The following is a 57,671-nucleotide window of genomic DNA, read 5'->3' on the forward strand; positions in this document are numbered from 1 at the left end:
TGTGGAAAGAAAAACCTGTTTTAGATTTTGGGAAAGTAAAAATTCCTTTGACTTCTATTATTGAAGGAATTCTAACGAAACAACAAAAAGAATTTACGAATGTAATAGACACGCAAATTCAACAAAAAATGAATATGCAACCGTATTTGGTAATGGCTTGGAATCAATTTGCTGCACCAATTCAAGTTTCTGAAGAATACAATACTTGGCTGAAAATTACACCACAAACAGTGAAAATGTCTCCGCTTGAAGTGTATGCTGACAAGATAAAATCTACGATTTCTGTGGATTTGTTTTCTGAAACTTTTACAGGAATGCAACCTACGGCTAATCCTTTGGTAAAAAACATTCCGAATTATATTTCCGCACAAAATTTGGGCACTCAATTCGTAATGAAAACCACTGCCAATATTCCTTTTACAGAAGCCAATGCTATTGCAAAAAAACAATTTCAAGGAAAGGAATTTGATGTAGATAAAAGCAAAATAAAAGTGGAAAACATTAAAATTTATCCTGAAAACGAATTAGTTGTCATGGAAATTTTGACTTCAGGAAAAGTAAACGGAACTTCTTTTATCAAAGGAAATCTAATTTATGACGCCACAAAACATAAAATTGGTTTCACAAAAACTGATTTTAGATTGAAAACAAAGAACATTTTCCAAAAGTTAGCGACTTCACTTTTTGAAGGTAAAATCGTGAAAATGATAGAACAAGACTATGGAATACCGCTTCTTGACATCGAAAATTCTTCTAAAAAAAGCATCGAAGAAAGTTTCAACAAAGAATATCACGCTGGATTAAAATTACAAGGAAAAGTTTTGGATTTAAAACCTACTCAATTTTTAGTAAATCCAGAATATATCACTACTGTTATTGACATTAATGCCAATTTAAATTTAAAAATTGAAGGGTTGAGTTTTTAAATTTAAGTGTTCAAATCCTGCGCAATGAGCCAGGCTTCGCTCCAACACGCTTGAAAATTAAAACCGCCAGTTACCGCATCAATATTGAGAACTTCACCAGCAATGTAGAAATTTTCTAGAATTTTAGAACGCATTGTTTTAAAGTCAATTTCTTTTAAATCTACACCTCCCGCTGTTACAAATTCGTCTTTGAAGGTAGATTTTCCTTTTACTTGCATTATATTTTCGCAGAGATTTTCTAGAATTTTTTGGAGTTCTTGTTTGTTAATATGTGAAATATTTTTCTCTAAATCTACTTTAGACAACCACAAAATTCGGTGCCAAAAACGTGAAGTGATGTCGAAAATTTTAGAATTTCCTATCGTTTTTTTAGGATTTTCTTCTCGGTAATTTTTGAAAATTTCTTCGGCTTGTTCTTTATCAACGCCAATAAAATTGACTTTCACTTCAAAATGATATTTCAAATCTGCCAATTCTCTGGCTTTCCACGCAGAAAGTTTTAGAATGGCAGGTCCAGAAAGTCCCCAATGGGTAATGAGAAGCGGCCCAGATTCTTCCATTTTTAATTTTGGAATGGAAACTTCTGCATAAGGAAAACTCGTTCCCATTAAATCATTCAGCACATCATTTTTAATGTTAAAAGTAAACAATGACGGAACTGGCGAAACGATTTTATGCCCCAAATTCTCTATCATTTTCAGGGATTTTGGTGAGCTTCCTGTGGTATAAATCACGTAATCAGAGAAGATTTCTTCTTCTTTGGTGATGATTTTATATCCTTTTTCTAGTTTTTGAATTTCTAAAACCACAGATTGTGTTTTGATTTCAAAATTTTTATTCTGAACTTCTTTTAAAAAACAGTCAATAATAGTTTGTGAAGAATTACTTTCTGGGAAGATTCTGTTGTCACCTTCTATCTTCAACGAAATGTTTCGTTGAGCAAACCAATCCATTGTATCACCTGGTTGAAATTTACTAAAAACGCTTAACAGTTCTTTATTTCCTCTTGGATAGAATTTCACCAATTCTCTGGGATCAAAACAAGCGTGAGAAACATTACATCTTCCGCCGCCAGAAATTTTTACTTTTTGTAGCGTTTCGTTGTTTTGTTCTAAAATCGTGACGTTAAATTTTTCTGCATCTAAGTTTGCAGCACAGAAAAATCCAGCTGCTCCTCCTCCAATAATGGTGATTTTCTTTTTTTTATTCATCTTTAGGTTTTGATTAAAGCCAAATGAAATTCTTAATTTGATAAGCGGAATAAAGTGCGCTTCTATTGATGCAAAAATACGATTTTTCTAAACCACGATTATTACGTAATTTTGAATCTTGAAAATTAAGTGATTTTATAACGGAATTGCGCCCCGAGTTGAGTGGAGCTCTCCCGAGAAAATATTTTTTAAAGAATGTAAAAAATATTTTTTTTGGGAAGCGGGAACGGAACGAGGAAATTGGCGCCCAAAATTTAGAAATTTTATGATTTATTACCATAAACACGAGGTTCGCTGGAGCGATATTGATGCGAACAGACATTTGGCAAATTCTTCTTACGTGCAATACTGCGCACAAACAAGAATGGCTTTTATGACGAAGCATAAAATGGGAGTGGCGCAACTCAACAGATGGGGAATTGGCCCCGTAATTTTGCATGAAAGATATTCTTTTTTTAAGGAAATTTATGCCGATCAAGAAGTGATTGTTTCGCTAGAAATTTCTGGAAGTTCTGAAGATGCAAGTATTTATAAGTTTACCCACAAATTTTATTTACCAGACGGTACACATTGCGCAACGGCTGAAGCAACGGGAGTTTGGATTGATATGATGCTGCGAAAAACCACTACTCCACCAGATGATATTTTGGTAGTGATGAATCAGTTTAAGACTGAAAATACGAAATTATTATCAAGAGAAGACATTAAAGCATTGCCTTTCCGTCCGGAAAACTTAGATGCAAATTTGTTTGACTTAAATCGTTAAAATTTTTAAATAATTGATGAATGATAATTGATTAATTAAGAAGTAAATTTTCTAAATCCTTTTATCAATTATCAATCATCTAATATCAATCATAAATTATGCTCGAAGATAAAAAACCTCAATTAACGCCCATTTCAGAATTAGGAGAATTTGGTTTGATAAAACATCTTACCGAAAATTTTCCAATAAAAAATTCTTCCACAGAACGTTCTATTGGTGATGACGCTGCCATCATTAATCCTGAAGATAAAAAAGTAGTGATTACTACCGATGTTTTGGCAGAAGGTGTTCATTTTAATTTGGGATATGTTCCATTGAAACATTTAGGTTATAAAGCTGTGGTCGTGAATTTGAGTGATATTGCGGCAATGAACGCTGTTCCTACACAAATTTTGGTTTCTATGGCGGTTTCTAACAGATTTCCTGTGGAAGCTTTAGATGAAATTTATGACGGAATTTACAGAGCTTGTGAAAAGTATAATGTAGATTTAGTTGGCGGAGATACTACCAGTTCTACTTCTGGTTTGGTGATTACCATTACTGCAATTGGTTTAGAAACTTCTGAAAATTTGGTGAAAAGAGACGGAGCAAAACCAAATGATTTACTGGTAGTTACAGGAGATTTAGGCGGAGCTTATCTCGGTTTGCAAATTTTAGAAAGAGAGCATTCTGTGTATCTTGCCAATCCTAATATGCAGCCAGAAATGGAAGGTTATGATTATATTTTGGAGCGACAATTAAAACCTGAAGCAAGAACGGATATTAAAAAAATTCTTGAAAATTTAGAGATAAAACCAACTTCTATGATTGATGTTTCTGATGGTTTAGCTTCAGAAATTCTACATCTTTCTGATCAAAGTAAAGTGGGTTTCAGATTGTACGAAGAAAAAATTCCGTTAGACACGCTTACGATTACTACGGCAGATGAATTTAACCTCAACCCTGCAATGTGTGCTTTGAGTGGTGGCGAAGATTATGAATTGCTTTTCACCATTTCGCCAAATGATTTTGAAAAATTAAGAAATCACCCAGATTTTACGGTGATTGGTCACGCTGTAGATTTGGAACAGGGAAATTTTATGGTTTTACGAGGAAGCAATGAATTGGCACAAATTACAGCTCAAGGTTGGGATGCTTTTTTGAAGAAATAAAAATTTTGCCACAAATTCACGAATATTTATTTACAATTTTAAATTAGTTGCAATAAATTATTAAAAATGGCACATTTTACACTTCTCCCAACTTTAATTATCATCACTTTTATAGGAGTAGTTTTGTACAAACATTACATAAAAAAAGAAAAGCAAGATTTGAAATCTTCTTTTCTTTTTGTTTTATTTTTCGTGGCTATTTGGGGATTGTTGTATTATTTTGTGTTTAGTTGAATTTATCTGCGACAAAACTTGCAAAAACTTTTGGATGAATCAGTTCTTCCATATTGACTGAAATATCGTTTTCTTCAATCACAGGCTTTTCAAAGTCTTTTTCGTTAAAGAATTTTAAACTCCAAGTTCCTTTGTCAAATTCAAGCCAAGAAAGATTCTCAATCCAATCACCAGAATTTAAGTAATGAACGCTGCCTTTTTCGGTAGTCCAAATTTTATCTGCAGGTTGATGAATATGCCCACAAATTACATAATCATAATGATTGTTGATGGCAATTTCAGTGGCTTTTTTCTCAAAATCACCGATGAATTTCACCGCTTTTTTTACAGAATTTTTCACTTTTTTGGAAAGAGAAACTTTTCCTTTCCCGAATTTTTCTAAAACCCAATTGATGGCTCTATTCACTAAAATCAACCAATCATAACCAATTCCACCCAATTTGGCGATGAATTTTGCAGAACCTGAAGTAGTATGGTCAAAAACATCTCCGTGAAAAATCCAATGTTTTTTTCCTTCAATTTCTAATAAATATTTATCAGTGAGAAAAAGATTTCCCATTGATAAATCTGTGTATTTCCTTAAAAATTCGTCGTGATTTCCTGTAATGTAAATTACCTGAGTTCCTTTTTTCATCATTTTGAAAAATTCACTCAAAACCGACATATGAGAATTTGGAAAATACCTTTTAGAAAAAGCCCAACCATCAATTACATCACCATTGAGAATCAACAGTTTTGGAGAAACGCTTTTCAAGAATGCCACCAATTCTTTGGCGTGACAACCGTACGTTCCCAAATGAATGTCCGATAAAATCACTACTTCTACTTCGCGTTTTTGTTTTGCCATAAAAGTTTTTGTAAAAATAGTTCTGGTTTGTTAATTGGTGGTTAACAGAGTTTTAAATTTATTCAAAATTCATAGTTATTGGAAAACGAAAAGCTGACTTTACTGGTTTTCCATCAATTTCCGCAGGTGTCCATTTTCCCTTATCTTTTATTCTGAACATTGTCAAGACAGCAATTTGATTAAAGAATTTATCACTCCCATTTGCTGAAATATTTAATACATTACCTTTCTCATCAACAATGAATTTTACTTCAGATTTTACAGTTCCTGAATTACCAGATAATATTGAAATATCAAAATTTTCAGCAAAAAGTTTTCTAAATGCCCCTATTCCACCTTCAAAATTTATTGGCTTGCTCCAATTATCAGTAGAAAGTGTTTTAACGTCTATCTTTTCTTCATTCTTTTGGAATTCTGCAATTGCATTCTCGTATTCAATTGCCTGCTCTTCATAAAGCTTTGCTTCTTCTTTTTCTCTTTCGGCATTGTGAACTTTTTTATATTTTTTTCTAATCTCTGAATATTTCTGCTCAAATTTTTTATCAATTTTTTTAATTTCCGCAAATTGCGAAAACACAAAAACAGAAATTAATGTAATAAAAAAAGAAAATAGTTTTTTCATGATTTTTTGTTTTATTTCTTCGCTTTCGCAATATTCACAATTACTTTCACTGCTTTTTCCATAGATTCTAGTGCTACAAATTCATACGGTCCGTGGAAATTTTCTCCACCTGCAAAAATATTAGGACAAGGCAATCCCATATAAGACAATTGTGCACCATCAGTTCCACCGCGTATTGCTTTAATTTTTGGTTCTATGTTGGCGTCTTTCATCGCTTGTTCTGCAATTTCTACAATGTGCATTTTGCCTTCAAATTGCTGTTTCATATTTCTGTACTGCTCTTTAATTTCTATTTCGGCAGTATTTTCACCATGTTTTGCATTAAATTCTGCTACTTTTTCGTTGATGAATTTTTTACGATTTTCAAATTTATCAGCATCGTGGTCACGGATAATGTATTGCAATTTAGCTTCAGAAACATCACCTTTAATTTCCATTAAATGATAAAAACCTTCAAAACCTTTGGTGGTAGCTGGTGTTTCATTAGCTGGTAACATCTGTGCAAATTCCACTGCGAGAAGTCCTGCATTTTTCATTTGACCAAAAGCATAACCTGGATGTACAGAAAGTCCATTGATTTTCACCACTGCTCCTGCTGCATTGAAGTTTTCGTATTCTAATTCGCCCACTTCACTTCCGTCCATCGTATAAGCATATTCTGCGCCGAATTTTTTTACATCAAATTTATGTGCACCTCTTCCAATTTCTTCGTCTGGTGTAAAACCGATGGCAATTCTTCCGTGTTTTATTTCTGGATGAGCTAGAAGATATTCTGCGGCGGTTACAATTTCTGCAACTCCTGCTTTATCATCAGCTCCGAGAAGAGTAGTTCCGTCAGTAGTAATCAAAGTTTTTCCTACATATTTTTTCAAACTTGGGAATTTTTCAGACGAAAGCGTGAAACCAGTTGCAGCGTTCAGAACCAAATCTCCACCATTGTAATCGTCCCAAATTTGTGGATTTACGTGTTCTCCTTTAAAATCTGGCGAAGTATCATAATGCGCGATAAAGCCCACTGTTGGCTCGTTTTCAGGAATATTAGAAGGAACATACGCCATAATGTAGCCATTCTCGTCCATAGAAACATCAGCCAATCCTAAATCCTGCAATTCTTGGAAAATGTATTTTGCGATATCCCATTGTCTTTCCGTAGAAGGAGTAGTTTCACTTTCAGGATCGCTGGTAGAATATATTTTAACATAAGCTAGAAAACGGTTCAGAAGTCGCATTTTCCATTCGTGGTTGAATTCTATTGTCTGCATTGAAAAGTATTTTTTACAAATTTAATTTATTTGGTTGGAAGTTGGAAGTTGGGAGTTGGAAGAATTTTTAAGAATTTTCAAAATCCCCAAAAAATCGTATTTTTAGCAAAGAAATAAAATCTAAAAATAGAAATGTTTTTAACCGAATGCCCAAGAGATGCGATGCAAGGTTGGGGAGAATTTATCCCTACTTCACAAAAGATAGATTACATCAATGCTTTGATGGAAGTAGGTTTTGATGTGCTAGATTGCGGAAGTTTTGTGTCTCCAAAAGCCATTCCACAAATGGCGGATACAAAAGAGGTAATTCCCGAAATTCAGAAAAAAAACAACACCAAAATTTCAGTAATTGTAGCCAATCTTTCTGGAGCAGAACGAGCCTTAAAGCATTCTAATATAGATATTTTGGGATTTCCGTTTTCTATTTCGGAGACGTTTCAGTATAGAAATACCAATAAAAATCAGGAAGAAGCTTTCGAGGAAGTGGTGCAGATTTTAGAAATTTCTAAAGTCGAAAATCGGGAGCTGAATCTCTATTTTTCAATGGCTTTCGGAAATCCTTATGGTGAAATTTGGAAATGGGAAGATGTAGATTTTTGGGCGAAAAGATTTTCGGAAATAGGTGTTAAAAACATCTTGCTTTCTGACACTACTGGCGTTGCAGATGTAGAAAAAATATCCCTTTTGTTTGAAAAAATCCCCGCAAAATATCCTGAAATAAATTTCGGAGCGCATTTCCATAATCGATACGAAGATTCTTACATCAAACTTAAAGCGGCTTATGATCAAGGTTGCCGAAGATTTGATTCTGCGATTAAAGGTTTGGGCGGGTGCCCTATGGCAAAAGATGATTTGGTAGGAAATATGCCTACGGAAAAAGTGATAAATTTTTTACAATCCGAAAAGCTGGACCACCAATTAAATCTTCTTAACTTTGAAGCTGCTTGGAATAAAGCGAAAGATATTTTTAAATTTTAAACTCTCGCTGATTATGCTGATTTAGCAGATTTTTTTTAAATCACCACAATTTGCGAAATCTGCGTGAAAAAAATTATAACCCATTTTATGAAACCCATCATCACCTCAACCGAACTTTTAGAAATTTTCAATCAAGAAAATTTAGTGATTCTTGATTCAAGAACAGGAAATAAAGCCAAAGAAAACTATCTTGACAACCACCTTAAAGGCGCTAGATTTATAGATTTAGATAAAGATTTGGCAGAAATCGGCGAAAATGCTGCTTTCGGAGGAAGGCATCCTTTGCCAAAAATTTCAAATTTTGCAGAAACTTTACAAAATTTGGGGATTTCGGAAGATTCTCATATTGTAGTTTATGATTTAGCGAATGGTGGAAACGCCGCTGCAAGATGTTGGTGGATGTTGCGAGCATTTGGTATAGAAAAAGTTCAGGTTCTGAGTGGTGGTTTTCAGGCAGCAGAAAAGGCAGGAATTCCTACCAATTCTCGTGAAGAAATTTTTGAAAAAGCTTCTTTTGTTTTGAGAGAAAATTGGAGTTTGCCAACCTCAACTTTAGAAAATGTAGAAAAAGAAATTGCAAAAAATTCTGCCACAGTAATTGACGTGAGAGATGCTTATAGATACCGTGGTGAAAGTGAACCAATCGATTTGGTTGCTGGTCATATTCCTGGTGCAATCAATATTCCTTTTTCTGAAAATTTAGATGAAAATGGCGAATTTCTTTCGCCTAAAATTTTGAAAGAAAAATATCAGAATTTACTATCAGATGCTTCGACTTCGCTCAGCATGACAAAAAAACTCATTATTCATTGTGGTTCTGGAGTTACAGCTTGTCATACTATTTTGGCTTTGGATTATGCAGGTTTCCCAATTCCGAATTTATACGTAGGTTCTTGGAGTGAATGGAGCAGAAGAGAAGGTAAGGAAATTGCGAGAGAAGTTTAGTTTTTAACGCAATGGCGCAAAGAAAATTTTTAAAGCTTTATGTTTTTAAGGCGCAAAAGAAATCCATAGATTTCAAAATTTTCCAAATTTTATAAATAAAAAACGCTGAAAAATTTCAGCGTTTTCTATATTTTTTCAACGGATTGCTTCGTTGTTTTTATTCCTCATAACAAAGGTTTAGAATAAAATTCCCAATTCAAATTTAGCTTCTTCACTCATCATTTCTTTGTTCCAACTGGGCTCGAAAGTGAGTTCTAAATCTACAGATTTTACGTTTTCTACTCCTGCTACTTTTTCTTTCACTTCTTGTGGTAGAGATTCTGCAACAGGACAGTTTGGGGTGGTCAAAGTCATTACAACTTTTACATCTCCTTCTTCAGAAATTTGAACGTCATAAACCAATCCCAATTCGTAAATATCTACAGGAATTTCTGGGTCAAAAACCGTTTTCAGGGCTTTGATAATGTTTTCTCCTATTGTTGCAATTTGTTCTTCTGTAAATTTCATATTTTCTACAATCTGCCTTCAGCAAACAGCTAACGGCATTATTTTAATCGTTACGTCTTTCTAATAAATCTTCTTGTCTTAACTTTCGAAAAACATTGGCCAAAGTTAGCACATCTTTTTCGCAATATTTTACAATTCTAGGCAAGTCTTTTTCTATATAATAAATAGAAGAAACCATAGAACCATCTATATCATCTTTAGGCGTAGGAACACCGAAAAGATGTGCCATTAATTCTAAAGAAATAAAACTTTTCCAATCGCCAAATTTCCACAATTCCATGGTGTCCAAATGTGGAATTTCCCAAGGTTTTTTTCCAAACATTTGGAAAGGTGCTGGAGGTTGCATCCCATTAATCAGAAATCTTCTCGCAATCCACGGGAAATCAAACTCCTTTCCGTTATGCCCACACAAAATCACGTTTTGCAATTTCGGACGATTGAAAATTTCTCCAAATTCTTTTAATAATTCCTCTTCATTATCTCCAGCAAAACTTCTGATGAGAAGTTTGTCATTTTTATCATAAATCCCAATAGAAATGCAAATAATCTTTCCAAACTCTGCCATTACACCTGCTTTTTCTTGGTAGAAATCTTCAGCAGAAATGTCTTCATTTCGTTGTCTTTGCGTTTTTTTATCCCAAAGTTTTTGTTCTGTTTCAGAGAGTTCTGCGAAATTACTCACCTGCGGAACGGTTTCTATATCCAGAAAAAGAACTTTTTCTATCGGAATGTTTTTAATCATTTGGGTTGGTTTTAGTTTTTTTAAATTTTCAAGATTGAGAAGCAATTAAATCTTCCACTTCTTTTTTCTGTTCAGTGTATTTGGTTTGCAATTCAGAACCTTCGCCCATTCTTTTGTAATATTCTAAAGCTTTAGCACCAAACTGTTTGATATAAAAAGCAGAAAGTACTGGAACTTGAGGGAAAGTTTTATGAAAAAGCATTTCGTAATATGCCTGAAATTCTCTTTCATTTTTGTCTTCTACTAAAGAATTTGGGTCTTTTTGACGAACATGTAGCATTTCGTGAGCTACCATATTCAGCACCAAATCTAGATTAAAATCAAACAAATTTCTAGGAATTTTCACTGTTTGTGGTTCTCCTAATTCTCCTTCTGCAGTTAATAGAAGTCCATTTGTTTCTAATTCTTCTCTGAAATCAAAGCCTGCAAAATTCTCGTGTTCTAGGTCAAAATTTCTGATGAGAAAACGCGCAGCATCTAAAATCTGGTCATTTTCTTTATAAGCGTCTAGATGAAAATTTATTTGCTCTAAATTCATATTAAGACGAAATTATGAAATTTAATCCAAATCATCAAACTCTATATTCACTTCTAATTTTTCTGCCAACAGTTTTGAAACTTTTAACTTTAATGGCTCGATATCAATGTTTTGCATCGCATCATTGGCGAAAGCATACAATAACAAAGCTTGTGCTTCTTTTTTTGATATTCCTCTTGCTCTTAGGTAAAACAATGCATCATCATTCAATTGCCCAACTGTACAACCGTGAGAACATTTTACATCATCTGCAAAAATTTCTAATTGAGGTTTGGTGTCAATGGTTGCGCCTTCATTTAACAAAATATTGTTGTTTTGTTGATACGCATTGGTTTTTTGGGCGATTTTATCTACAAAGACTTTCCCGTTGAAAACTCCATGTGCTTTATCTTTGAAAACCCCTTTGTAATTTTGGTAAGATTCACAATTCGGTTGATTGTGATGAACCGCCGTGTGATGATCTACCAATTGTTCTCCACCAATAATCGTTATTCCGTTCATAAACGAATTGATATTCTCGCCGTTATGAATAAAATCTAAATTATTTCTCACCAATTTTCCACCGAAACTGAAGGTGTTTACCGTTGCTAAAGAATCTCTTTCTTGTTTCGCAAAAGTGTGGTCTACCAAATACGAAGTATCAGAGTCATTTTGTAATTTATGCCAATCTGCTTTTGCATTTTTGCCTACAAAAATTTCGGTTACCGAGTTGGTAAAGACAAAAGTTTCATCAAAATTATGATGAGATTCTATCACTTCTACTTTGGCACTCTCTTCTACAACTAACAAATTTCTGGTGTTGTAAAACGTGTTTTCATCCTGATTTTGAGACAGATAAAAAACATGAATTGGTTTTTCTATCACCACGTTTTTTGGAACGTGAAGAAAAAAACCATTTTCATGAAGCGCTTCATTCAAATTACAAAAAGCTAAATCTTGATTTGAAATGGTATTAAAATGATTTTTAATAATTTCTGAATATGATTCATGAGAAATTGCAAAATTTAATGTTAAAAACTCAACATTTTCTACAGAAATATTAGATAATTCTTTGTGCAACTTTCCATTAACGAAAACAATAAAATCGAAATGTTCTTCGCCAAGGTGAAGCTCATCTAATTGTTTTTTGCTGATAGAATGATGTTCTGAAGGAGAAAAATTATACGTTTTTTCTATAATTTCCTTCAGGTTAGTATATTTATATTCTTCGTCTTTTTTGGTAGGGAAACCTTTGCTTAAGAATTGTTCTAAAGCAATCGATTTTTCACCTGAAAGTGAAGATTTTTTTTCTAAAATTTGTTCAAATAATGACATAAACTTTATGTTTGATTTGGTTTGATTTGGTTTGAAGGGTTTGATTTGGTCTGAACTATTTCAAATTATATCAAATTCTCGAACTATATCAAACTATTTAACAAGCCAATCGTACCCTTTTTCTTCTAATTCTAAAGCTAGAGATTTGTCACCAGTTTTGATGATTTTTCCGTCTGCCAAAACGTGCACAAAATCTGGCTGTATATAATTTAAAAGTCTTTGATAATGCGTAATTAGAAGCACTGCATTTCCTTCATTTTTAAATGCATTTACCCCATCTGCTACTATTCTTAGAGCATCGATGTCTAGACCAGAATCTGTTTCGTCTAGGATGGCCAATTTAGGATTAAGCATCATCATTTGGAAAATTTCATTTCTTTTTTTCTCACCTCCAGAAAAACCTTCGTTCAGAGAACGAGAAAGGAAATCTTTTTTAATCCCCAAAAGTTCAGATTTTTCACGTACTAAAGCCAACATTTCTTTTGCAGGCATATCTTCTAGTCCGTTGGCTTTTCTGGTTTCGTTCAGCGCAGCTTTGATGAAGTTGGTCACTGTAACTCCAGGAATTTCAACAGGATACTGAAAAGAAAGAAAAATACCTTTGTGCGCTCTTTCTTCTGGAGCATCTTCTATGATATCTTCTCCTTCGAAAAGAATTTCGCCATCGGTTACTTCGTAATCTTCTTTCCCTGCAATTACTGAAGAAAGCGTAGATTTACCAGCACCGTTTGGTCCCATAATCGCGTGAACTTCTCCTGGTTTTATTTCTAAATTGATTCCTTTCAGAATTTCTACGCCGTCTTCTATTCTGGCGTGTAAGTTGTTAATTTTAAGCATTTTATCTTAAATATTTATTTCTTTTATTCTTAGATTTTCTTTGTCACAATTATAATGATGATTACCTAAATATTGCATTCCCAAATATTCTGCAGAAAGTCTGAAAGGTAAATAAAAATCATATTCTAACTCATCATCATGAGTATTAGAAACCACAAACATCTTTTTTCCTCTTAGTCTTCTTCCCCAATCTTTTTCAATTCTGATTAAATCTGAAAATCTATCAAAAAAAACTTTCATCACGCCACTCATGGTGTACCAATAAACTGGCGTTGAGAAAATTAAGGTGTCATATTTTTCAATTATATTTTTTACTAAAGGTAAAAAATCATCATCCTTATTTTTACTATCGTAGTCGTAATATGATATTTGATAATCGTTAAGATTTACTATATCAAAATTCATTTTTTCTGAAATCATCTTAGAAATTCTCGCTGTATTTCCTAGATTTCTAGAAGAACCAACTATGATTACGGCATTATTATCCATTATCCTACACTTCCTTCTAACGAAATTTCTAATAACTTTTGCGCTTCAATGGCAAATTCCATTGGTAGTTTATTCAAAACTTCTTTACTGAACCCGTTTACAATGAGAGCAATTGCCTTTTCTGTATCAATTCCTCTTTGGTTGCAATAGAAAATTTGGTCTTCACCAATTTTAGAAGTGGTAGCTTCGTGTTCTAACTGTGCTGTAGGGTCTTTAATTTCGATATAAGGAAAAGTATGCGCTCCACATTCGTTCCCCATTAATAAACTGTCGCATTGTGAGAAGTTTCTAGCTCCTTTGGCTGAAGGCATTACCTTTACCAAACCTCTATATGAATTATTAGATTTTCCTGCAGAAATGCCTTTAGAAATAATGGTAGATTTGGTGTTTTTACCAATGTGAATCATCTTCGTGCCAGTATCTGCATATTGATGATTGTTGGTCACCGCGATAGAATAAAATTCACCAACAGAATTATCTCCTTTCAAAATACAAGAAGGGTATTTCCAAGTAACGGCAGAGCCTGTCTCTACCTGAGTCCAAGAAATTTTAGCATTTTTTTCGCATAAACCTCTTTTTGTTACGAAGTTATAAACCCCACCTTTTCCATTCTCATCTCCTGGAAACCAGTTTTGTACGGTAGAATATTTTATTTCGGCATCATCCATTGCAATCAATTCTACCACTGCGGCGTGCAATTGGTTTTCGTCTCTTGCAGGTGCGGTGCAACCTTCTAGATAACTTACATAACTGCCCTCATCAGCAATCACCAAAGTTCTCTCGAACTGGCCGGTTCCCGCTTGGTTGATACGAAAATATGTAGAAAGTTCCATCGGACATTTCACCCCTTTTGGAATGTAACAAAAACTTCCGTCTGAGAAAACAGCAGAATTGAGTGCTGCATAAAAATTATCACCTCTCGGAACTACTTTTCCGATGTATTTTTGAACTAAATCTGGATGATTTTTAATGGCTTCAGAAATAGAGCAAAAAATGATGCCTTTCTCTTTCAATGTTTCTTGAAATGTGGTTTTCACAGAAACAGAATCCATTACGATATCTACTGCTACTCCAGCCAAACGTTTTTGCTCTTCGATATTGATTCCTAATTTTGCAAAAGTCTTCAATAATTCTGGATCTACTTCATCTAAACTTGCCAATTCTGGTTTTACTTTCGGAGCAGCATAATATTTTATTGCTTGAAAATCAGGTTTTTCGTATTGAATATTTGCCCAATCTGGCTCTTCCATTTTTTGCCAAATTCGGAAAGATTCTAGACGCCAATTGGTCATCCATTCTGGTTCTTCTTTTTTAGCAGAAATCATACGCACAATTTCCTCATTCAGTCCTGTTGGGAAATCTTCGTATTCAATATCAGTATAAAAACCAGCTTCGTATTCTTTGGTTTTGAGGTCTTCCCTCAGGTCATCTTCGGTATATTTCGCCATAATTTATAAACTAAAAGATTCTCCGCAACCGCAAGTTCTTGCAGCATTAGGATTGTTAAAAACGAAACCTTTTCCATTCAAACCACCTGAAAATTCTAGCGTGGTTCCTACAAGGTACAAGAAAGACTTTTTATCTACTACAATCTTTACCCCGTTGTCTTCAAAAACTTGGTCAGCTTCTGTTTTTTCTTTATCAAATTTTAAAACATACTCTAGTCCAGAACAACCGCCACTTTTCACTCCTACTCTGATATAATCAGTTTCAGGATTGAAGCCGTCTTCTTTCATTAATTGAGATGCTTTTTCTCTTGCTAAGTCTGTTACTTTAATCATTATTTTTATTTAGAATGATTTTGAATTGCAAATTTACAAACTTATTGATGTAAAAAAAAATTGAAGCTATCTATTGTTTTCATTTTTGAATAAGAATATCTTAATATATACCATCTATTTATTAAAAACACATAAAAAATAATAAAATTGATGAATTATAAAAAATTCCAATTTAACTTTGTTGCGAATATTAAATCAAAGAAAAAATTTAAAATGAAAAAAAAATTAGCAATCACCTTATTTTTAATTGCAATATCTCAATTTTACTTTGCACAAACCACCCGTTTCATCTATCAAGTAAGCATGAAATCTGACTCTACTGACAAAACCAATGTAACTACAGAAAATGCCAGACTAGACATTTCACCAGAAAAATCATTGTTTTATGGCGAAGGAAGGATAAAAAGAGATTCTATCATCCAAAGAATGCGAGAAACTAGAAATTTTGATAGAAATACTATGCAAAATCTCAGAACAAGCATAGATTATATTGTGGAAAAGGATTTGGTAAAAAACATCACTTATTTTAAAACTAGATTAGGAAGAGACCAATACACCTATGAAGAAGACCGCAAAATGGATTGGAAAATTCTTCCAGAAACGGTGAAAATCGGTGAATATGAAACCCAAAAAGCAGAAACTTTTTTTGCAGGAAGAAAATGGTATGCATGGTTTACTCAAGACATTCCTTTTCAAGATGGACCCTATAAATTCAAAGGTTTGCCTGGTCTTATTATAAAGTTAGAAGACGAAAAAGGTGATTATTCTTTTGATTTACAGCAGTCTAAGAAGATTACAGAATTTCCAAACTTTGATAATAGGTTTGGCAATCCTATCAAAGTAAAAAGAACAGATTTTGAAAAACAAGAAAAAATTTATAGAAAAGATCCCGTAACTTTTGTTACTAATTCTTTTACACAAGGAGGCGGACCAACTCCACCACAAAGTATGGGCGGAGGTAATAGACCTGGTGGCGGTGGTTTTCGTATGGACCCAGATTTTAGAAAACAAATGGAAGACCGTCTAAAAGAAGAAGTTGCTAAAAACAATAACCCGATAGAAATTTTATCTAAATAAATTTTTATAATTTTGCACAATCAATGGCAAAAAAACTCCAAATATTGGTTATGATTTTTTGTTTAGGAATTTTCATTTTTCCTAAACAAAATTTCTTTTCTGCCAATGAAAAATCAGATTGTTGTAAAACTGAAAAAAGCTGTTGTGACAAATCTGAAAAAAAACCTTGCCACAGTAATGAAAATGAAAAAAAATCTTGCGAAGGAAATTGTGCAAGTTGTTATTCTTGTGGTTCTACAGTAGTTTTTAACCTAGAAAACAAAAATATTTCTGAGGACGCAATTCATATAGAATTTTATTCACCTAAAGTAGAAAATCTCTACTTACAACCTCACCTTTCTTCTCTTTTCAATTCTATTTGGCAACCGCCAAAAATAGGTTAATTATTTTTTGATAGCCATAAGTGTGTTCTAAAACCACTTATTTTTTCATGAAATTATAACTTAACTTATTAAAAATGAAATCATTATATAAAACTTTGCTGTTTATAGCAATAGTGTTTTCCTCTATCATTTACGCACAACAAACCCAATTAGAAGCCAAAGTAAACGGTGCCTGTGGAATGTGCAAAGACAGAATTGAAAAAATCTCAAAAAAATATGGTGCTTCTATTGCAGAATGGGACGCAGAAACACTCATTCTAAAACTAGAATTTGACCAAAGTAAAACTTCTTTAGACCAAATTTTGAAAAAAATTGCAGAAGTTGGTCACGACAACGAAAAATATAAGACTACACAAGAAGTTTACGACAAACTTCCTGCTTGTTGCCATTATGACAGAACCGTAACTTTCGATAAAAAAGAAGAAAAAAGAACTTCTGAAGAAATGAAAATGGATACGAATTCTACAAAAAAAGAAGAACATAACCATTCTGAAGTTATAGACAAAGCGATACAAGAAGTAAAATTAACCAAAGTACAAGACGCAACCGCAATTAACGGAAAATCAGCAGATTTAACGTATAACATTGGCAAGAAAGAACTTTTAAAAGCTGCTTGCTGTAATTTATCTGAAAGTTTTGAAACCAATGCAACGGTTGATGTAAGTTTTTCTAACGCAGTTACAGGCACTAAACAATTAAAAATGTTGGGTTTAGACCAAAAGTACACTGCTTTAACAAAAGAACTTTTGCCAGAAATTAGAGGTTTAGCTTCTGCTTACGGACTCAATTTTATTCCCGGACGTTGGATTTCTGGAATTCAATTGACCAAAGGTGGTAGCACTGTGGTGAATGGTTATGAAAGCATCACTGGACAAATCAATACAGAATTTGTAAAATTCAATAAAAATCCTGAAAACACAATCAATCTTTTTGCAGATTTCAATGGAAGATATGAGACAAATTTCACCTCTACTTCGAAACTATCTGAGCATTGGAGCAATAGCATTTTGCTTCACGGAAATGTAACGGCTGGTGAAATGGATAGCAATAATGATGGTTTTCTAGACAGGCCAAAAGGCAACCAAATCAATGCGGCTTATTTATTGGATTTCAATGATTTAGAAAACTCAGGCTTCGGCTCGCATTTCGGGATTCAATATTTGCTGGACAAAAGAATTGCTGGGCAAATTGGCTTTGATGACAAACTTCCACAATCTTCACAAAACAAATATGGCGTAAATATAGACATTAATCGTTTTCAAGTTTGGAATAAGACCGGTTACATTTTCAAAGGAAAACCTTATCAAAGCATTGGCTTGATGAATCAATTGACCTATCACAAACAAAACAGTTTTTTTGGTTACAGAAATTATTTTGGAGAACAGAAAACCTTCTATTCTAATTTAATTTTCGAAAGCATTATAGGAAATACCAATAATAAATATAAAATTGGAGGAAGTTTATTGTACGATGATTACAACGAAGATTATTTAACTCTAAACTACAAAAGAACAGAAAAAGTTCCTGGTGTTTTTGCAGAATATACTTTAACAGGAACAAAATTTACTTTGGTAGCTGGCTCAAGGCTCGATTTTCATAATTTGGCAGGAACTCAATTTTTACCTAGAATTAATTTCAAATACGATTTTTCTCCGAAAACCATCGTAAGAATTTCTGCTGGTAAAGGCTTCAGAACCGCCAATATTTTTGCCGAAAGTCAACAGTTTTTTGCTTCGAACAGAACTTTAGAAGTTACTGATAATCAAGGGAAAATCTACGGATTAAAACCAGAAATCGCTTGGAATTACGGCATAAGTCTTCAACAAGAATTTAAACTTTTCGGGAAAAAAGCCAGTTGGGTTACAGATTTTTTCAGAACAGATTTCCAAAACCAAGTTTTGGCAGATTTAGAAAATCCTCAGAAAATCGTTTTTTATAACTTCAACGGAAAATCTTATGCCAATTCACTACAAACGCAATTAGATTTCAGCCCTGCTAAAAATCTGGATTTGAGATTGGCTTATAAATATTATGATGTGAAAGCTGATTTTCAAGGTGGAAGAAAACAAGTTCCTTTTATGGCAAAAAACAGAGCATTTTTTAATGCAGCTTATTCTACAAAAAAAGAAGGAAAGGACAATTTTTGGAGCTTTGATACCACTTTGCAATTTGTAGGAAAACAGAGAATTCCTGACACAAAATCTAATCCACAGAATTTACAATTACCAGAATTTTCTGAATCTTATCTGACTCTAAATGCACAAGTTGCATATCAATTCAATAAACATATTCGAGCTTACATTGGTGGCGAAAATCTGACTGGATTTCAACAAACTAACCCAATTATTGAAGCGCAAAATCCTTTCGGAAATTATTTTGATGGAGGAATGGTATATGCGCCAATAATGCCCGCGAATTTATACGTTGGTTTAGATGTGAATTTTTAAACGCCTTTTTCTGTAAAAGAAAAATGAGTATCTTAGTAGAAACTAATTTTTATGAAAAAGTTGCTTATTACCATTCTAGCAATTGGCTGTATTTACTTAATTTACAAGCAATTTAATGTTCAAAGTCTGAACAAAGAGAATTCAGAAAATATGCCTAGCAAAAGCCCTAATGAAAAGATTAAAAACAACACAAAAATGCCAACAAAAGAAGATTTTGACAAAATTTTAGAAGAAAAAGGGCTGTCTGCTTGTTATTCTTTTGATGCTTTAGAACAGGAAAATCAATCGAAAATAGCATCTAAAAAAGATATTTTATCAGCATTTGAAGAAGGTGTAGATGCGCTTTTCATCAAAAATGAACAAAATAAGAATGCTGATAATTTGGTCTCTGGAATCTTAGAAAGTCCATCTGATTTTGGATTGCCAAACAACCCAAGTGTAGAAGACATTAAGAAAACAATTGCAAAAGGCTTAAAAGAAGATAAAAATCTAACAATTACTCTTTTACCAGAAAAAACAGCAGAAAACAGTGGAATTTTTCCTCCTGAAGAAGGAGAAAGCGTAAATGATTTTTGGATTTGGTACGTTAAAGCGCCCAATTATTTCCCGGGTCCGATTTGGATTTTGGTAAAAAGAGATGGCACAATGCCTGCTTATCACTACGGAAAAATGTAAAGCACTTGATTTTTTTTAATAAATATTTAAAAACCAACCATCAAAACCTTAAGAAATGAAAAAAACAATCTCTCTTTTATTGCTTTTTATTTCAGTGCTATTTTATTCACAAGTTATAGAAAAAAATTATACATTCAGGACAAAAGAAGAAGTAAAATCTTTTTCAGAAGATGTAATGAATTCATTTTCTAAAAAAGATTTCAAAAATGCTTATGCAATTCTTAGGATGAAATGGATTTTGCCAGAAAATGAACTAGACCAATTGGAAGGACTTACCATGAAACAAATGAATATGGTAACTTCAAGATACGGTGAGATTGTTGGATATGAATTTTATAAAGATTTAGCAATAAATGAAACCTTACTCCGTAAAATTTACATTTTAAAATTTGAAAATAGCCCCATAATATTCTCATTTACCTATTATAATAGTGGTAAAGGTTGGATACTTAATGGCTTCAAATACAGCGATGAAGCAGATATACTACAATTTTAAAAATCTCAAAGTTTTTACTTTTTATCCCTCTCAAAATCTAGACTCACAGAATTCATACAATAGCGCATTCCGGTGGGTTCTGGCCCGTCATTGAAAACGTGACCAAGATGAGAATCACAGCGCTTGCACAAAACTTCAATTCGTTCCATACCGTGTGAAGAATCTCTTTTGTAAGAAACTCCTTCTTTGTCTGCTTCAAAAAAACTTGGCCAACCGCAAGTAGAAGCAAATTTAGATGAACTTCTAAACAGATGATTGCCACAAACGGCACAATAATACTCGCCAATTTCATCAAAATCATTGTATTTGCCAGTAAAAGGTCTTTCTGTATCTGCTTCTCTGGCTACGTAATACAAATCTGTAGGCAAGATTTTTTTCCATTCAGAATTAGAAACACTTAGTTTGGTTTTATCTGTTCTAGAATAGTATGGATTGTTTTTTGTAGTGTTTTCCATAGATTTTGGTTTTTGAACTTGAGAACAAAATTGCAAGGATATTAAACTCAAAAATAAAATAAGATTTTTCATTAAAATATATTCAATTTTCTTTGTAAAAATAGAAATAAAACTAAAGATGCAATTTGTATCTTTATAAAAATTTTCAATTCTAATTATTGAAAAATGAATGATGAACTAAAAAAGAAACAACTCCGAAACCACAAATTACTGGCTACAGGGCTTTTTGTCTTGATGGCGGTTATCTTTATAGCCACCACCATTTTAGAAAAAAGAAATCCTGCGCATTGGTTGGGCTACATCAGAGCTTTTTCTGAAGCGGCGATGGTAGGCGCTTTGGCAGATTGGTTTGCCGTTACCGCGCTTTTTCATCATCCATTGGGATTAAAAATTCCGCATACTAATTTAATTGAGAAATCTAAAGAAAAAATTGGGGATAATCTCGGTAGTTTTGTAGTTTCTAATTTTCTTTCTCCACAAAACATTAGACCTTATATTCAAAAACTTAAAGTTTCAAATTTTCTGGGAGATTGGCTCGAAAAAGAGAAAAATGCTGAAGCTTTGGTCGATAATTTATCTGAAATTATTTTAGATATCGTCAAAAAATTAGAAAATGATGCGGTAGTAAAATTCATTGGAAACAAAGCCAAAGAAATGTCTAATGATTTGAAAATCAATGAAATTTTAGGAAACGGAATTGAATACATTTTACAGAAAAACGACCATCAAAAATTGATTACCCATCTTTCTTCTCAGATAAAAAACTATGTTTTAGAAAACCACAAAATGGTAAGTGACCGAGTTAAAAAAGAAAGTTACCGGTTGATTCCGAGTTTTGTAGATGAAAAAATTGCCGAAAAAATTACTTCTGGACTTTCTAGTTATTTCGAAGAAGTAGAAAATGACCCCAATCATTCTCTGAGAAAAGAAATCACTTTGAAAATTCTAGATTTTTCTAAAGATTTAAAAGAAAATCCTAAGTATGAAGCTGAATTTAATGCCCTAAAAGATGATTTTTTACAACCCGAAAAAGTGCAACAATACGCGCAAGATATTTGGAATTCTTTGAAAAAAACTTTGATAGAAGAGCTTTCATTAGAAGAATCTTCATTAAAAAATTATGTGAGAAAAAACTTGGCAGAATTCTCCGAAAATCTAAGCACAGACGAGAAACTTCAGCACAAAATAGACCATTGGATAAGAGTTACAGCCTACAAATATATTCTGAGAAACACCAATAAATTTGGGGAACTAATCTCTGAAACGGTAGGCAACTGGCAAGGAAAAGAACTGAGCCAAAAACTAGAATTGGAAGTGGGCAAAGACCTGCAATACATTAGAATAAACGGAACTTTGGTCGGTGGTTTAGTGGGATTGTTGATTTATATCTTAGGACATTTTTTCTTGTAATTTTATAAAACCTATAAAAGCCAAAACCATGAAACACTTTCTAAAAATTTGTTTTTTAATTCTTTTTCAAATTTTTTTTGGTCAAAAATCCAAAGTTGATCTTAAAATTGATCAAAAAATAGATTCCCTAAAGGAAAACAGAGTAGAAAATTTGGTTGTATTTTCTCAAAATTGTGTTGGTTGTTTCCCAAAAATAATGTTAAAAGATAAATGTAATTCTAATGAAACTCAATATTTATTTTGGAAAAAAGACTTGGTTTCTTATCAACAAAAATTCGATGAATGTATTGATTATAAAGCTATTAAATTAGAAAACTCTAAATTAGTTGATCTCATTACAACTAATTACAAACAAATAAAATCAGAAGAAATAAGACCTATAGAATACAAAAAAGGAAAACATACAATTCGCCAAGTTGTAGATCATTATAGCTATAATATTTTAAAATTCATTTATAAAGATGATTCTTTTCAAAAACAAATAATTGATTACCAATTAGAAACAAAAATGATTGATAATAAAACACCAAACCAGAATTATCTTTACAACCAAAAAACCATTCTAAAAAAAGTTTTGGATTTGGTGAAAAAGGAAACCTATTAATTTATAGTATTGCGCATTGGATTTAGAAATGAAAAAATTAAATATTTTTAATTTTTAAATTCTTCAAGAATAATTTTTCAAATTTTTTTTTCTTTAAATACAAATCTACATTTGCGAAAATTGAAAAAAACAATGTGAAAAAGAAAACCAAAATCATGGGATTAATTTCGCCGCTATTATTAAATGTAGAAAAAACTACAAATAATGCTAACAAAGCAATTATTAAAAAGATAATTGACATTAATTTAATCCAATAATATCCAAATTTAATGGGCTTAATTTCATAATCGACTTCTGTCTTATCTTCAAATTTTTTAAAATCTCCACGAATTATATAAGGCATAGATTTTATATTTGAATTTTTACTAATAGCAAATTCATTCTTTGAAACAAATCCATAAAAAGGTTTTTCAGAAAAATTAATAGTGAAAAAAATCAATAAATTTCCTTTGTAAGAAGGAGTTCCTTCAACGGTAAGTTCATTTAATGTTTTATGAAATTCTTCAAAATTTAATTCAGAAATCATTTTTATGGTTTTTTCAAATTTAAGAAAAAGATTGCTTAACGTCTCTGCATTCCGTTAGCAATGACGGTGTACAAAAATCTTTGGACTTCTGACTTCAAACTTTTGAATCTAAAATCTTCTGATTAATTTGGTTAATCAAATCTGGACCTTCATAAATAAAACCGGTGTAAATTTGAATTAAACTTGCACCAGCATTCAGTTTTTCTAAAGCATCTTCTGCAGAGTGAATTCCGCCAACACCGATGATTGGGAAAGCTTTTCCGCTTTTTTCAGAAACATACTTAATCATTGCTGTACTGCGTTCTCTGATGGGTTTTCCGCTCAATCCGCCATTTCCTATTTTTTCTAAAATTTCTGGCGAAGTTTTTAATCCTTCTCTGTTCACTGAAGTATTAGAAAATATTACGCCATCTATTTTGGTTTCGGCTACCAATTCTATAATTTCGTCTAGTTGGCCATGATTGAGGTCTGGAGCAATTTTCAATAAAATTGGTTTTTGCTTTTCCTTAGTATTATTGATTTTTTGAACTTCAGTAATCAGTTCTTTCAGGTAATCTACATCTTCTAATTTGGCGTGACTGCTCACGTTTGGGCAACTTACATTCAATGCAAAATAGTCTACATAATTGTGCAGTCCTTCAAAACATTTTAGATAATCTTCGGTGTAATTTTCTGGCAAAGTGTCTGTATTTTTACCAATGTTACCTCCTATGATTACTTTTCCTTTGTTTTGCTTAAGTTTCTGAATAGCAGCTTCTAAACCCTCATTATTAAATCCCATTCTATTGATAATTGCGCTGTCATCTATCAATCTGAACAATCTTTTTTTAGGATTACCTGCTTGAGCTCTTGGGGTAACGGTTCCTATTTCTACAAAACCGAAACCTAAATCTGCCATTTCATTAAAAAAAGAAGCATTTTTATCAAAACCTGCTGCTAAACCTACTGGATTTTTGAATTTCAAACCAAAAACTTCTCTTTCTAAACGCGGGTCTTGTATCGGTTTTTTGAAAAATAGTTTAAATAAAAACGGGAAATTTTTCAACATCCAAACTGTAAAATGATGCACTTTTTCAGGATCAAATTGGAAGAAAATAGGACGAATAATAGACTTGTACATAAAATAGTTTTAGCGCTGCAAAGTTACAAAATTATCATCAGAGACAAACCCAACAATTTAATTCTAAAAAAATCTTAAAATTTGTTAAAATATGTTAAAATATGGCATAGATTTTTCATTTCTTCTATTACCAAATCACATTAATTATTATGAAAAATTTTTCTTCATTTTGTTTCCTATTTGGAAGCATTTTTTTATTAAGTCAATACATCAATCCAAAGATTAAATTGGAACAAAAATGGGATTCTGCAAAAGTTTTTAAAGGCCAAATTGCAGGCGCATCTATTACTATGCGGCTAGAATACTTACAATATTCTGGCTGGCACGACAAGATATTTTCTGTAAAAGGATGGTATTATTATGACCGAATTAAGAAAAAAATTCCTTTGATGGGTTTTTATAACGGCGAGCTCATGCTCTACAATTTTAAAAAAGAAGAAGATTATAAAAAAATTATGACCGCAGACACTTTTTGTTGGATGCAGCCTTGCCCAGAATATTCTAATTATAATGAATTCATCAAAATCACACAAGATTCTTTAAAAATTCAAAAAGGATTTTTGACTAAAAATCACAAAAAATATCCTATTAAATTATTCACAGATGACTTAGACATCTCCCCAAGAAATGAAATACTCTATCTTCCTAATGGAAAAAAATACAACCTAAGAGAATTACTAGATGAATATGGCGGTAATAAGATTGTATCTACCTACATTGGCGAAAAAGAAAATAGAATTATGCTCTATTATGAAAGAGATTCTAATTTTAACCATCAGGGATATTGCGGAGCAGATGTACCAGAAACAGGTTATAGATTGCTCACTTTTAACAAAAATTGGGTGGTCAAAAAATTCCAAGTTTACTCTACTAATAGCTGTCTTATAAAAACATTTCTCAACAAAGAATACAAAACAAAGTATGATTACATTAAAGCTTACTACGTTACATATCTTGACAATAGTTTAAACTTAATTATTGTCAACTTAAAAAACTCTACTTTTGGTAGTTCTCTTGTAAAGAAAAATGTTGATTCATTTTAAATTGGGGCTTTCTTTGGTAAGATAATTAGAAAAATCATTCTTTTTCACTATTTTTGCACATTAAATCAAGAATTTATGGCAAAGCAGGAAGATCTTTTTAAAAACGTGGTTTCTCACGCAAAAGAATATGGTTTTATTTTCCCTAGTTCCGAAATCTACGATGGACTTTCGGCGGTATATGATTATGGACAAAACGGTGCAGAACTGAAAAATAACATTAAGCAGTATTGGTGGAAAGCGATGGTACAGCTTAACGAAAATATCGTGGGATTAGACGCTGCTATTCTGATGCACCCAACCACTTGGAAGGCTTCTGGACACGTAGATGCGTTTAATGACCCTTTGATTGACAATAAAGATTCTAAAAAAAGATTCAGAGCGGATGTCTTAATTGAAGATTTCTGCGCGAAACTAGAAGATAAAGCGCAAAAAGAAATTGATAAGGCTGCCAAAAGATTCGGAGATGCTTTTGATAAAGAACAATTTGTAGCAACCAATCCAAAAGTAAAAGAATATTACGAAAGAAAAGAGGCGATTCTAAGCAGAATGGCAAAATCCCTAGAAACCGAAAATCTAGCAGATGTAAAAGCACTAATAGAAGAATTAGAAATTGCTGATCCTGATACTGGTTCTAGAAACTGGACAGATGTGAGACAATTCAACCTGATGTTTGGGACAAAATTGGGTGCTTCTGCTGAAAATGCAATGGATCTTTACCTGAGACCAGAAACGGCGCAAGGTATTTTTGTGAATTTCTTAAACGTACAAAAAACATCTAGACATAAACTTCCTTTCGGGATTGCCCAAATAGGGAAAGCTTTTAGAAATGAGATTGTTGCAAGACAGTTTATTTTCAGAATGAGAGAATTTGAACAAATGGAAATGCAATTCTTTGTACCACCAGGCACAGAACTAGATTTCTACGAAAACTGGAAGCAAAAACGTTTGAACTGGCATTTAGCACTTGGTTTAGGACAAGAAAATTATCGTTTCCACGACCACGAAAAACTAGCGCATTATGCTAACGCTGCTGCAGATATAGAATTCAAATTCCCATTTGGTTTTAAAGAACTAGAAGGAATACACTCTAGAACAGATTTTGACTTAGGAGCTCACGAAAAATATTCAGGTAGAAAATTACAGTATTTCGATCCTGAAAGAAATGAGACCTACGTTCCGTATGTGGTAGAAACATCTATTGGTCTAGACAGAATGTTCTTGGCTTTATTCTCTCACTGCTTAAGAAACGAAGTTTTAGAAGATGGTTCAGAAAGAGTAGTTTTGGCGCTTCCACCTGCACTAGCTCCAGTAAAGGCAGCAATTTTACCTTTGGTAAAAAAAGATGGATTACCAGAATTAGCAGAAAAAATCTTCAATGACTTGAAATATGATTTCAATATTATTTCTGAAGAAAAAGACAGCATTGGTAAACGTTACAGAAGACAAGATGCTATAGGAACTCCGTTCTGTATCACTGTAGATCACGATTCTCTAGCTGATGGAACAGTTACACTAAGAGAAAGAGACACCATGAAACAAGAAAGAGTAAAAATAGAAGATTTAAGAAAAATCATCGACGATAAAGTAAACTTTAGAACTCTACTTTCTAAAATTTAATACGACATAATATCTGAGTAAAAGCAAAACCCACGAAAAATTTCGTGGGTTTTTAAAAATAATTTAGTTTACAAAAAAATTAGAATTTCATTCCGATACCGAACCCGATTAATAATGGGTCTATATTAACTTCCGCAGGAATAGAACCATTCACTTCCACATCAGTTTTTAAAAATACTTTTTTAACATCCAAGTTTAAGAAATACTTGTCAGACAAGAAATAATCTACACCTCCTTGTAATGCAAATCCTACTTTATTATCATAGCTTATGTCATTAAACTGGCCTGGTTTCGCATTATAAAAAATAGTGTAATTAAGACCTGCTCCTAGATAAGGCTTCAAAGTTTTTGTAGGATAAAAATGATACTGTAAAGTTAAAGTTGGAGGCAATAACCATACACTTCCTAAGTTTGCCGCACCATTAGAAAACTCTACATCATGCTTTGTTGTTCCTAAAATTAATTCTGCTGCTACATTTTTATTAAAGAAATACGTAAAGTCTAATTCAGGGATAAATGAGTTAGAAATATTAACATCACTTTTTACACCTGCTACTGTAGATTTTTCATTGGGTTGAACGCTCACTCCTCTTAATCTAATTTGCCAATTTTGTGCATTTAAAGAAAGAGCAAATAATAAACTTCCAAAAAATAATAATTTTTTCATAAGGTTTGTATTTTTGTTTAACTCTGCCAAGATATGTTTTTAAAACATTAGACCCAATATGATTTAATTCACTGATAATTGTCAGTTTTCGATTAAATTATACGCAAAAGAAAAAAGTAGTATTTTTGATAAAATTGTAATTTATGAAAACCCTAAAGAAATTTTTTTCAAGTTTTTTTATCTTTCTTGCATTGTTAATTGTCTTGGCCTATGCCTTTCATTATGAGCATTTATTCAATGCCATTAGACTTACTTATCTAAAAGGCGAAACCAGTGCTACCATAGATGATGGCGTAGATTTTCCTTCAAGAAATATTGACAACAAAACGCCACAACCTTGGCAAAAAGACAGTCTTTACAACAAGACCATTTTGCCTAAAAATATAGTTGAGAACTTAAAAACGACCCATTCTGCTTCATTTTTGGTCATTAAAAAAGGTAAATTATTGCACGAAGAATATTTCGGTGAGTACAATGCTAAAAGTAAAACTAATTCTTTTTCTATGGCAAAAGCCTTCACCGTAATGCTCATGGGCGCTGCTATAAAAGATAAATTAATACAATCTGAAAACGAACTCTATTCTGACTTTTTTCCTCAGTTTGAAAATGACGAATTAGGAAAATCACTCACGCTTCGCGATTTAGCAACTATGGAAGCTGGCTACTATTGGGACGAAAACTATAAAAATCCTTTCTTGCAAAATCCTAGAATTTATTACGGAAAAAATATGGCAGAAGCGCTTCTCTACCCAAAATTTGAAGCCAAACCAGGCACCAGATTCGAGTACCAAAGCGGAGCTACTCAATTGCTAGGTTTTGCCATCAGAAAAGCTGTGAAAGTACCCCTTTCTTTCTATGCTTCAGAGAAATTTTGGAAACCTCTAGGTATGGAATCTTCTGCCTATTGGAATACCGATGAACCCGGAATGGAAAAAACTTTTTGCTGTATTAATGCCATTGCAAGAGATTACGCCAAACTCGGACAATTGCTTTTACAACAAGGCAACTGGAACGGAAAACAAATCATCGACAGTTCTTATGTCAAAAAAATGATTACTCCTACCCAACTTTCTGGCGGAATTTACGGAATGGGAATTTGGGTAAATCAAGATGCGCCTTACCCGTATTATCATTTTTGGGGTTTTACCAGTCAATTGATTATTGTAATTCCTGAAAAAAATATGGTGATTGTAAGAACCGGAAAATTCAACCATGAAGCAAAAGATGAAAAAGGCAGGTCTGCACAAGCTGCTTTTTTAGCAGAAAACAGTGTGAAAACTTTTGCCAATTAAAGCAATAGAAGAAATTATTCTAAAAATAGATTATAATTCCGTAATTTTGAACCATTCTAAACAATATTTAGAGTGGTTTTTAATTTTTAAGAAAGAGTATTTATGTTTGATATAAAAGAAATTCGCAGTCAGTTTCCTATTCTTAATCAGCAAGTTAATGGCAAACCATTAATTTATTTAGACAATGCAGCTTCCTCCCAAAAACCAATTTCGGTATTAGAAACTTGGCAAAAATACTATGAAGAAATCAATGCTAATGTACATAGAGGAATTCACACCTTATCTCAATTGGCGACAGAAGAAATGGAGAATTCTAGAAAAAAAGTTCAACATTTCATCAATGCAAAACACGATTATGAAGTCATTTTTACACGTGGAACTACCGAAGGAATTAATCTGATTGCCTATTCTTTGGGAAACTCTAATTTCATTAAAAAAGATGATGAAATCATTATTTCATACCTAGAACATCACTCTAATATTGTGCCTTGGCAGATGCTTTGCGAGAGAACTGGCGCAAAGTTAAAGGTCATTCCTATAGATGAAAACGGAATTTTGCAACTGGATTTTCTTGACCAAAATCTTTCAGAAAAAACCAAAATAGTTTCTGTAAATCAAGTTTCTAACGCTTTAGGTGTTATTAATCCTATTGAAGAAATTATTGCTAAAGTTAGAAAACTTTCTTCTGCCTTAATGGTTGTAGACGGTGCGCAATCTGTACCTCACTTTGAGATTGATGTTCAAAAATTAGATTGTGACTTTTTTGTTTTTTCTGGGCACAAAATGTATGCACCAATGGGCGTAGGAATTCTCTACGGAAAAGAAGAAATTTTAGAAAAAATGCAACCCTTCCACGGTGGTGGAGAGATGATTGCTACGTGCAGTTTTGATAAAACTACCTATGCCGGTTTACCCTTTAAATTTGAAGCTGGCACGCCTAATGTAGGTGGAAATATCGCTCTAGGTGCTGCGGTAAATTTTATGAAAAAAGTAGGTGTACAAAACATTAGAAACCACGAAAATACGCTTTTAGAATACGCACAGAAAAAACTTCTAGAAATAGACGGACTGAAAATCTATGGCGAAAAAGCCAAAAGAGCGGGTGTAGTTTCTTTTAATCTAGAAGGTGTAGGTATTGCTTCGGATGTAGGAATGATTTTAGACAAACTAGGAATTGCGGTGAGAACTGGGCATCATTGTACCCAGCCGATTATGGATTTTTTCAATGTAGCTGGTACGGTGAGAGCTAGTTTTGCGGTTTTCAATACGCTAGAAGAAATAGACGCTCTGGCAGAAGGCGTAAAAAAAGCCCAAAGAATGCTGATGTAATTTTTAGAAAAATTCTCTTGATATAAATGGCCAACCCTGAAAATTAATTTTCAGGGTTTTCTATTAGTTCACCAACTTTTTTTTCTTGTTGCTGTTTTTCTTTTTCAGATTTATCTTTGGCAGATTGCTCTTCTAGTTTCTTTTCTTTTTCTGTTTTTTTCTTAGCTTCTTCTAGTTTCTTTTTCGCCTCCGCTATTTTTTGTTCTGTGGTTTTTGCAGAATCTTTTTTTGTCTTTTTAATTGAATCTTTTTTAGCATTTTCTATTTTAGCGTTGATGGCGTCAAAAGAAGCTTTGCCAACCACAGAATCTATTACAGTGGTGTCTATGGGCGTATTGTCTTCTTTGTAATACATGGCTTCCTCTTGCGAAATATCTTTTTTACAAGAAGCTAATGAAACTAAAATTAATACGTAAAAAAACTTCTTCATTTTTCTTATTTTTTAAAACTAAATTCTGCTAAAATAGGATAATGGTCAGACATTCTATAGGTTCTATCTACAGAATATTTTTGGCAAAAAATTTCTTTAGAAGAGAACAAATAATCTATTCTAATGGGGAATTTATAATCGTGGAAACTAGTTCCGCTACCAGAACCGCCTTCTAAAAAGGCATCATTCAAAACACTATTGATGGTGAAATATTCATAAGAATTTGGCACAGAATTAAAATCGCCACCTACTACAACTGGATACGGAGATTGCTGAATAAATTCCTTCATAGTCATAACTTCTTCTGCATGCAATTTAAAAACAGGGATAAATCTTCTAACTAAACTCTTAGCTTTTTCTTCGTTTCTATCGATACTAGATGATGGTCTCACCATGTCTTTATGTAACTGAAATGGTTCTAAATATACATTCAAAAATCTAATGATCTTTCCATTGATTTGAATGTCATTAAATACTCCTTCTGCATTATTTGTGAAATCTAAACTTCCTCTGTTTATAACTTTATGACGCGTAAAAATATTTACCACTTGCGGATTATCTGCTCCAGTTAAATTCTTAAAATAAGGTCTATTCTCGACATACCCTATTTCTTGAATAAAAACCACATCAGGATTTTCAGAATTGACCCAATTCTCAATCTCTTCTTTTCCTAGAGCTCCTCCTTTGATATTGAAAGAAATCACTTTAAAAGCATTGCTTTTATCCTTTTGAGGAGAATAATTAACCCATCTTCTGATGGGTGTCAAAAAAAAAGCAGTGGCAATGATAAAAAAAACAGCTCTCTTTTTGAAAGAAACAACCCAAAAAACAATCAGTAAAGCATTAGAAATCATAAAGATAGGAAACCCTAATGATAAAAAATTAAAATACGGAAAACTTTTAGGAGAAATGTAGGCATTAAGCATTGTAGCTGCTAAGAGCAATACAATTACAATGTGTACCAAAAACAATAATGTTCTTATCAGCTTCATTATCAATTAATTCTATACCTGTTTCTACCCCAGAATTTAATTAAAATATACCCAACTAAAGCTCCGCCAATGTGTGCGAAATGGGCGATATTACCTCCGCTTCCACTAATCCCTAAAACTAAAGAAACTACTATAGCTATGGGAAATAAAACTTTAGCCTTTATTGGAAAAGGAATAAACATAATAAACATTTCTGCATTAGGATATAAAATTGCAAAAGCTGCTATTACTCCAAAAATTGCGCCTGATGCTCCTACCATAGGAGTTCTAAGAATATTATAGATATCTATTAGACTTTCTTGTAAATTTACTGGCACTTTGTCTACATTAGCAGTAATAATATCAGAAAAGTCTAGCCCAAAGGCAATTAAAGGCTGGGCAATTCTATAGATTTCAAATAATTCCCACAAATTAAACAAAACAAAGGAACCAAGCCCAGAAAGAAAATATAAAACCAAAAATTTCTTTTCTCCCAAAAACCTTTCTAATACAGGTCCAAAACTTGCTAATGCAAGCATATTAAATGCAATATGCATAATTCCTCCTCCCTGAAACGTTGCGTGCATAAACATATGAGTAATTACTTGCCAAGATTTAAATAGAGGAGATGTTGGAAAAAACGCCGAAAAGTTAGCGTACATAAAATCTACCGAAAAAATAAAATTGGCCAAAATATATACAATAACATTTAGTATGATTATGTTTTTTGTAATTGGGGTAAGTTGTTGAAACATCTTTTTAAAACTTATTAATTAACTCATTTACAGGGATTTCCACGAAAATCTTGTTTCCGTTTGGGGTGTACTCTGGGAAACCTAATTTTAGGAATTCCTTTAGTAATTCTTCTACCTCTGGTTTGTAAAGAAAATCATATTTTGATTTAGCATTTACCTTAATCCATTGATTGTCATAACTTTCTAAGAACTCTTCTTCGGTTTTATAGTCTAAAATTTCGAATAGGTTTTCTAAAAATTTGATTACTTGAGATTCTTTCAAATCTTCGGGGACTGCATTTATTCTCAATACATTATCTTCCGCCAATACCATATCAAAACCCAAATCTGGGAGATATTTTTTGATAGAACGGTATTTGTTTTTTTCTATTTCGTTCAAATGATATTCTAAAGAGAAAAGTAAACTTTGGCTACTTCTGCTTTGTTTTTTATTTTTTCTTTTATCCGACAAAACAATCTGATGAATCCTTCCCAAATCTAGCAATAGGGTTTTATCTTCTTTATTAAAAATCCAATAACCATTTGGTAATCTGAGTAAATCTTCTTCTAAATCATCTTCTTCATCTTCGAAAAGATTAATTTTAGAAGGTGCAGCCGAAACATTTTGTCCGTACATTTCGGTGAGATTCACCATTGCTGTTTCATTTATTTTAGAAGGCGTAGCTTCTGCAAATGGATTGTAATTTCTATCGATATGAATTCCAGAAGAACCAGAATTGTAGTTTCTAGCAGCGTCTGGCTTCGGAGGAAAAAAAGAATCCATTTGTTCGTTTCTATCAAAATCCAAACTTGGGGCTACGTTGTAAATTCCAAGAGATTTTTTAATTGTAGAGCGCACCAAAGCAAAAATCAAGTTTTCGTCTTCGAATTTTACTTCTGTTTTCTGAGGGTGAATGTTGACATCTATTTTTTCTGGGTCTAAATCTAGATACAAGAAAAAACTTGGGGTGTAATTCGCCATCAAAAGCCCTTCAAAAGCCTCCTGAACCGCTCTGCTAAGATATGGACTTCTAAAAAATCTACCATTAACAAAGAAAAATTGTTCGCCTCTGGTCTTTTTGGCTGCCTCTGGTTTCCCAACGAAACCGTGCAATTTTACCCAGCCCAAATCTTCTTTTATAGGAACCAAAAGTGGCTGTAATTTTCTACCAAAAATGTCAACGATTCGTTGCATTTGGCTTCCTTTTCTAAGGTTAAAAATCACCTCATCATTATGATAAAGAGAAAATTCTAAGGCTTCGTGTGCCAATGCAACTCTCTGAAATTCATCAATTATATGGCGAAATTCTATATTATTAGATTTCAAGAATTTTCTTCTGGCTGGTACGTTGTAAAACAAATTTTTCACCGAAAAGATAGAGCCTTCTGCTGTTTGTACCGGTTCTTGAAATTGCAATTCTCCGCCTTCTATATAAATTACCGAGCCTACCTCCGTGTCTTTTTTCTTGGTTTTGAGCTCTACTTGTGCTACAGCTGCTATGGAAGCCAAGGCCTCGCCACGGAAACCTTTGGTAGCGATATGAAAAATATCTTCAGTATTTCTTATTTTAGATGTAGCGTGTCTTTCGAAAGCCATTCTAGCGTCTGTTTCAGACATTCCGCTTCCATTATCTACTACTTTTACAAGATTTCTGCCCGCTTCTTCTACAATCAGTTCTATCTTGGTAGCTCCAGCATCTATGGCGTTTTCTAGCAATTCCTTAACAATAGAAGCTGGTCTTTGCACCACTTCTCCTGCAGCAATCTGATTGGCAACGTGATCCGGTAAAAGTTGAATAATATCTGACATTCTTAGAATTGAAAGTTCAAAAATACAGTTTTGTTTTTAAAATAAATATACTTTTTAATCATATCATCAATCTATTTCTTAAAATTAACATCTATTAAGAATTGATTTTCTAACAAAAAAAATCAGCCGAAAATATTCGACTGATTCTGGTTTAATATAAAAATGAATCTATCTTATTCTTTAATGAATTGTTTGATAGACACGTTTCCATTCTCGTGAACAATTTTTATAAAATAAACTCCAGTTGTTAATTTAGTAACATCTACAGAGTTTTTTACAAACTTGTTATGATATAAAAGATTTCCTGCTGTGTTAAAAATAGAGAAATTACTTAATTTATCATTAGAAACTACAAAAAGTTCATTTTTAACTGGATTAGGATAAATTTGGATTTTATTTTGTTTCATATCATTTTCATTAGTAGACAATGTGCCTAAGTTCCAATCATACCACAAATCTGCTGAAACACTATTAATGTCAGGGGTTTGATTAGTACCTACTCCACCTGTTCCATTATTAAAAATAACATTAAGTGAAGTTACGCTAGGGAAAGTATACTTATACCAGCCGTTGGTATGCGGTGTCATATTTACACCTGGCCAGTTGGCTGCAGGTACAGTACCACCAACCATATTCCAATAATATACTTTTGGAGTTACACTATTCCAACCCGCTTTAGAAGTATCTGGTTTGAAATAAACTGTAATCCCTGCATTAGCAAAAGTATAAGTTTCTGATTTTATAGCTGAAGAAGCATTGCTACTGTTGTGAGCAAAAGCTTTAATAGTAGTGTTAGACGAAATGATATTGATAACGCCATTTTTCACAAAATATGGAGAAGATGTGGTAGGTGTAGAGCCGTCTGTAGTATAGTAGATTTTAGGGCTAGCATCATTACTATCCTGAGCACTTAGAGTTACATCTACTGTGGTACCACTTGCAAATGTACCTCCCACTGGTGAAATCGTTAAACAAGGATTGTTAAGTGTTGGAGGATTAGTAAGCCATGATTGCGATGCCCAATCGTAATATGACGTAGCATTCACGGTAAGATTTCCTGTTTGATTGCCAGTACCTCCGCTTCCATTGTTAAAAATCACATTAGCAGAAGTAACTCCCGAAAAAGTATAAACATACCAACCGTCACAACTTTTTACCATATCAACGCCTGGCCAAGTAGTAGGATTAGTAGCACCAGTTGGTAAAGCATCCCAAAAATGTATTTTAGGTGCCGTTGTCCAAGATGCTGGTGGTTTAAAATATACCTTTATATCTGGAATCGGTTCGAAGGTATAGGTTTCTGTTTTTACATCAGAAAATCTTCCTTCAGAATCTTTGCCTATGTATTTTAGGGTAAGGGTTTGCCCACTCACCCCATTAGCAGAAATAGGAGCAGTATAAATAGTACTGTTTATAGTAGGTGTACTTCCGTCTGTAGTGTAATAAATTGTAACTGGATTTCTAGGACTATCTGCGGTTAATGTAATTAACTGAGGAGCATTATGGATATTCTTACTTCCTGGAGAAGCGGTAACTATAGGTTTTGGAATATCAAAAGTATAATCTGCAGAAATAACAGTTGAATATTTATTATTCGCATCTTTCACAATTGCTTTAATGGTTTTAGCACTAGAAACAACAACTGGAGCGTTATAAACATTGCTTGCATCTGTAGGTGTACTATTGTCATCTGTGTAATAAATTGTATAAGGAGCTGTTCCTGCTGATGGAGTAATCGTAACATTTACAGGGTCGTAATAATTACCAGAAGCTGGTGAAATTGCTACTTTTGGAGTAGGCACTTCAAAAGTATATTGTTGACCATCTGTATATGTTTTTCCGTTCGCATCTGTAATTAATACTTTAACGACAGTTCTTGTAGAAACGCTAAAAGGTGCAGAATAAACAGCACTAGAAGAAGTAGGCTCAGAACCATCTGTAGTATATCTTATGGTGTAAGGAGCTGTTCCTCCAGTAGGCGTAATACTTACATTTACATTTCCTGAATAATTTCCACTAAAAGGTGCAATAGTTCCTTTTAGCTGTTGGTCACAACCCGTAGCACATGCTTCAAAAAAACCCGCTCCACTGTCGCCAATCATCCCTGGGCCATTAAGAACATAGATACCCGCAGAACCAGAAGTTACGGTGAATGACAAATTCCCGTTGGTCACATTGATTGTTCTACCTGTGACAGCATCCTTATAGATACCATTGGTTAATCCTGAAAAGCTAAATGAAGCACTTCCGTCTTTAGCTAAACCTACTGCAACTTCACTGCTTCCAGATTTTCTAGTAAATCCTACTCCATTTCCTGGCGCATTTCCTGCCCAAGCCCAAGTCCCATTTTGTAAGGCTGGAATTGCTTTTCTTATAGCATTTAATTTTCTGATATGTTTATAAATCACATGATTAGGTGCTTGATCCATTACATCACCATAATATGCTCTTCCGGTATTATTGATACTTTGATTAATCCCTGAAGCATCATGAATATCTGTATAAGCTCCTGATTTAAATCTCATTTCCGTTCCATAATATACCGTAGGTATACCTCTCCACAAAAACATGAAATTCATACAAGCGGCTAAATTTTCATCAGAACCACCATATCTTTGGTTCCAATCATTGTTTGGTCCGAAATCATGATTGTCTAACCAAGTTACCAATTTAGAAGGGTCGGCATATAAATGGTCGTATCTAGCAGCTGCTTCTACTCCTTTAAACCCACCTCCATCTTGGAAAATATTATGGAAAGTTGATTCTGCAAAGAAGTCTAGCACAGATTGTCCAGATGGCGCAGAGCTTCCTACAGCCCCTCTCCAAGTATACCAATGAGGATTGAGTTGCTCTACACTATGTAATTCATGTCTTTTTTGTGCAACTTCTCCGAAGATAAACAAGTCTGGTTTATAAGCCAAAAATCGATCAATTAATGGCTGAACATCTGCTTTATCCATATGTTTCATGGTATCCCATCTAAAAGCATCTACTCCCCAATCTATATATTGCTTATAAGCATTGAAGAAATAGTCTTGCACAGTTTGGCTTCCTGTATTTACATCTGGACAGTCACCTGCAATCCCTCCATTATAAGAATTATCAGTATCATCCCAACCTTGTACAAAGCCATTCCCCCAATGGTGAAACCAATTTGGGTCTGATGTATCTTTGAAACTTTGTGTACTAGGCCAATTGTATAGTGCTAAATTTTGGTTAAAAGGCGCTGGCATTTTTGCTAAATTGGCTCTACTCCATATTTTTCCATCATCAGGATTAGGCGTTATCCCATCATATTCCCAATTCGGATTATCTTGAAGAGTATTTCCATTTTTATCCTTCCCCCAAGGTTGAGTAGGGTCTGTATTGTATTTTAATTCAGCCTTACCTTTGATGCCATATCTGCCAGAATGATTGGTCACAATGTCCAAAACTACCTTTATTCCTTTGGCATGTGCTGCATCAATTAAATCTTTAAAAGTAGCTCCCACCGATTCGTGTCTTGGGTCTACTTTTGTAAAATCCCAAGCATGATAACCATGGTAATCTAATGGTCCTCTGTTTTGAACCACGGGAGTCACCCAAATAGCGGTAAAACCTAAATCTTTAATATAATCCAACTTTTGGATTAATCCTTTGAAATCTCCTCGCCAGGTTACATCTTCTGGACCAGAATAATTGCCATTGTTAGGGTTTCCTGGGAAATATGAACTCCATTCTGTGGCTACATTGTTACCTGGGTCACCATCATAAAACCGGGTCGGCAACAAAAAATAGATGGTTTCTTTTCTGAAATCTACTTGAGAAAATACATTTTGAAAAAGAAACAAAAAAACGAAAAAAAGTAGTGTTTTTGTTCTCATTATTTAAAACTGTTATGAATATTTTACATTTTTTGTTATTTTTTTCTGCAATTAAAGACTAATCACTTTTAATTGCCAAAAAAAACAATTTAATAAAACCTCACAAACTTAACTATTTTTTATGAATTATAACACAAATTGACAAAAATCATTAAATATTATTCACTAATTGTTTTGATTTATTATTGTCTCAATTATTAGACAATAATAAATTATTGATATTTTGAGTGAAAAATGAATGCAAAAAATAGAAAATTAAATCCATTGAAAGCAGAGGTACTAAGGCTCTAAAATTAGGTCATGATAACAACTGCCTTTAAAAATAAACCAAAAAAAAAGCGGCGCACCTAAGATGCGCCGCTCCCGTGAAAAACGAACTTAAAAAACTACAGTTTGTATTGAATTTGCGGGTGATACAACCTGTAAAGATTTTCCCTCTATCCAGAGATTATATTTCGATTCTTCGCTAGAAGTATTCATTACAACCACAACCATTTCTCCGTTTTCATTGATAAACGAAGTGGAAATGATATGGTCTCTATTGGTAGTAGTTCCCATTCTTCTGGCGTTATTTTTTACAAATTTTGAGATGTGACCTATGTAATAATATTCTGACGTGTAATGTAACTCCCCAGTTCTGGTGTCTGCAATAATGGGTGCAAAACAGAAATTACCCACATGATTAGGCCCTCCTGCTTCGTCTAAGAGTATATTCCAATCGGTCCACATAGAAATACCTGAGTTAAAATCATTAATCATGTTTTTTCCGTATAATTCGCCCAATCTCCAGTCATAGATTTCTTTAAAATTAAATTTTTCTACACAGCCTTCGGTGAAGATTAAGAATTTATCAGGAAAGGCTCTTCTGGTTTCTTCTACATTATTAAACATAGGTTGAGATTTCGTCCACGTTTCATACCAGTGGAAGCCAATTCCATTTGCGTATTTATTTGCCAATTGATCTGCCAGAGTCGTGGTTGCTCTTTGATAGATTAAATCTCTATTGTGGTCCCAAATAATTACTTTTTTGTCTTTGTAACCATTTTTCCAAAGGGTAGGCCCTAGGTTTTTCCCTAAAAATTCTGCTTCTTCTTCTGCTGTGTAAATACAAGATTCCCAAATTTGAGTAGCCATGGGCTCATTTTGAACAGATAATCCCCAAACTGGCATTCCTCTTTTCTCATATTCTTTTATAAATTTCACATAATAATTAGCCCAAGATTGATAGTATTCTTTTTTAAGCTTTCCGCCGTGCAACATATCATTGTTATCCTTCATCCAAGCTGGTGGCGACCACGGACTGAAATAGAACTTAAAATCTTTGCCAATTGTCTTTTGAGCCCATTTAATCATTGGTATTTTATACTTTTCATCGTGCTGAATATTGAACGTTTTCAGTTCTTTATCATTTTCTTGTACATAGGTATAAGAATCACTGCTGAAATCACAAGAATTCATGTTGGTTCTTACCAAGTTATAGTTCAAACCATTTTCACCAAAGTAGGCGTTGATGATTTCCTGTTGTTTATCTTTTGGTAATTTATAGAAAGTTTCAGCAGAAGCATCTGTAATAGCTCCGCCAATACCCGTAATTTTTTGATATTTGAAATCTGGGTCTACAAAAACACAAATGTCTCTTTCTGTAGGTTGAGGAAAATTCTGAAAATTGGCTTTAGTGAGCGCAAATTTTTCGGTTTGGTTTTTTGCAGTAGTGTAAATTCTTGCTTCTTTCGCCATATTTTTATGCTGTGCGAAGCCTACGCTAAATGCAAATAATGAAAGCATTATTGCAGTTTTCGTTTTCATAATAATAGTTTTTTGAATCATTTATTTTAATTCTATTTTTGCTACAATAGGCAAATGGTCTGAAGGATATTTAAAATCATAGAAATCTGTAATCGTTCTGTATTTTTTAACTATTGTATTTTTCTTTGAGCTGAAGATAAAATCTATCTGTTCGGTTGGTTTTTCTTTAAAATTGAAACCATTCCAAGTTCCTTTGTCTGCATAAGGTTTGGTAACAGAGCTGTTTCTAGCTTCTTGTAAATTTTCAAAAAGAGGCTTCATCCAAGCATCTTTTTCCTGAGAATTGAAATCGCCTGTAAGAATTGCGGGATAGTTCTTTTTGCTTTGCAATTCTTTCATTTTATTGAGAATAATTTCTGCAGATTTTTGTCTGGCAACTACTCCTACGTGGTCAAAATGGGTATTAAACACCCATACTTTTTTCTTGGTTTTAAGATTTTCAAAAAGTGCGTAGGTTACAATTCTAGGATAAGCAGCGTCCCAAGATTTGGTAGATTTTCCGGGAGTTTCTGATAGCCAAAACGTGTTTTGTTCTAGAACTTTGTATTTATTTTTGAGATAAAAAATACAAGAATATTCAGCATTTTCTCCATCATCTCTTGGTTTTCCTACAAAATCGTAGAGTGAATTTTCTTGAAGCAAATAATTTATCTGAAACTTCTGCGCTTCTTGCAATCCTACGAAATCTGCTTCATAGTAATTGATAAGTTCTTTTACTTTATCTTTTCTGATATTCCAATGGTTTTCTCCATCATCTACACTGCCCAATCTGATGTTAAAACTCATCACATCAATGGTATTTTGTGCAAAATAAGATGCAAAAATCAATAGTAAAACCGCTGAAAGTAAGTTTTTAATCTTCATTTAGTCTTTATTTTATTGATAAATTCTAACGTAGTCTATATAAAATTTCTGTGGGAAAATACTTTCATCAATTCCTTTTGCTCCGCCCCAATTTCCACCAACTGCTAGGTTCAAAATCAAGTACATTTTTTGGTCAAAAGGCCAAGCTTCATAAGTTTTTTCGGTATTGATGTAGGTAAAATATTTTTGATTATCTACATAAACATCTATTTTCTCGGGCGTCCAGTCTGCTCTATAAATATGGAATTTTTCGCTGGCGTCTTTAACCACCAAAGTGTCTGTTTTCTGCGTTCCAATAATATGATTGTACTTTTTGGTATGCACAGAAGCATGGATAAAACCTTGGTTGTAGCCTACGTGTTCCATAATGTCTAGTTCGCCGTCATCTGGCCATTTTTTCATATCTTCACTCATCATCCAGATTGCTGGCCAAGTTCCTCTGCCTTTTGGGAGTTTTGCTCTTACTTCAATGGTTCCATACTTTAACCCAAAAATTCCTTTGGTAAATAATTTTGCAGATGTGTATTTGCTATTTTCCCAATTTTCTTTTTTGGCTTCAATTACTAAATTTCCGTTTTCTACTCTAGCGTTTTCCAATCTATCTTTGGTATAAAACTGAGCTTCATTGTTCCCATAACCATGCCCACCTACGTCATAATTCCATTTCGAGGCATCTGGTAAACCTTTGTAATTAAATTCATCACTAAAAACCAATTTTTTGAATTGAGATTTAGACGGATGATTGGCGCAATTTATCATCGAAATCAATAGAATTCCAGAGAATAAAGCCCAAACTAGATTCATAAAATTAGTTTTCATACAATTTTATTTTTCCCAATTAATGCGTTTTGTTTGTACTTCGGCAGAACTGGTTCCTACCATAATATCAAATTCGCCAGATTCCCAATCGTAATTCAAATCTTCGTCGTAGAATTTTAAATCTTCTGGAGTTAATTTGAAATTTACCGTTTTAGTTTCTCCTTTTTTCAAGTAGAGTTTTTGGAAACCTTTCAGTTCTTTTACTGGACGAACCACTTTTCCCACCAAATCTCTGATGTACAACTGCACCACTTCATCTCCATCGTACTTTCCTGAATTGGTTACATTTACATTGATATCAAGCGTTTGATTTCCTTTAAGATGAGTAGAACTTACATTAAAGTCAGAATATTTAAAAGTAGTATAACTCAAGCCAAAACCAAACGGATAAGCCGGATCGTTATCTAAATCTATGTAAGCTGACACATAGTTTCTATCGGTATTATTTTTAGCTGGCCTTCCTGTATTGTAATGGTTGTAATAAATCGGGATTTGACCTTCGGCTCTAGGGAAAGTCATTGGTAATTTACCTCCAGGATTTACTTTACCAAAAATTACATCTGCAATAGAATTTCCAGCTTCTGTACCTAACCACCAAGTGTAAACAATGGTAGGAATATTTTCTGAAGCCCAATCAAAAACCAAAGGACGACCAGCGTTAATTAATAGAACAATTGGTTTCCCTGTTTTTGCAATTTCTTTTAATAAATCTTCTTGAACTCCCGAAAAATGGATATTGCTTCGAGATTTTGCTTCGCCACTCATTGCGTGACCTTCACCTAAAGTCATAATCACCACATCTGCTTTTTGTGCAGTTTCTACTGCTTCTGCAAACATAGAAGTGTCTTTATCATTAACATTACAACCTTTGGCATATAATAATTCTGAATTTTTATCTAATTGAGATTTTATTCCATCAAATTGAGTAATAATTCTTTGATTATCATCAGGAAAAGCGATAGACCAAAAACCGTGATTATCTACTGTTGCTTTAGCAAAAGGACCAATAATGACTACTTTTTTTGTAGTTCTTGAAAGCGGTAATAATTGAGTTTGGTTTTTCAATAAAACGATACTTTTCGCACCAATTTCTCTAGCGAATTTTCGGTGTTCTAGGTTGTTGGTTTGTTCTTTTTCGCGTTTTTCGTTGCAGAATCTGTAAGGGTCATCAAATAAACCGAGTTCAAATTTTTTGGTTAAAATTCTACGAACGGCATCATCAATGAATTTAATATCTACTTTACCTTCTTTTACTAAATCTGCTAAATGATTGATGTAAGAACGGCTTTCCATATCCATATCACTTCCTGCGATAATCGCTTTCAAAGCTGCATCTTTATTGTCTTTAGCAAAACCATGTGGAATCATTTCGCCGATGCTTCCCCAGTCTGAAACTACAAATCCTTTGAAACCCCAACTTCCTTTCAATAAATCTCTTTGAATGTATTTATTTCCTGTGGCAGGAATTCCGTTGATGTCATTAAAAGAATTCATAAAAGTGGCCACACCTGCTTCTACGGTAGCTTTATAAGGTGGCAAATATGTTTCGTTTAACTGGCGAAGACTCATATCTACAGCATTATAATCTCTACCACCAACCGCTGCTCCATACGCTGCGAAGTGTTTCGTACAAGCCATAACCGCATCAAGATTTCCTAAACCATTTCCTTGAAAACCTTTTACTCTGGCTTTTGCTACCAAACTTCCGAGGTAAGTATCTTCACCAGCTCCTTCCATTACTCTGCCCCATCTTGGGTCTCTGCCAATGTCTACCATTGGTGCAAAAGTCCAATGAATACCATAAGCTGAAGCTTCTGTAGCGGCAATTCTTGCAGATTTTTCAATTAAATTCATATCCCAAGTTGCAGTTTCACCTAATGGAATTGGGAAAGTAGTTCTAAAACCATGAATAACATCTTGCCCGAAAAGTAAAGGGATTTTAAGACGAGATTGCATCGCTTGATCTTGCCAATTTCTGGTGTTTTTTACACCAACTGCATTCAAAATTGAGCCTAATTTACCCGCACGAACTTGTCCTGCTTTATCCGCATCTTTGGTAACGGGACCAGTTGCGGTAATGTCATCATTATATTGATTAAGCTGACCAATTTTTTCTTCCAAAGTCATTTTCGCCATTAAATCGGTGACTTTTTGGTCGATGGATTTCTGCGCAGAAACAGAAATTGCTCCTAATCCTGCAAAGAATATTGAAAGAAAGTATTTTTTCATGATTTATTTCTTATTTTTTTTAAAAAACGTATGTTCCTACAGCACCTGCATCTAATGAAGTGGTAGCAATTTTTCCATTAATTTTAATATTGAAAATCTCAGAATTAGCACCATCATTTTCTACAATTAGCACTAATTTTCCATCAGCTCTTTTAAATGCAACTGTTGCTAAATTTCCGGGTTGAGTAGAAGCAATTCTTACTGAATTCTGAGGGATAAACTTAGAAGCGTGTGCAATAATGTAATAAGATACATTTCTTGTGAAATTCTCTGAAGAATTAACCGTAATTGCCCCTTTGCACATACTACAACCACCTGGCGTAAATGGTTTGAACTGAGGGTCATTGGCTAGATTCCATTCTAGAGCATTTTTACTCCAGTTTCTCATAGAACCGATGATTACGTTTTTGGTATGCCATTTTAAATCTCCTCCGAAATTTCCGTTTGAGGCTGTCCATTGTTCTGTAAAATATACATTTTTTGTTGGAAAGGTATTTCTTACACTACTTAGTGCAGAAATATCACCTCCATATAAGTGAAATGCGGCACCGTCTATGTATGGACTGGCATCTGTATCTGACAATACCGCAATTGGATAATCTGGTCTATCGCAATTGTGGTCATAAACAATAATTTTGGTATTAATTGCTGCGTTTTTGAAGGCTGGCCCTAAATCTTTTTTCACGAATGTGGCTTGTTCTACGGCCGTCATTACCATACTAGGATTGTTGCCACCGTGTAATGGTTCATTCTGAATAGTGATAGCATCTAAGGTAATACCTTCATTTTTCATTGCTTGAATGTACTTAACAAAATACTGAGCGTAAACCCCGTAATACTCTGGTTTTAGACTACCACCAACAAAACTTCCATTGGTTTTCATCCAAACTGGAGCAGACCAAGGTGAACCTAAAATCTTAATATTAGGATTAATGGCTAAAATTTCTTTCAAAAGATTAATTACGCCTCTGTCTTTTTCGATGCTGAATTTGGTAAGGTTAATGTCGGTTTGACCTGGTTCTACATCATCATAAGAAAACACACTGCTATTAAGGTCTGATGCTCCGATACTTATTCTAAGATAACTTACTGCAATTGAGTTTTCTCCACTTCCGAAAAGTTCTTGTAGAAGTTCCTGCTTTTTACTTGCTGACATCGCATTAATGACCTCAGCACTACCTCCAGTTAGAGTATATCCGAAACCATCGACTGATTGATAGGTTTGAGAAACATCTATGTCAATATTTTGATAAACATTGGTATTGGTAGTAAACGCTAAAATAGTATTCTGTTTTTGTAGTTTGACAGATTCATCAGATTTGGTAATCCACACATCTACTTCATTTTTTGCCACAGGTGGAACTACGGGTGGTTCTGGTTTTTTAGGGTCTTCTGCTCCTCTTGAACAACAAGATATAGTCAGCAGCGCAAAACCTGCAACTGCGATTTTGCTTATATTAAATAAGTTCATTGAAAAATTTTTTAAGTGTTATTGATATACTCTTACATAGTCTACTTCCATTGTAGAAGAATTAAAATTTGGGTCTACTGCTCCTCCAAAATTTCCTCCCATAGCTATATTCATAATAAAGAAGAAATTTTGATTGAAAGGTAAACTTGCGCTGTTAGCAAAAGTATAGAACAATTGATTGTCTACGTAAAACTTAATTTGTGAAGGACTCCAATCTAAAGAATATACATGAAATTCTGTGGTAACATTCGGTATGTTTATGGTAGCACCGTCACCATTTCCACCAGAATGGCCAGGATGATGAAGAGTCCCATAAATTTTATTTAATTGATTACCTACATGCTCCATGATATCTATTTCGCCACAAGCTGGCCACCCAACTGTGGAAATATTGTCACCCAGCATCCATAGAGCGGGCCATGTGCCTCCTCCAGCTGGTAGTTTTGCTCTAATATCTACTCTGCCATATTTAAAAGAAAATTTTCCTTTCGAAAGTAATCTGGCTGATGTATAATTAAAACCTTGGTAAGCTTCTTTTTTAAGAACAATTTTTAACGTTCCATTGCTTACGTATGCATTTTCTTGTCTGTTGGTATAATATTGCACCTCATTATTTCCCCAGCCGTTATTGTTTCCTGTATCGTATCCCCAATTATTAGGATTAGGAAAACCATCTGTATTGAATTCATCAGACCAAAGTTGTGTAGGTGCTTTGTAAACGGTAACACTAGTTTTCCCTGAAATAAACTTATCACCTCTATAAGCTGACACAAAAATGTCATGCGAATTGGTACCTGGCGTGTTAAAGTTATAAGAAAATTTACCTGTTGTAGAGCTCAATGTTTCTGAGCCTATCAACATTTTATAAGATGTGGCATTGGTAGCGCTTACTGAAAAGTTTACCGTTCCGCTGCCATCTCCGTCTGGAAATGATGCAGATTTACCTACTATCTCTGAGTTGATTATCAAATTTGATAACGCAGTATTATCTTCTGAGTTTCCTCCTCCATCACCACTTCTTCCACAAGATGCTAAAATTAGCAAAAACACCGAAAAAAAAGACGATAATAAAAAATGTTTAGATACTATAAAATTTGTTTTCATTTCCAAAAAAAATTAGATAAAAACACAGAGCTGTAATAGCTCTGTGTTTTGTGAAGAAACTATTGTATTAAGCTGGTATTAGTTTGATATACCATGCATTTCCGGTTTCTGTACCTTGTACTCTTAGGTACATGTAATTGTCATTGATTACTAATATTTCATATTCTTTTTGCAAAGCACCATAACCAATAAAAGTAGATGGGCTATTTAATAGAATACTAGTTTTAGTAGTAGGGCTAGTAGAGGTAGAAAGAATTCCAGAACTTGCTTCAATGAAAGCAAATGAACCAGAACCTCCTCCATAACTATAGCAACCTTCTGCTCCAGAACCAGGTATTCCTGGTAGATTGGTCAGGCTACCTGTTTTAGTAAATGCCCCGTCAGGTGTAGCTACTTGAATAGAATAAGAAGAAGCACTTTCTTTTTTGAAAGTAAATCTTGCAGTGTAGAAACAGTTACAACATCCGGCTTTTTCGTCTGGACCCGCACTCCACCATTCTGGGCTTACAGAAGAATTAGACCAAGGCCCTACACCGAAATGGCCTGCAGTTTTTTGATCGACTTTCCATGTTTTAGTTGCATTATTGGTAAGTTTTGTAACAATAGTAGGGTCTACATTGTATACACTTTTTACGGTGATATCTTTAGTAGCTACAGTAGAAGTACCTCCTTTTCCGTAAGCAATAACGTGAATTCTGTATTTAACATCGCCAAGGGTGTTAAATTTCTTGGTTATTGTCTGAGAATTAACCAATTCGTAAGATGGAGTGCTTGCCAAGTTATCTACTTCAGAATATCCTATTTTATAAGAACTCGCGTGGTCTGCTTTTACTGTGATTTTCACAACTCCAGAGCCATCTCCGTTTGGTGTTGTTGCGCTTTGACCTACAATAGTTGTAGTAATTACTAAATTACTAGGTTGGGTAAGGTCTCCCATTGTATATTCTTCTTCTTTACAAGCAAAAATTGCTAATGACATCAAGATGAAGATTCCTGTTATTTTTATAATTAATTTATTGTTCATAGTTTCAATTAATTAGATTGTGATATATTGTCTATATAAATAATCTCTCCTGTACCTTTTTCAGCTAAATTATATTGGAAAACGTATTGACCAAAAGTTGTACCTGCAGGAATATTTAAAGAAGCAAAATCAAAAGTTAATTCTACCCATTGATTGGCTACTGGAATATTAACATCTACTGCTCTATTTCCACCACCTGTTGAAGGTTGTTCTAGTTGGAAATGTAATGCTTTACCTGCCTCTGTAGCATATACTAACATTTTGAATTTAGTTCCTTTATCAATATTTATTGGGACAGAATTAGGAGAAGACATTGGGGTCCAAGTCCCAGCCCAAGATTCTGCACCTGCTCCTTTGGTAAATTTCCAAACTTTAGCAGATGTATTTAATCCACCAGAGAAAGGATTATCCACTATTGCTGCATCTACTCCTCCAAATACACCTCCTAAGCTATAATTCTGGAATTCATTATCATAAGTAATAGGTAATGTAAAAGGGTCAAAAACTTTAACTACTTGAGAAGTTGTAGCTTGAGCTGCGCCTCCACTTAAAGCCACTACTTTTACTGTAAAATTACCAGAAGTAGCATATGTATGAGAAACGGTAGCTGTAACCTCTCCTGAACTATTTGCAGTTCCTGCGACAGGAGTTCCTACTTCATTGGTTTTGTCTCCGAAGTAAACTAAGAAACCTCCCATGGCATTCTTAGAAGAAAGGCCTAAATTAATTTTATATCCTGATAGTTCTGGTGTTACTTTTAACTCTGTAGGAGCTGTATAAGTAACTTTTAGTGGATAAGTATTCACTGTTTCTTTACCAGCTACATCATAAGTAGTAATGGTTACAGTATAACTTCCTTCGGGATATTTGTGAGTGGTGCTTTGCCCTGGTAAAACCAATGCTGAAGCATTAATCCCCGTTCCGTGACCATAAGCCACTAAAAACTTAGAAGCACCTTCGCCCACTGGGGTAATTTTTACAGTACCTGAGTTATCTGTGCTAATATCAAAAATCTTATTAGAGTTTGTAGAACTAGCAGTATTGATATACGAAGTATCGCTATTTAATCCGTCTATTTCGCAGCTGTTTAGAATAAACATTGCTGAAAATAGGCCTAATATTAATTTTATATTTTTCATAGTTTATAATTTTAGTAACCAGGATTTTGAACAAGTTTAGTATTTTGTAACTCTTGATAAGGGATAGGAAATACTTCATTTTTATTTGCTTTAAATCCTCTAGAAGCTAATACTGTAGCTGCATCACCCCATCTTACAAGGTCAAAGAAACGGTGTCCTTCTCCTGCTAATTCTCTTCTTCTTTCATCTTTGATTGTTTGCAAAGAAACTGGTACTGATGGTAAGCCTACTCTGGCTCTTACAGCATCTAATAATGCTTGTGCTCTAGCACCCGTTCCTCCTAAAGCTTCCGCTTCTAGTAGATAAGTATCTGCCAATCTAATTACATAAGAATCTTTTTTGTAATTAAGAACGGCATCACCTGCTTCTGTGGTTACATCTGCTTGGGTAGGCAAGAATTTTTTAAGGAAATATCCTGTGTCTTTATAGCCTGGCACATAATCTGCATCTCCTGATGCTTTTAGTGCTTTCAAATCAAAAACTGTAGAAGAAAAACGCGGATCATTCTTCATAAAATCATAAAAATCTTGTGTGAAGACATTAAAACTCCAACCCGCAGGTAGATCTGGTGCATTGGCTGTTTTTTTGTTATATCCCCTAGGGCCTACCATTACGCAAACAGAGTTGCCTCTATCAGAACCGCTTCCCCAGTTACCCCAACCAGCAAAACTCAAGTTGGTGTGTGAACATTCTATAATAGCTTCTGAATGGAATTTATTGTTTGTCACCCATAAATCAGCAAAATTACTAAGCAATTTATAACCATATTGGCTAGTTCCTCCTGGTGTTCCGTTTACATCCGCTAGTTGTGCAGCTGCTTCGGTTTTTTTGCCATCATATAAATATACTTTCCCTAAAAGAGCTTTTGCGGCACCTTTTGAAAATCTTCCTAGTTCTGACGAAGTAACAGTATTTGGAAGATCATTAATTGCTGATGCCAAATCTGCTTCTATTTGCTTATAAACCTCTGCAGGAGCTGCCTGAGTGATATCATACATCTGTGTAGGGTCTACTGGTTCTAGAATAAGCGGAATGTTTTTAAACATTCTTACTAGATTGAAATAGTATAATGCTCTTAACGCTTTAGCTTCTGCAATAAATCTAGTTTTTTTAGCAGCGTCCATTGGAACATCTGGTAGCTTTTTCACTAAAATATTGGTTCTAAAAATTCCTTGGTAATGGTCATTCCAGAAACTTCTAGGAATGGTAAATGCAGTTTGTGAATAATTAGAAAAACTTTGAATACCCATACCGTCTGTTTCACCGCCGCCGCCTGCATACTGATCATCAGACCCCGCATTCATCATGGTAATCATATTCTCGAAACCACCTGAGTTTTTTCTAATTGGATCATATGCGGCTACTAATGCACTATATGCTTGGCTTTCGTCTTTGTAGAAATTTAATTCTGTAAGTTTTCCGTCCGCAGGAACTGTAAGATACTCCTCTGAACAAGAAGCCAAAGTACAGGTCAAAATTCCTACGACTGCTATATTTAATATTTTCTTGTTAATCATTGTTTTTAAAATTGAAAGTTAATACCAAAAATAATTGTTCTAGGTTGTGGATAAAAACCTTTGTCTATCCCCATTACATCTCCTCCAATTTCTGGATCATATCCATTGTATTTGGTCAGAGTAAGTAAATTGTTACCTGTTACATAAATTCTCACTTTCTCCGCGTTAACTTTATCTAAAATTGATTTAGGAAGTGAGTATCCTAAAGAAATTACTTTCAAACGTAAATAATCTCCATCTTGTAAATAAAAGTCTGACATTCTAGTAAAATTCCCATTAGCATCGTCAGTAGTCAATCTTGGATAGTCATTAGAAGTACCTTCTCCTGTCCATCTAGACAATGCAACTGTTTGATAGTTAGCTCTAGAAACATCTAGACGTCTAAGTCCTTGGAAAATTTTATTACCTGCAACACCTTGGAACATTGCATTTAAATCAAAATTTTTGTATTCAAAATTCAAGCTAAGCCCAAAAGTATATTTTGGTAAAGAGTTTCCTAAAAACATTCTGTCTTTATCTGTAATTTCTCCGTCTCCATTATTATCTACCCATTTGAAATCTCCAGGTTTTGCATTAGGCTGAATCAAACCTCCTGTAGAATTGACATAAGCATTAATTTGGTCCCAATTTTGGAAGATTCCGTCGGTTTTCCATCCAAAGAAACTACCAAATGGCTGACCCACCATTAATCTAGTAATCTCTCCTGTCATAGATTGGAAGCCTCCCATACCAATAAATTCTCTTCCATTCAATTTGGTAACTTCATTATCTAGAGTTGCAAAGTTTCCGCTAGCGCTGAAGTTAAAGTCTCCGAATCTTTTTTTGTAAGAAAGTTCTAATTCAAAACCAGAGTTTTTCATATCCCCGATGTTTCCCCAAGGGTCTTGTGTAACCCCTACATATCCAGGAATTTGGTATTGAAGCAAAATACCTTCTGTTAATTTGTTAAAATATTCTGCTGTCAAATTGAAATTATTAAATAATTTCAAATCTACCCCAAAGTTCTTTTGTGTGGTCTCTTCCCAATGTAAATCTGGGTTTGATAAAGTAGCTGGTGCAGAACCAATAGTAACAGATGGGCTACCACCAAAATAATAGTTATATCCTGTAGCCATTAAAGACTCATACTGATTAGGAGCTAGAGCTCCGTCATTACCATTTACCCCATATCCTGCTCTCAACTTAATCTCATTAATAAAATTATTTTCTGGCCAGAAACTTTCTTTTGATACTACCCAACCTGCAGATACAGATGGGAAATTACCATATTTATTATTAGGCCCGAATAAAGAAGAACCATCTCTTCTAATAATCCCGGTTAATAAATATTTTTCTTTATAGTTATAGTTTAATCTTGCAAATAATGAAGCTCTTCTAAGCTGATTAAAATTATAGCTATAGCCTAACTTATCTGTAGGAGCTACATCCATATTGAAGCTAGCTTGAGCATAATCATTAGTAGGTAAGTTATAATGTGTCACCCCACTAAAATTTCCAATACCTGAAACATAGACCCCTTGCCCTAATAAAACAGAAATACTATGCCCTCCAAATTTTTTATCATACGTTAAAGTGTTTTCTACACTCCAATCTAGACCTTGACCATTACTTCTATAAAGATTATTTCTTGCTGTATTTAATGTTTGAGTACTCAAGTAATACAGTGGTGTAAATCCATAATCACCCCAGAAAGCTTTTTTAGCACCTAATGAGGTCTTGAATTTTAAATCTTTTACAAATTCTGCTTGCAAATAGGCGTTTCCAACAACTACATCAGACCAACTGTAATTCCCTAATCTTGTTCTAATATATGCCATAGGGTTTACAATCTCTGTTTGTTGCATATTAGAAATCCCATATGGATTACCAAATTGATCTCTGATAATATAAGGAGAAGAGGTATAAGGAGACATATTTGCTTTAATTGGATCATATTCTATAAGTGGAGTTAGAGGATCCATCATAATAGCATCTGCTACAACGCCTCCAAATTCATTATTTTGGCTACCAATCCCTATATTTTTTTGATGAGTGTAGAACACATTCTGTCCAAAAGTCAAAAAGTCATCAAAAAATTTGTGAGTAGAATTTATTCTTACCGTTTGTTTTTTGTATTTAGAGATGTCTGTTGCAACAATACCATCTTGCTCTTGAAGCCCAAAAGATGCATAAAATGTAGATTTATCAGTCCTTCCGCTAAAGCTTAGCTCATGGTTCATCCCAAAAGCACTTTTGTTAAATACTAATTTTTGCCAATCTGTTCCCACACCTAAACTGCTTATATCTGAAAACAGTGGGTTTCCTCCTCCATTTACAGATTTCTCATTCATTAGCAAGGCATACTCTGTAGCATTGAGCACTTTTAATACTTTGTTTGGAGAAGAATAACTCGTATATCCATTATAAGATATACTCATTTTACCTTTTTTAGCGCTTTTTGTAGTGACTAAAATTACCCCTTTTGCCGCTCTTGTTCCATAGATTGCTGCTGATGCTGCGTCTTTTAGAATCTCAATGGATTCAATGTCTGCCTGGTTTAGTGTCGCAATATCCGCATTTTCTAAAGGAACTCCGTCTACTACCCATAACGGATCATTTGCTCCATTATTAGTAGGGAAAGTAGTAATACCCCTAACTCTAATGGTAGAAGATGAACCAGGCGCACCTGAGTTCATAGCAATGGTTACCCCTGCAGATCGACCTTGGATCATCTGCCCAATCCCTCCGTTTGGAGAGGCTTCAAAATCTTTTGCTGTTACTTTTGAAATTGCACCTGTAACTGTAGATTTTTTCTGTGTTCCGTATCCTACGTTTACGAGTACTACTTCTTCAATGGCTTTTTCTTTAAGAGAATCTCTTTTTTCCTGAGCACTAAATGCTACAGATGAAAGAACCATTGATAGGCTAATCAAACTAACAATTTGTTTTTTCATATAAAATAGTTTTTATTTTTTATCTCATTTTGAGACAATAAATTTATATTAATTTCTTTAACAAAAAAATATTTTCTCAATTATTTTAAAATTTCGTTTATTTGCGGTACTTTTGGAGGTATTAATTCGGTCTATTTTGTACGAAATAACCCGAATTTTTTATATTTTTTTTAACTAAAACATCCCTCTACTTTTAATATTTTGTTAATGAATTCGAAAAAAAATAAAATTACCCTTAACCTTATGCTAAGTTTCATTGTCTTTTCAATGCTGCTTAATTCTGTAAGTGTTATCATCCTTCAGTTATCCCAAAATCATAAATATAGCTACACTGGGTTGGGATTATTAGAGTTTTTTAAGGATATTCCTATCGCATTGGTATCTATTTTCATGGTAGACTACATAAAAAAAAGAAGCTATTACAGTTCTTTATACATATCACTGATAATCTGCGCCATATGTAGCTTTACCATTCCTTTTATGAATGAATTTTGGTTTTTAAAAATTTGGTTTGTTTTGATTGGAATCTCTTTCTCTATTGGTAAAATATGTGTTTTTAGTATTATCAAAAATATTTCTGATAGCGAAAAAGAATTTTCAAAAATTATGAGCAGAACTGAAGCTGCATTTATGCTTGGGGTCTTTATTGTCAATATAGAATTTGCTTTGATATTAAATAGTGATTATAAAGACTATTGGAAATTTGGCTTCTGGTTGGTAGGTTTTATCTCTTCTTGGGCAGCCTTTCAATTTTACTTGTTAGATGAACAAAAATTACTGCCTATAAACGATTCTAAAGAAAAAGAAAAAATAGACTTTAGCATCTTATTCGATTACAAATCTCTTCTTTTCTTTGCAATTGTTATAATGATTGTCTTCACAGAACAGATTTTTAATTCTTGGCTACCTACTTTTTATAAAAATACATTGAAGGCCAATTCTTTTTTTGCACTACAATCCTCCGCATTTCTAGCTTTATTCTCATTCATTGGTAGACTTCTTGCCAGCAAATTTGTAGTCAAATTCGCACCTCTTAAAATTTTCTTTTTCTGCCTCATTTCTGGGATATTGCTTACCTTCTCGGCATATGTTATTGGACAAGATACTAATATCAAGATTAAAATATTAATGATTCTCTTCCCTATAGTTGGTGTTTTTATCGCGCCACTATACCCTATGCTGAACTCAAAATTCTTATCCAAGTTCTCTGAAAAAAAAGTAGGCAAAATAGTCTCCATCATTATTTTATTTACTTCATTAGGCGGTTCTATAGGCTCTATGAGCACCGCCTACATTTTTCAAAAAAATTTAGGAAATTATTATTTGCTATTTGCTACAATTCCTTTAATTTTGATACTCATCTTTTCAATATTTTATTCAATCAAAGAAAAATTATCTGAATACATCAAATAAACTAATATGAAACTAGACGACTCTAAGAATAAAATGACCCTACAGGAATTGATTGATACTAACAATTTCATCAATCATCTTTCTGTAGATTGTGCAATTTTTGGCTTTCATAATAACACGCTAAAGGTACTTCTCCTTAAATACCACGAACTCAATCTCTGGGCCATTCCTGGTGGTTTTATCTTTGAAGACGAACATCTAGATGATGCCGCCTATAGAATCTTGTATGAAAGAACCCACCTAGAAGATGTCTATCTAGAGCAATTCTATGCTTTTGGCCATAAAGACAGAACTGAAAGAAAAAACCCTCACCGCCAACTTCTAGAGAATAAAGGCATTAACATTACCAAAGAACACTGGATCAATAAAAGATTTGTTACCATAGGCTATTATGCCCTTATAGATTACACCTTATCACACACTTTTCCAGATGCTTTTAATGAAACCTGTGCATGGTTTGACGTAAATGATCTACCAGAAATGGCTTTTGACCATCAAGAAATTATAGAAAAAGGACTAGAACACCTCAGAAAAACCATTGATTATAAATTGGTAGGAAGCAATTTACTTCCAGAAAAATTCACTATGAAAGATTTACAAAATCTATATGAAACCATACTAGGAGAAACATTTAGAAGAAACAATTTCCAGAGAAAAATGCTGAGTCTTAACATTTTAGAACGCCACGAAAAACTTTTTGATGGTTCTGCCAACAAAGCACCTTATCTCTATTCTTTCATAAAAAAATAATTTCTATAAAAATAAGCCAAGAATCACTACCAAGCTAAAAGTAATTAGTGTTCACATTGAGACATCGAAAACACTTGAATAACACCAATCAAAAATTGAGTTCAATTTTACATTTTTGAAATTACTCGCAAGCATAAAACAAAAAAGACTGCTAATCAATGATTAACAGTCTTTTTAAGTACCCCAGACGGGACTTGAACCCGTACGTCCTTGCGGACACAGGATTTTAAGTCCTGCGTGTCTACCAGTTCCACCACCAGGGCGAGTGAACTAGAGCGAAAAACGGGATTCGAACCCGCGACCCCAACCTTGGCAAGGTTGTGCTCTACCAGCTGAGCTATTTTCGCATCTGTGCGGATGAAGGGACTCGAACCCCCACGCCTCACGGCACCAGATCCTAAGTCTGGCGTGGCTACCAATTACACCACATCCGCTTCTAATAAAGAACTCTCTTCTTTTTTTGTGAGTGCAAATATAGACACTTTTTTTTAATTGTCATAATTAATTTTCATTTTTTTTATTTTTTTGAAAAATTATTTCTAAAATATAATTTTGTTGTTTGTTTTTATTACTTTTACATTTTTAAGAATTAAGTATATGGAACTACAAGGAACGGTAAAAAAAGTATTTGAAACTCAAACATTTGCGAGTGGATTTCAGAAAAGAGAAATGATTCTCCTCACCCAAGAACAATATCCACAGCCTATTAGTATTGAATTTCTATCAGACAAAATAAATTTATTAGACAATCTTCGCGAAGGCGATAATGTAAAAATTGGCATTAACATAAGAGGTAGAGAATGGACTAATCCTCAAGGTGAAGTTAAATATTTCAATTCTATCACGGGTTGGAGAATAGAAAAAGCAACTGAAGGGGCTTCGCCAGAACCTACACAAGCTGCTCCTGCTGCACAACCAGTAGCAGCTTCTAACGAAAATCCTTTTGCAGATGAAGAAGATGACGATTTACCTTTCTAATCAGAATTGAGTAAAACTTAATAATTTTGAAATCCTGCTTTCTAAAGTAGGATTTCGTTTTTTGAATTAAAAAGATGGTAATTTTAGACGCTAATGAAATTTCTTTCCCAGATCCTAGAATCTATCATCCTGACGATGGATTAATCGCTATAGGCGGAGATTTGTCTGTAGAAAGAATTTGGTTTGCTTATCAATTGGGCATTTTCCCTTGGTTTAATCCCGAGGATGAAATTCTGTGGTGGTGCCCCAATCCTAGGTTTGTGCTTTTTCCTAATGAATTAAAGATTTCTAAATCGATGAAAAAAATAATCAGAGATGGGAAATTTAGGATAACAGAGAATGTCTGTTTCCGAGAAGTGATGAAAAACTGTGGCGAAATTTCTAGAAAAGGACAAGACGGAACTTGGATTACCGATGAAATGCTAAATAGCTACACCCAATTACACAATTACGGAAAAGCTAAAAGTGTAGAAGTATGGGAGGGCGATAAATTGGTAGGAGGTTTATACGGAGTAGATTTAGGCAATGTTTTCTGTGGAGAAAGTATGTTTTCTAAAGTAAGCAACGCCAGTAAAGCAGGATTTATCTGGCTGATAGAGCATTACAAAAATAAATATGATATAATAGACTGTCAAGTACACACAGAACATTTAGAGAGTTTAGGCGCAAGAAATATTTCAAAAGAAGAGTTTCTAAATTTTCTGAAAAAGTAATTAATTTAAATAAAAGTCGACAACAAACGAAACCGCGCCCCAGATTGAGCCTTTGTTTGAGCTCTTTTTAAAATTTTTCTGAGAAAAATTTTAAAAAAGCGAGTGGCGAAAGCTGGAAATTGGCGCCCAAATAACATAAAATAATGACTGCCGAAAAAGAAAAATGGATAATTCTAGTAGTGCTCTCTTTAATCTGGGGCTCTTCTTTTATATTAATAAAAAAATCTCTAGAACACTTTTCTCCGTATCAAGTTGGTGCGCTTAGAGTGTTGATTTCTGGAGTTTTATTGTCTCCAATAGCGATTCTGAACAGAAAGAAATTTCCTATAAAACAGTTAAAATGGCTAATTTTGGCAGCATTTGCGGGTAATTTTATCCCAATGTTTCTCTTCCCGATTGCAGAAACCAAAGTGAGTAGCAGCATTGCAGGAATTATGAATTCTATGATGCCTATTTTCACCATTATTGTAGGGGCGTTGTTTTGGAAAACAAAAACCACTTCTAGACAGATTCTAGGAATTCTGATTAGTTTTGCTGGTGTAGTTTTGCTGATGATTTCTGGTGAAAAAAGTGCTGAAACGCCAATTTTTTATGTTGGTTTATTGCTTTTTGCCGCTTTTCTGTATGCAGTAAGTGTAACTACTGTTGGCGCAAAACTCACGCATATTCCAGCAAAAATGATGTCTTCTTTTGTATTTTTTTATGTTCTATTTCTGCCATCATTAATGAGTTTGTATTTTTCTAATTTTTTTGGTGAGTTTAGTTTTAACAAAGAGAATATGATAGGATTGGGATTTGTAGCCACCCTTTCT

At 33.7% G+C, this 57,671-nt stretch carries 53 protein-coding genes and 3 tRNA genes (2 of these 56 running past the window's edge); 22 read left to right on the forward strand and 34 right to left on the reverse strand.

Going from position 1 to position 57,671, the window contains the following annotated elements; all coding sequences use genetic code 11:
* A protein-coding gene (locus IEW40_RS05560) for a DUF4403 family protein (RefSeq protein ID WP_188617086.1) crosses the window boundary here: on the forward strand, positions 1 to 926 show its 3' portion. 430 nt of this gene lie to the left of the window's left edge; 926 of the gene's 1,356 nt are visible here — the last part of the coding sequence; its start codon lies beyond the left edge, outside the window; it ends in the stop codon at positions 924 to 926.
* 2 nt (positions 927 to 928) lie between these two features.
* Here IEW40_RS05560 and IEW40_RS05565 read toward each other — a convergent pair whose 3' ends face one another.
* Entirely contained in the window at positions 929 to 2,137 is a 1,209-nt protein-coding gene (locus IEW40_RS05565) for a BaiN/RdsA family NAD(P)/FAD-dependent oxidoreductase (RefSeq protein ID WP_188617087.1), read from the reverse strand.
* A gap of 265 nt (positions 2,138 to 2,402) precedes the next feature.
* On the opposite strand from IEW40_RS05565, the gene IEW40_RS05570 reads away from it, so the two are divergent.
* From IEW40_RS05570 to IEW40_RS05580, 3 genes are all read left to right on the forward strand, one after another.
* Positions 2,403 to 2,903 (forward strand): acyl-CoA thioesterase, encoded by a 501-nt coding sequence (locus tag IEW40_RS05570; protein WP_188617088.1) that lies wholly within the window; start codon positions 2,403 to 2,405, stop codon positions 2,901 to 2,903.
* A 98-nt stretch (positions 2,904 to 3,001) separates the two neighbouring features.
* Positions 3,002 to 4,054 (forward strand): thiamine-phosphate kinase, encoded by a 1,053-nt coding sequence (gene thiL / locus IEW40_RS05575; protein WP_188617089.1) that lies wholly within the window; start codon positions 3,002 to 3,004, stop codon positions 4,052 to 4,054.
* Between the two features lie 66 nt (positions 4,055 to 4,120).
* A complete protein-coding gene (locus IEW40_RS05580) occupies positions 4,121 to 4,288 on the forward strand; it encodes a hypothetical protein (RefSeq protein ID WP_188617090.1) in 168 nt (55 codons plus the stop codon).
* On the opposite strand, the gene IEW40_RS05585 is transcribed toward IEW40_RS05580, so the two are convergent.
* Genes IEW40_RS05585 through pepT form a run of 3 tightly spaced genes read right to left on the reverse strand, consistent with a single transcriptional unit; the run spans position 4,281 to position 7,019 of the window.
* Complete coding sequence (locus tag IEW40_RS05585; protein WP_188617091.1) at positions 4,281 to 5,135, reverse strand: UDP-2,3-diacylglucosamine diphosphatase; 855 nt, start codon at positions 5,133 to 5,135, stop codon at positions 4,281 to 4,283. The two genes, IEW40_RS05580 and IEW40_RS05585, sit on opposite strands and share 8 nt — an antisense overlap.
* A 58-nt stretch (positions 5,136 to 5,193) precedes the next feature.
* Positions 5,194 to 5,757 carry an energy transducer TonB gene (locus IEW40_RS05590; RefSeq protein ID WP_188617092.1) on the reverse strand — a complete coding sequence of 188 codons (564 nt, stop codon included), beginning with the start codon at positions 5,755 to 5,757 and terminating at the stop codon, positions 5,194 to 5,196.
* Positions 5,758 to 5,768: 11 nt separating this feature from the next.
* Positions 5,769 to 7,019 carry a peptidase T gene (gene pepT, locus IEW40_RS05595; RefSeq protein ID WP_188617093.1) on the reverse strand — a complete coding sequence of 417 codons (1,251 nt, stop codon included), beginning with the start codon at positions 7,017 to 7,019 and terminating at the stop codon, positions 5,769 to 5,771.
* A gap of 132 nt (positions 7,020 to 7,151) precedes the next feature.
* On the opposite strand from pepT, the gene IEW40_RS05600 reads away from it, so the two are divergent.
* Complete coding sequence (locus tag IEW40_RS05600; RefSeq protein ID WP_188617094.1) at positions 7,152 to 7,997, forward strand: hydroxymethylglutaryl-CoA lyase; 846 nt, start codon at positions 7,152 to 7,154, stop codon at positions 7,995 to 7,997.
* 87 nt (positions 7,998 to 8,084) lie between these two features.
* Positions 8,085 to 8,942 carry a sulfurtransferase gene (locus IEW40_RS05605; RefSeq protein ID WP_188617095.1) on the forward strand — a complete coding sequence of 286 codons (858 nt, stop codon included), beginning with the start codon at positions 8,085 to 8,087 and terminating at the stop codon, positions 8,940 to 8,942.
* A 177-nt stretch (positions 8,943 to 9,119) separates the two neighbouring features.
* Here IEW40_RS05605 and IEW40_RS05610 read toward each other — a convergent pair whose 3' ends face one another.
* The 8 genes from IEW40_RS05610 to IEW40_RS05645 form a co-directional block, all read right to left on the reverse strand.
* Complete coding sequence (locus IEW40_RS05610) at positions 9,120 to 9,449, reverse strand: SUF system Fe-S cluster assembly protein (RefSeq protein WP_188617096.1); 330 nt, start codon at positions 9,447 to 9,449, stop codon at positions 9,120 to 9,122.
* 43 nt (positions 9,450 to 9,492) lie between these two features.
* Positions 9,493 to 10,191: a 3'-5' exonuclease gene (locus tag IEW40_RS05615; protein WP_188617097.1), complete on the reverse strand. Its 699-nt coding sequence runs from the start codon at positions 10,189 to 10,191 to the stop codon at positions 9,493 to 9,495.
* Positions 10,192 to 10,219: 28 nt separating this feature from the next.
* Positions 10,220 to 10,729 (reverse strand): hypothetical protein, encoded by a 510-nt coding sequence (locus IEW40_RS05620; RefSeq protein ID WP_188617098.1) that lies wholly within the window; start codon positions 10,727 to 10,729, stop codon positions 10,220 to 10,222.
* Positions 10,730 to 10,750: 21 nt separating this feature from the next.
* On the reverse strand, positions 10,751 to 12,043 hold the full coding sequence (gene sufD / locus IEW40_RS05625; protein WP_188617099.1) for a Fe-S cluster assembly protein SufD: 1,293 nt from the start codon (positions 12,041 to 12,043) through the stop codon (positions 10,751 to 10,753).
* A gap of 93 nt (positions 12,044 to 12,136) precedes the next feature.
* Positions 12,137 to 12,880: a Fe-S cluster assembly ATPase SufC gene (gene sufC, locus IEW40_RS05630; protein ID WP_188617100.1), complete on the reverse strand. Its 744-nt coding sequence runs from the start codon at positions 12,878 to 12,880 to the stop codon at positions 12,137 to 12,139.
* Between the two features lie 6 nt (positions 12,881 to 12,886).
* Positions 12,887 to 13,369, reverse strand: a complete 483-nt coding sequence (locus IEW40_RS05635) for a flavodoxin family protein (protein ID WP_188617101.1) — start codon at positions 13,367 to 13,369, stop codon at positions 12,887 to 12,889.
* The gene (gene sufB / locus IEW40_RS05640) at positions 13,369 to 14,817 is read right to left on the reverse strand and encodes a Fe-S cluster assembly protein SufB (protein ID WP_188617102.1); all 1,449 of its coding nucleotides are present in this window, start codon (positions 14,815 to 14,817) and stop codon (positions 13,369 to 13,371) included. Before sufB ends, IEW40_RS05635 begins: the two co-directional genes overlap by 1 nt.
* A 3-nt stretch (positions 14,818 to 14,820) precedes the next feature.
* Positions 14,821 to 15,150 carry a HesB/IscA family protein gene (locus IEW40_RS05645; RefSeq protein ID WP_188617103.1) on the reverse strand — a complete coding sequence of 110 codons (330 nt, stop codon included), beginning with the start codon at positions 15,148 to 15,150 and terminating at the stop codon, positions 14,821 to 14,823.
* A 213-nt stretch (positions 15,151 to 15,363) separates the two neighbouring features.
* Between IEW40_RS05645 and IEW40_RS05650 the strand changes: the two genes are divergently transcribed.
* From IEW40_RS05650 to IEW40_RS05670, 5 genes are all read left to right on the forward strand, one after another.
* Entirely contained in the window at positions 15,364 to 16,227 is an 864-nt protein-coding gene (locus IEW40_RS05650) for a GLPGLI family protein (RefSeq protein WP_188617104.1), read from the forward strand.
* A 50-nt stretch (positions 16,228 to 16,277) separates the two neighbouring features.
* Positions 16,278 to 16,610: a hypothetical protein gene (locus tag IEW40_RS05655; protein WP_188617105.1), complete on the forward strand. Its 333-nt coding sequence runs from the start codon at positions 16,278 to 16,280 to the stop codon at positions 16,608 to 16,610.
* A 74-nt stretch (positions 16,611 to 16,684) separates the two neighbouring features.
* Entirely contained in the window at positions 16,685 to 19,057 is a 2,373-nt protein-coding gene (locus IEW40_RS05660; RefSeq protein WP_188617106.1) for a TonB-dependent receptor domain-containing protein, read from the forward strand.
* Positions 19,058 to 19,108: 51 nt separating this feature from the next.
* Entirely contained in the window at positions 19,109 to 19,732 is a 624-nt protein-coding gene (locus tag IEW40_RS05665) for a hypothetical protein (RefSeq protein WP_188617107.1), read from the forward strand.
* Between the two features lie 55 nt (positions 19,733 to 19,787).
* A complete protein-coding gene (locus IEW40_RS05670) occupies positions 19,788 to 20,228 on the forward strand; it encodes a hypothetical protein (RefSeq protein WP_188617108.1) in 441 nt (146 codons plus the stop codon).
* A 14-nt stretch (positions 20,229 to 20,242) separates the two neighbouring features.
* Here IEW40_RS05670 and msrB read toward each other — a convergent pair whose 3' ends face one another.
* On the reverse strand, positions 20,243 to 20,755 hold the full coding sequence (gene msrB / locus IEW40_RS05675; protein ID WP_188617109.1) for a peptide-methionine (R)-S-oxide reductase MsrB: 513 nt from the start codon (positions 20,753 to 20,755) through the stop codon (positions 20,243 to 20,245).
* 93 nt (positions 20,756 to 20,848) lie between these two features.
* Between msrB and IEW40_RS05680 the strand changes: the two genes are divergently transcribed.
* Entirely contained in the window at positions 20,849 to 22,093 is a 1,245-nt protein-coding gene (locus tag IEW40_RS05680; RefSeq protein ID WP_188617110.1) for a DUF445 domain-containing protein, read from the forward strand.
* Between the two features lie 196 nt (positions 22,094 to 22,289).
* On the forward strand, positions 22,290 to 22,697 hold the full coding sequence (locus IEW40_RS05685; RefSeq protein WP_188617111.1) for a hypothetical protein: 408 nt from the start codon (positions 22,290 to 22,292) through the stop codon (positions 22,695 to 22,697).
* 37 nt (positions 22,698 to 22,734) lie between these two features.
* Here the strand turns inward: IEW40_RS05685 and IEW40_RS05690 are convergent, their stop codons facing one another.
* A complete protein-coding gene (locus IEW40_RS05690) occupies positions 22,735 to 23,136 on the reverse strand; it encodes a hypothetical protein (RefSeq protein WP_188617112.1) in 402 nt (133 codons plus the stop codon).
* 181 nt (positions 23,137 to 23,317) lie between these two features.
* Complete coding sequence (locus IEW40_RS05695) at positions 23,318 to 24,343, reverse strand: quinone-dependent dihydroorotate dehydrogenase (protein ID WP_188617113.1); 1,026 nt, start codon at positions 24,341 to 24,343, stop codon at positions 23,318 to 23,320.
* A gap of 149 nt (positions 24,344 to 24,492) precedes the next feature.
* Between IEW40_RS05695 and IEW40_RS05700 the strand changes: the two genes are divergently transcribed.
* Positions 24,493 to 25,386 (forward strand): hypothetical protein, encoded by an 894-nt coding sequence (locus IEW40_RS05700; protein ID WP_188617114.1) that lies wholly within the window; start codon positions 24,493 to 24,495, stop codon positions 25,384 to 25,386.
* 75 nt (positions 25,387 to 25,461) lie between these two features.
* Positions 25,462 to 27,003, forward strand: a complete 1,542-nt coding sequence (locus IEW40_RS05705) for a glycine--tRNA ligase (protein ID WP_188617115.1) — start codon at positions 25,462 to 25,464, stop codon at positions 27,001 to 27,003.
* A gap of 79 nt (positions 27,004 to 27,082) precedes the next feature.
* Here IEW40_RS05705 and IEW40_RS05710 read toward each other — a convergent pair whose 3' ends face one another.
* Positions 27,083 to 27,670: an OmpW/AlkL family protein gene (locus IEW40_RS05710; RefSeq protein ID WP_188617116.1), complete on the reverse strand. Its 588-nt coding sequence runs from the start codon at positions 27,668 to 27,670 to the stop codon at positions 27,083 to 27,085.
* Between the two features lie 143 nt (positions 27,671 to 27,813).
* On the opposite strand from IEW40_RS05710, the gene IEW40_RS05715 reads away from it, so the two are divergent.
* Both IEW40_RS05715 and IEW40_RS05720 read left to right on the forward strand, forming a co-directional pair.
* On the forward strand, positions 27,814 to 28,962 hold the full coding sequence (locus IEW40_RS05715; RefSeq protein ID WP_188617117.1) for a serine hydrolase domain-containing protein: 1,149 nt from the start codon (positions 27,814 to 27,816) through the stop codon (positions 28,960 to 28,962).
* A gap of 102 nt (positions 28,963 to 29,064) precedes the next feature.
* Positions 29,065 to 30,291 (forward strand): aminotransferase class V-fold PLP-dependent enzyme, encoded by a 1,227-nt coding sequence (locus IEW40_RS05720; protein ID WP_188617118.1) that lies wholly within the window; start codon positions 29,065 to 29,067, stop codon positions 30,289 to 30,291.
* 43 nt (positions 30,292 to 30,334) lie between these two features.
* Here the strand turns inward: IEW40_RS05720 and IEW40_RS05725 are convergent, their stop codons facing one another.
* From IEW40_RS05725 to IEW40_RS05795, 15 genes are all read right to left on the reverse strand, one after another.
* Positions 30,335 to 30,721: a hypothetical protein gene (locus IEW40_RS05725; protein ID WP_188617119.1), complete on the reverse strand. Its 387-nt coding sequence runs from the start codon at positions 30,719 to 30,721 to the stop codon at positions 30,335 to 30,337.
* A 5-nt stretch (positions 30,722 to 30,726) separates the two neighbouring features.
* The gene (locus tag IEW40_RS05730) at positions 30,727 to 31,713 is read right to left on the reverse strand and encodes an endonuclease/exonuclease/phosphatase family protein (protein ID WP_188617120.1); all 987 of its coding nucleotides are present in this window, start codon (positions 31,711 to 31,713) and stop codon (positions 30,727 to 30,729) included.
* A gap of 2 nt (positions 31,714 to 31,715) precedes the next feature.
* Positions 31,716 to 32,447: a rhomboid family intramembrane serine protease gene (locus IEW40_RS05735; protein ID WP_188617121.1), complete on the reverse strand. Its 732-nt coding sequence runs from the start codon at positions 32,445 to 32,447 to the stop codon at positions 31,716 to 31,718.
* 4 nt (positions 32,448 to 32,451) lie between these two features.
* Positions 32,452 to 34,236, reverse strand: coding sequence for a DNA mismatch repair endonuclease MutL (mutL, locus tag IEW40_RS05740; protein WP_188617122.1), 1,785 nt, complete (start codon positions 34,234 to 34,236; stop codon positions 32,452 to 32,454).
* Between the two features lie 173 nt (positions 34,237 to 34,409).
* Positions 34,410 to 38,099: a chitobiase/beta-hexosaminidase C-terminal domain-containing protein gene (locus tag IEW40_RS05745; RefSeq protein WP_188617123.1), complete on the reverse strand. Its 3,690-nt coding sequence runs from the start codon at positions 38,097 to 38,099 to the stop codon at positions 34,410 to 34,412.
* A 378-nt stretch (positions 38,100 to 38,477) separates the two neighbouring features.
* Positions 38,478 to 39,905 carry a glycoside hydrolase family 30 protein gene (locus IEW40_RS05750; RefSeq protein WP_188617124.1) on the reverse strand — a complete coding sequence of 476 codons (1,428 nt, stop codon included), beginning with the start codon at positions 39,903 to 39,905 and terminating at the stop codon, positions 38,478 to 38,480.
* Between the two features lie 21 nt (positions 39,906 to 39,926).
* Positions 39,927 to 40,769, reverse strand: a complete 843-nt coding sequence (locus IEW40_RS05755) for an endonuclease/exonuclease/phosphatase family protein (RefSeq protein WP_188617125.1) — start codon at positions 40,767 to 40,769, stop codon at positions 39,927 to 39,929.
* Between the two features lie 12 nt (positions 40,770 to 40,781).
* Complete coding sequence (locus IEW40_RS05760; RefSeq protein ID WP_188617126.1) at positions 40,782 to 41,588, reverse strand: glycoside hydrolase family 16 protein; 807 nt, start codon at positions 41,586 to 41,588, stop codon at positions 40,782 to 40,784.
* A gap of 6 nt (positions 41,589 to 41,594) precedes the next feature.
* The gene (locus IEW40_RS05765) at positions 41,595 to 43,817 is read right to left on the reverse strand and encodes a glycoside hydrolase family 3 N-terminal domain-containing protein (RefSeq protein WP_188617127.1); all 2,223 of its coding nucleotides are present in this window, start codon (positions 43,815 to 43,817) and stop codon (positions 41,595 to 41,597) included.
* A gap of 19 nt (positions 43,818 to 43,836) precedes the next feature.
* Positions 43,837 to 45,288 (reverse strand): glycoside hydrolase family 30 protein, encoded by a 1,452-nt coding sequence (locus IEW40_RS05770; RefSeq protein WP_188617128.1) that lies wholly within the window; start codon positions 45,286 to 45,288, stop codon positions 43,837 to 43,839.
* Between the two features lie 18 nt (positions 45,289 to 45,306).
* Positions 45,307 to 46,392: a glycoside hydrolase family 16 protein gene (locus IEW40_RS05775; protein ID WP_188617129.1), complete on the reverse strand. Its 1,086-nt coding sequence runs from the start codon at positions 46,390 to 46,392 to the stop codon at positions 45,307 to 45,309.
* Positions 46,393 to 46,459: 67 nt separating this feature from the next.
* Positions 46,460 to 47,416 (reverse strand): hypothetical protein, encoded by a 957-nt coding sequence (locus IEW40_RS05780; RefSeq protein ID WP_188617130.1) that lies wholly within the window; start codon positions 47,414 to 47,416, stop codon positions 46,460 to 46,462.
* A gap of 8 nt (positions 47,417 to 47,424) precedes the next feature.
* The gene (locus IEW40_RS05785; protein WP_188617131.1) at positions 47,425 to 48,555 is read right to left on the reverse strand and encodes a hypothetical protein; all 1,131 of its coding nucleotides are present in this window, start codon (positions 48,553 to 48,555) and stop codon (positions 47,425 to 47,427) included.
* Between the two features lie 11 nt (positions 48,556 to 48,566).
* Positions 48,567 to 50,072, reverse strand: a complete 1,506-nt coding sequence (locus tag IEW40_RS05790; RefSeq protein WP_188617132.1) for a RagB/SusD family nutrient uptake outer membrane protein — start codon at positions 50,070 to 50,072, stop codon at positions 48,567 to 48,569.
* Positions 50,073 to 50,077: 5 nt separating this feature from the next.
* A complete protein-coding gene (locus IEW40_RS05795) occupies positions 50,078 to 53,005 on the reverse strand; it encodes a SusC/RagA family TonB-linked outer membrane protein (RefSeq protein ID WP_188617133.1) in 2,928 nt (975 codons plus the stop codon).
* A 207-nt stretch (positions 53,006 to 53,212) separates the two neighbouring features.
* On the opposite strand from IEW40_RS05795, the gene IEW40_RS05800 reads away from it, so the two are divergent.
* Positions 53,213 to 54,418 (forward strand): MFS transporter, encoded by a 1,206-nt coding sequence (locus IEW40_RS05800; protein WP_188617134.1) that lies wholly within the window; start codon positions 53,213 to 53,215, stop codon positions 54,416 to 54,418.
* A gap of 6 nt (positions 54,419 to 54,424) precedes the next feature.
* Positions 54,425 to 55,168 (forward strand): NUDIX hydrolase, encoded by a 744-nt coding sequence (locus IEW40_RS05805; RefSeq protein WP_188617135.1) that lies wholly within the window; start codon positions 54,425 to 54,427, stop codon positions 55,166 to 55,168.
* Between the two features lie 179 nt (positions 55,169 to 55,347).
* Here the strand turns inward: IEW40_RS05805 and IEW40_RS05810 are convergent.
* From IEW40_RS05810 to IEW40_RS05820, 3 genes are all read right to left on the reverse strand, one after another.
* Positions 55,348 to 55,431, reverse strand: a tRNA-Leu gene (locus IEW40_RS05810).
* Positions 55,432 to 55,442: 11 nt separating this feature from the next.
* Positions 55,443 to 55,515, reverse strand: a tRNA-Gly gene (locus IEW40_RS05815).
* A 5-nt stretch (positions 55,516 to 55,520) separates the two neighbouring features.
* Positions 55,521 to 55,602: transfer RNA gene (locus IEW40_RS05820), tRNA-Leu, on the reverse strand.
* A gap of 163 nt (positions 55,603 to 55,765) precedes the next feature.
* Between IEW40_RS05820 and IEW40_RS05825 the strand changes: the two genes are divergently transcribed.
* From IEW40_RS05825 to IEW40_RS05835, 3 genes are all read left to right on the forward strand, one after another.
* Entirely contained in the window at positions 55,766 to 56,146 is a 381-nt protein-coding gene (locus IEW40_RS05825) for a DUF3127 domain-containing protein (protein WP_188617136.1), read from the forward strand.
* A gap of 74 nt (positions 56,147 to 56,220) precedes the next feature.
* Positions 56,221 to 56,859 carry a leucyl/phenylalanyl-tRNA--protein transferase gene (aat, locus tag IEW40_RS05830; RefSeq protein WP_188617137.1) on the forward strand — a complete coding sequence of 213 codons (639 nt, stop codon included), beginning with the start codon at positions 56,221 to 56,223 and terminating at the stop codon, positions 56,857 to 56,859.
* A 143-nt stretch (positions 56,860 to 57,002) separates the two neighbouring features.
* Positions 57,003 to 57,671, forward strand: the 5' portion of a protein-coding gene (locus IEW40_RS05835; protein WP_188617138.1) for a DMT family transporter. 207 nt of this gene lie beyond the right edge of the window; only the first 669 of its 876 coding nucleotides appear in the window; the start codon lies at positions 57,003 to 57,005; its stop codon lies off the right edge, out of view.

It is taken from the genome of Cloacibacterium rupense (genome assembly GCF_014645495.1).
In the GTDB taxonomy this organism is placed as follows: Bacteria; Bacteroidota; Bacteroidia; order Flavobacteriales; family Weeksellaceae; genus Cloacibacterium; species Cloacibacterium rupense.

Coding starts and splice junctions, on each gene's coding strand:
- IEW40_RS05565 (WP_188617087.1), bottom strand. CDS start 2,137: ATGAATAAAAAAAAGAAAATCACCATTATTGGAGGAGGAGCAGCTGGA.
- IEW40_RS05570 (WP_188617088.1), top strand. CDS start 2,403: ATGATTTATTACCATAAACACGAGGTTCGCTGGAGCGATATTGATGCG.
- thiL (WP_188617089.1), top strand. CDS start 3,002: ATGCTCGAAGATAAAAAACCTCAATTAACGCCCATTTCAGAATTAGGA.
- IEW40_RS05580 (WP_188617090.1), top strand. CDS start 4,121: ATGGCACATTTTACACTTCTCCCAACTTTAATTATCATCACTTTTATA.
- IEW40_RS05585 (WP_188617091.1), bottom strand. CDS start 5,135: ATGGCAAAACAAAAACGCGAAGTAGAAGTAGTGATTTTATCGGACATT.
- IEW40_RS05590 (WP_188617092.1), bottom strand. CDS start 5,757: ATGAAAAAACTATTTTCTTTTTTTATTACATTAATTTCTGTTTTTGTG.
- pepT (WP_188617093.1), bottom strand. CDS start 7,019: ATGCAGACAATAGAATTCAACCACGAATGGAAAATGCGACTTCTGAAC.
- IEW40_RS05600 (WP_188617094.1), top strand. CDS start 7,152: ATGTTTTTAACCGAATGCCCAAGAGATGCGATGCAAGGTTGGGGAGAA.
- IEW40_RS05605 (WP_188617095.1), top strand. CDS start 8,085: ATGAAACCCATCATCACCTCAACCGAACTTTTAGAAATTTTCAATCAA.
- IEW40_RS05610 (WP_188617096.1), bottom strand. CDS start 9,449: ATGAAATTTACAGAAGAACAAATTGCAACAATAGGAGAAAACATTATC.
- IEW40_RS05615 (WP_188617097.1), bottom strand. CDS start 10,191: ATGATTAAAAACATTCCGATAGAAAAAGTTCTTTTTCTGGATATAGAA.
- IEW40_RS05620 (WP_188617098.1), bottom strand. CDS start 10,729: ATGAATTTAGAGCAAATAAATTTTCATCTAGACGCTTATAAAGAAAAT.
- sufD (WP_188617099.1), bottom strand. CDS start 12,043: ATGTCATTATTTGAACAAATTTTAGAAAAAAAATCTTCACTTTCAGGT.
- sufC (WP_188617100.1), bottom strand. CDS start 12,880: ATGCTTAAAATTAACAACTTACACGCCAGAATAGAAGACGGCGTAGAA.
- IEW40_RS05635 (WP_188617101.1), bottom strand. CDS start 13,369: ATGGATAATAATGCCGTAATCATAGTTGGTTCTTCTAGAAATCTAGGA.
- sufB (WP_188617102.1), bottom strand. CDS start 14,817: ATGGCGAAATATACCGAAGATGACCTGAGGGAAGACCTCAAAACCAAA.
- IEW40_RS05645 (WP_188617103.1), bottom strand. CDS start 15,150: ATGATTAAAGTAACAGACTTAGCAAGAGAAAAAGCATCTCAATTAATG.
- IEW40_RS05650 (WP_188617104.1), top strand. CDS start 15,364: ATGAAAAAAAAATTAGCAATCACCTTATTTTTAATTGCAATATCTCAA.
- IEW40_RS05655 (WP_188617105.1), top strand. CDS start 16,278: ATGATTTTTTGTTTAGGAATTTTCATTTTTCCTAAACAAAATTTCTTT.
- IEW40_RS05660 (WP_188617106.1), top strand. CDS start 16,685: ATGAAATCATTATATAAAACTTTGCTGTTTATAGCAATAGTGTTTTCC.
- IEW40_RS05665 (WP_188617107.1), top strand. CDS start 19,109: ATGAAAAAGTTGCTTATTACCATTCTAGCAATTGGCTGTATTTACTTA.
- IEW40_RS05670 (WP_188617108.1), top strand. CDS start 19,788: ATGAAAAAAACAATCTCTCTTTTATTGCTTTTTATTTCAGTGCTATTT.
- msrB (WP_188617109.1), bottom strand. CDS start 20,755: ATGAAAAATCTTATTTTATTTTTGAGTTTAATATCCTTGCAATTTTGT.
- IEW40_RS05680 (WP_188617110.1), top strand. CDS start 20,849: ATGAATGATGAACTAAAAAAGAAACAACTCCGAAACCACAAATTACTG.
- IEW40_RS05685 (WP_188617111.1), top strand. CDS start 22,290: ATGTTAAAAGATAAATGTAATTCTAATGAAACTCAATATTTATTTTGG.
- IEW40_RS05695 (WP_188617113.1), bottom strand. CDS start 24,343: ATGTACAAGTCTATTATTCGTCCTATTTTCTTCCAATTTGATCCTGAA.
- IEW40_RS05700 (WP_188617114.1), top strand. CDS start 24,493: ATGAAAAATTTTTCTTCATTTTGTTTCCTATTTGGAAGCATTTTTTTA.
- IEW40_RS05705 (WP_188617115.1), top strand. CDS start 25,462: ATGGCAAAGCAGGAAGATCTTTTTAAAAACGTGGTTTCTCACGCAAAA.
- IEW40_RS05710 (WP_188617116.1), bottom strand. CDS start 27,670: ATGAAAAAATTATTATTTTTTGGAAGTTTATTATTTGCTCTTTCTTTA.
- IEW40_RS05715 (WP_188617117.1), top strand. CDS start 27,814: ATGAAAACCCTAAAGAAATTTTTTTCAAGTTTTTTTATCTTTCTTGCA.
- IEW40_RS05720 (WP_188617118.1), top strand. CDS start 29,065: ATGTTTGATATAAAAGAAATTCGCAGTCAGTTTCCTATTCTTAATCAG.
- IEW40_RS05725 (WP_188617119.1), bottom strand. CDS start 30,721: ATGAAGAAGTTTTTTTACGTATTAATTTTAGTTTCATTAGCTTCTTGT.
- IEW40_RS05730 (WP_188617120.1), bottom strand. CDS start 31,713: ATGAAGCTGATAAGAACATTATTGTTTTTGGTACACATTGTAATTGTA.
- IEW40_RS05735 (WP_188617121.1), bottom strand. CDS start 32,447: ATGTTTCAACAACTTACCCCAATTACAAAAAACATAATCATACTAAAT.
- mutL (WP_188617122.1), bottom strand. CDS start 34,236: ATGTCAGATATTATTCAACTTTTACCGGATCACGTTGCCAATCAGATT.
- IEW40_RS05745 (WP_188617123.1), bottom strand. CDS start 38,099: ATGAGAACAAAAACACTACTTTTTTTCGTTTTTTTGTTTCTTTTTCAA.
- IEW40_RS05750 (WP_188617124.1), bottom strand. CDS start 39,905: ATGAAAACGAAAACTGCAATAATGCTTTCATTATTTGCATTTAGCGTA.
- IEW40_RS05755 (WP_188617125.1), bottom strand. CDS start 40,769: ATGAAGATTAAAAACTTACTTTCAGCGGTTTTACTATTGATTTTTGCA.
- IEW40_RS05760 (WP_188617126.1), bottom strand. CDS start 41,588: ATGAAAACTAATTTTATGAATCTAGTTTGGGCTTTATTCTCTGGAATT.
- IEW40_RS05765 (WP_188617127.1), bottom strand. CDS start 43,817: ATGAAAAAATACTTTCTTTCAATATTCTTTGCAGGATTAGGAGCAATT.
- IEW40_RS05770 (WP_188617128.1), bottom strand. CDS start 45,288: ATGAACTTATTTAATATAAGCAAAATCGCAGTTGCAGGTTTTGCGCTG.
- IEW40_RS05775 (WP_188617129.1), bottom strand. CDS start 46,392: ATGAAAACAAATTTTATAGTATCTAAACATTTTTTATTATCGTCTTTT.
- IEW40_RS05780 (WP_188617130.1), bottom strand. CDS start 47,416: ATGAACAATAAATTAATTATAAAAATAACAGGAATCTTCATCTTGATG.
- IEW40_RS05785 (WP_188617131.1), bottom strand. CDS start 48,555: ATGAAAAATATAAAATTAATATTAGGCCTATTTTCAGCAATGTTTATT.
- IEW40_RS05790 (WP_188617132.1), bottom strand. CDS start 50,072: ATGATTAACAAGAAAATATTAAATATAGCAGTCGTAGGAATTTTGACC.
- IEW40_RS05795 (WP_188617133.1), bottom strand. CDS start 53,005: ATGAAAAAACAAATTGTTAGTTTGATTAGCCTATCAATGGTTCTTTCA.
- IEW40_RS05800 (WP_188617134.1), top strand. CDS start 53,213: ATGAATTCGAAAAAAAATAAAATTACCCTTAACCTTATGCTAAGTTTC.
- IEW40_RS05805 (WP_188617135.1), top strand. CDS start 54,425: ATGAAACTAGACGACTCTAAGAATAAAATGACCCTACAGGAATTGATT.
- IEW40_RS05825 (WP_188617136.1), top strand. CDS start 55,766: ATGGAACTACAAGGAACGGTAAAAAAAGTATTTGAAACTCAAACATTT.
- aat (WP_188617137.1), top strand. CDS start 56,221: ATGGTAATTTTAGACGCTAATGAAATTTCTTTCCCAGATCCTAGAATC.